The organism is Amazonocrinis nigriterrae CENA67, assembly GCF_016056305.1.
Taxonomy (GTDB): Bacteria; Cyanobacteriota; Cyanobacteriia; order Cyanobacteriales; family Nostocaceae; genus Amazonocrinis; species Amazonocrinis nigriterrae.
Window position 1 is genome coordinate 1 of sequence record NZ_JAECZC010000040.1, and the last position, 47465, is coordinate 47465.

The window sequence follows — 47465 nt, forward strand, 5'->3', positions numbered from 1 at the left end:
CCCTCATCCCCCTCATCTCCACCATCCCCCCCACTACCTTTGAATGCAACTCGCTATCACTATTGTCTAGACTACATATGTGAATTTCAGCCACGATTTTATTGTTTACAGGAGACACAGTAATGAATGTATTTGGTATCGGTTTGCCGGAAATGGGTCTAATTATGGTAGTGGCGCTGTTAATCTTTGGGCCGAAGAAACTGCCAGAGATTGGCCGTAGTCTGGGTAAAGCAATTCGCGGTTTTCAAGAAGCTTCTAATGAATTTCAAAATGAGTTTAAGCGCGAAGCTGAACAAATAGAACAAGCTGTGAAAACTACTGCTGAAATTGAACCCAAGCAAATCCCAGCAGCTAAATCTGAACAAGATGCTGCTGGTTCTTCCCAAGCTAGTTAAGATGCTGGGAATCGATTAATTGTAGGCAAAATGACAGAAGCTGTTACGCAAAGTGCTGTGGTGATTCCCCAACTAATTGTCGGGTTGGGGAATCCTGAACCCAAGTATGACCAAACACGCCACAATATTGGCTTTGCTGCTGTAGATGCTATTTCTCGTTCTTGGCAAATTCCCTTAGCGGAAAATCGCAAGTTTCAAGGAGAGTATGGCGAAGGTATGGCACCAGGTGGAGGTAAAATCCGCTTGCTAAAGCCTTTGACTTATATGAATCGTTCCGGACAGTCAATTCAAGCGGTGACAAGTTGGTATAAATTGCCGCCAGAGTCTGTGCTAGTGATTTATGACGATATGGACTTGCCTTTAGGAAAGACTCGCCTACGCTTGTCTGGTTCCGCTGGGGGACACAATGGTATGAAGAGTGCGATCGCTCATCTTAGCACCCAAAACTTTCCCCGGCTGCGAATCGGCATTGGTAAACCCAAAAATAGCACTAATGGTGATAACTCTGAGTCTGTCTCCCATGTGCTAGGAAAATTTTCTACCACCGAAACTCAACTCATGTCTCTTGTACTCCAGTTTGTAGTTGAATGTGTAGAACTTAGCCTCAAACAAGGAGTAGAAAAGGCAATGAATCGTTGTAATAGTCGTACTGTTGAGCTTTTGTAGATACTGCTGTCTCAGCTTGACAAAAGAAGCTAAGGGAGTTTTAAAATAGTCACAGTAATCGAAGCATAGTTTAGGACAATGCTGATTGCTCAAAGCCAATAAGCAATTTGGTTTCTACTCAGCACTTTGCTATATGTTGGTTGATAGGCAGCAATTACAGCTAGCTCCAACCAACTAAAGCAAAATCTTTAATAATCTGCATTATTTAAATGGAAAGCAATACACCCACACCCCAGTAAGGGGTGCGGCGCATGTTGCTTAATTTTTTGTAAGAATAACGGCAATGTGGTATTGCTTCTTGAAGGTCATTCCTCAAGCAATACCAATACCAAGCCGAATAGGTTTATTTAAAACGGCGTTTGCGTCTAGCTGCCACTGCCTTACGTTTGCGCTTTTCCAACGGTGTTTCAAAGTGCCGATGATACTTCACATCAGCCAATATACCAGCTTTCGAGACCTGGCGTTTAAATCGACGCAGAGCTGAATCTATTCCTTCGTTTTCTCCTAGAACCACTTGGGTCATTCTGGCTTTGTCCTCATAATTAATAGTTTCCATTGTAATACTAGCCTCAAACTTAGCCAAATTTCCCTATGCAAACGCCAGGATAAAAGGCAATTTATCCAGTTGAGGCAGCTTATTTGTGCTTCTTGTTAGTCAAGTTGGCACTTAGCTACAAACCATTGCCAGTGCCATAATGCACTTGCAGCAACAGTAGGAAATATAGAAGAATTATATATCAAATTTTCCTGACTGCACTACAGCAGCAAAGATAGGTAAACTTAGCTACTACCAACAATGTACAACTAATACCATTGACACCAGCTTTAAAACCTAATTCTACCTTGGTTTAAGAATTTATATCCAACTGCTAATGCAGTAAAAGCAATAAAAAAATTCCATAAACTAGTTGGTCTCAAAATCACTCCGCCACTTAAAATAACTAGCACGATACCAATACTTAATAAAATCCATCCCAAGTTACCAGTTTCTCGGCGAAAAAAGACTAACGCCAAAACGCCAGCCATGATTGCCATAACTGAGCCAGTAGCCGATAAACTGCCGTAAAAATATGAATAATAACCACTAGCAAATATGATATCCTGTCCCCAAAAGTAGATGCCTGTAATCAGTAAAAATAAACCTACAAGTTTGATTAACAAATTACCCATAATATTTTTTTATTTTTAGCAACTGAGAATTTTCACAAAATCATAGTTCTGTTTTTAAATTCTAGTGTATGCATGGGTAAATTTATTAAGTATTAACACTTAAGCAAAAGTATAATTAAAGGCTATTCAGTCACTAGAGAAAGAGCTAATTGATAGATTTGGCGACGGGGAAGAGAAGTAAATTTTGCTAATTGTCGGCTAGCTTGCGATCGCGATATGCCCTGACTAATTAAATGTTGCAGTTCAGCTTTTAATTCTTCTTCTGTCAGTTGGGTCTGGCTGGGTGGAGTTCCCGCCACTAACAGCGTGTATTCGCCTTGGGGGTCGCGTTGATTGTAGTGGGCGATCGCTTCGGCAATTGTTCCCCGCCAAAATTCCTCATAAAATTTAGTTAATTCCCGTGCCAGCACAATTTGGCGATCGCTTCCCCAAACTTGTGCTAAATCTTGTAAAGTTTCTCGCAAACGGTGCGGTGATTCATAGAAAATTAAAGTGCGAGATTCTGTCTGCAAAGACTCTAAATGTTCTCGCCGTTGTTGACCTTTAGCTGGCAAAAAGCCTTCAAACACAAACCGATCCGTTGGTAGTCCCGCTGCACTCAAAGCCGTAATTGCTGCACTAGCACCAGGGATAGGAACTACGGTGATTCCAGCTGCAATACAAGCTTTCACCAGCTCATATCCAGGATCAGAAATACCTGGCATCCCCGCATCACTGACAAGAGCGATCGCTTTACCATTCCCCAAATGTTCTAATAATTCTGGGATACGGCTGCTACGATTGTGTTCGTGGTAACTCACCTGGGGCGTTTTAACTTGAAAATGCTGTAGCAATTTCCCAGTGTGGCGAGTATCTTCCGCTGCAATCAGATCCACAGTTTGCAAAATCCGCACCGCCCGAAAGGTCATATCTTCCAGGTTGCCAATTGGTGTACCGACAACGTAAAGTGTTCCTGGTTTTGTATCCATAGATGAATATTATCGCAGTGCTGAATGTTGAGTGCTGAGTTAGGAGTTAGGAGTTAGGAGTTAATAGTTTTATCCTGCCCCATGCCCAATTCCCAATTCCCAATTCCCAATTCCCAATTCCCCATGCCCAATTCCCAATTCCCCATACCCAATGCCCAATTCCAAAGGTCTTTTTGTCGGTTTACTAACCTTAGATTTAATTTATCTTGCTGATTCCGCCCCTAGGAATAATCAGAAAATTGTTGCTATTGACTATACTGTCGCAGCCGGTGGCCCAGCGACAAATGCAGCTGTGACATTCAGCCATTTAGGTAATCAAGCCAATATCTTGGGCGTGTTGGGTTCTCACCCGATGACACAACTAATTCAAAGCGATTTGGCTAATTATCAAGTTGCGATCGCTGACTTGGAACCAAGTACTAGTGCAGCGCCCCCTGTCTCCTCTATAATTGTTACCCAAGCTACGGGTGAACGAGCTGTGGTTTCTATTAATGCTGTCAAAACTCAAGCCAGTCATACATCTATCCCGCCAGATATTTTGCAAAATGTTGATATTGTATTGATTGATGGACACCAGATGGCGGTTAGTTATGACATAGCCCTCATGGCTAAAGCTAAGAATATACCAGTAATTATTGATGGTGGTAGTTGGAAAACTGGTTTTGAGCAAGTTTTGCCTTTTGTAGATTATGCCGTTTGTTCTGCGAATTTTTATCCGCCTTTTTGCCGCATAGAGGAAGAAGTTTTTGCATATCTCAATGCATTTAAAATTCCTCACATTGCTATTACACATGGCGAGAAACCAATTGCATATTTGAGTAATGGTCAAACTGGTATTTTAACTGTACCCTCTGTTCAAGCAGTTGATACACTGGGGGCTGGAGATATTTTTCACGGTGCTTTCTGCAACTATATTTTACAGTCAAGTTTTACTGATGCATTGGCACAGGCTGCTAGGGTTGCTGCTGATTCCTGTCAATTTTTTGGTACGCGCCGTTGGATGGAATCAAAATTGTAGAAGTTAAGTTAGAAAAAGGCTGAATTAATGAAAGACTTGCAAGAAATATTAGCGATCGCGCGACAAGTGAGTTGGGATGCAGCAGATATACTAAGGTCGTACTACCACGGCAGTGCAAAAGACTCTAGCCTCAATGTGCAATATCAACAAAATGAACCTGTCACCGTTGCAGATGTAGCTGTGAGTCAATACATTTTGGATCAGCTACAAGCAGCTTTGGGTCATGAAGATTTTGGCTACATCAGCGAAGAAACCTATAAATCCCGTAATGACGCACAAGCTGATAACCCTAGTTGGGTGTGGATTATCGATCCTTTAGATGGCACACGAGACTTTATCGACAAAACCGGCGAATATGCAATTCACATCGCTTTAGTCAAGGAAACACGTCCAGTCTTAGCAGTAGTGGCAGTGCCGGAAGCAGAAAAGCTCTATTATGCTACCAAAGGTACAGGTACATTTGTCGAAACCCGTGACGGTTCTATTCCCTTACGTCTGTCTTCAAGTAAACCAATTGAGGATTTAACCCTAGTTGTGAGTCGCTCTCACCGCAATGAAAGGTTAAATTACTTACTAGAAAACTTGCCCTGTCAAAAACAAAAAGCAGTTGGTAGCATAGGTTGCAAAATTGCCACCATTCTCGAACAACAGGCGGATGTTTATATCTCCCTTTCCGGCAAATCTGCCCCCAAAGACTGGGATATAGCCGCCCCAGAACTGATTTTGACAGAAGCTGGTGGCAAGTTTACGCACTTTGACGGCAGTTTGTTGCAATACAATACAGGTGATATCAATCAATGGGGTGGTTTGCTTGCTAGTAACGGACAACATCACGAATTGCTGTGTCAAGAAGCAGAAAAAGTATTAGCACAGCTGCCTCATGGCTAAAGCCAAGAAAATTTATGTTGAAATGCCCTTTCATCACAGTTGTTCATGGTATAATTGAGTCTCGTGAGAATCCTTATATTTTACGATCCTTCAGTCATCAGCCTGATTTTCAAGGCCAAAGCTCTGAAGCGCTAGCTACTACCAATTTGCATTTATACAGTGCAATCCCTAAGTTAGGTAATATAAGCCATTTATTTGCAGATTTTAAAACCTGCTTTGAAAGACTTATATTTGCTAGCTAGTTAGTGTGAGACGATAGCCAAGGGCTGTGCTATAGTTTAGGATATAAGGATTATTTTCGGTTGAGTTATTCGTTTTGATTTTTAAAAGCGTCTCTCCGAATTTAACTCTCTACACTTTCTAAATTCGGAGACATTTTATGTCAATTTATGTCGGTAATCTATCCTATCAGGTAACAGCAGAAGACCTGAAGCTAGCTTTTGCAGAGTATGGAACAGTTACACGCGTTCAGCTACCTACAGACAGGGATACAGGTCGTCCTCGCGGCTTTGCCTTTGTAGAAATGGAAACAGACGCTCAAGAAGTATCTGCCATTGAAGCACTTGATGGCGCTGAATGGATGGGGCGTGATTTAAAAGTTAACAAAGCTAAGCCACGTGAAGAAAGAAGTCCTTCTCGTGGTGGCTGGGGCAATAATACACGCAATAATCGCCGCTACTAAAGTTTAATTTAATAATTTAACATCTAGAGTCTCCAGCAGGTAAAGCCAAAGGCTCGACACTGCTGGAATATTTTATTTTGTCTCTAGTCTTCAACTATTCATCCATATGGGGAGGAATGAGAATGACACAAGTAGTTTTGGGGGAGAATGAAGGTATTGAGTCAGCTTTGCGAAGATTTAAACGGGAAGTATCTAAAGCTGGGATTTTCCAGGATATGAGGAAAAAGCGTCACTTCGAGACGCCATTAGAAAAAGAGAAACGTAAAGCAGTTGCTAGACATAAACAAAGTCGTAGGAACCGTTCTCGCTACAGATAAGACATCAAAGGTAATTTCCTCTGCGACTTTGTATGACAGTCTGTAAATAATTAGGCAAATATAAATCAACTCAATATTCGTGGTAGCGCTCTTGTGAAAAGACAGCGTTGCTACGAATATGTTTGTAAACGCAAGTAATTTCTGAAGTTTCCTTTTGGGAATTCAAAGCAATGTAGATGTATCTTCCGCTATACTCACAAAGTATTGTGGATATCCTCTATCTAAAAGCTCTGGCTCTGAATTTTCAAAGAAAATGTTGCGTGTTTATCATCTTTTACTTGGTGCTATTCTACTGGTTTTAATGCCACTGGGAGTAAAATTTTTTCTCCCTTACTTTTCTGCTACCAAAGTGGAAAAACCTAATCCTGTAGTTACGCCGACTCAAAGTAATTCCCCTCAAGCCTCTCCTTCAACAACTCCCGAATCGGTAGAAGAAAATATTTGGAAGAGAATCTTAGGTAGTGAGATTCCCACCCCCAACGGCTGGCAAGTTGCTGCTTGCCAGGGAAATGCACCTTTATTGTGTATTGCCTCAAAAGGAGAAATTTTAGGTACAGTCGAAATAGGGGTTTACCCAGTCAATAATAATCCAGATTTCCAAAAAAATCTCACAGTGGCGGGTATTCCGCTCAATTCTCAGGTGGACTACCAAAGTCCCAAGTACCAAACCCAGTTATTAAAAGCACTCAGAGCTTGGGTTGCCAACTTCTATGCTACTTTAGCGAAAGATCGTCAAAGTAGCTATGCAAACAAAATAGTGTTCTCACCCTATCCCCCGCAACAAGCATCAGTTGGTAAACTTCAGGGAATACGTTACGGGTTTATAGGACTTAAAGTTGAGGGCGGAGTGCAAGAGCAACATATAGGTTATGTTGCCTTTGATGGTACAAGGCTTTACGTAATTAGTACAGCTTTTGACCCAAGCTCTGTAACTGGAAAGTTCGAGAAACTGGAAAATTTAGCAGTTTTTCAGCCTTATTTGGATACTCTAGCTGCAAATTTGAATTTGCCCAGATAGCCGATATTCTTGAGTAGTGGCAGTATTCAGGTTTTTGTTTGTTAATTAGCATACTATTCGATCCAAGCGTCGTCAAGCTACTTCTGGCGATCGCTTTGGAGTGGTTTGCGGATTCAAAGCGTTATAGACTCGTTTTGCGTGCCTTTCCATCCGGTAGCAACTGGTGTGATTTAAAATTATCAGTCTTTAGTAAAAGGCTGTTTCACGCAGATAATACCAATTTGCAATGACGCTCGTTCCGATGCTCGTTCCTCGCTAACGCTACCGCTTCGCTAACGCAATTCGCAATTAAAAAATGAAGCAGCAACCCACTGGTTCCTGTTGACTGTCAACCGTCAAGAGTTAGGAACGAATAATTACAATGAGATATTTTTTTAATTGTCATTACCAAAAGGCTGTCTCAGGCAGCTTTTTTACTTTTTAAGCTTGATTTTTGGCGTTTTCTCAAATATTACAAAATTTATGTACACCAGGTTTTTCTAATTGGTCATCTGTATTTATACTCAACATCTACCATAATATGTTAAATATAGTCTTAGTGTATAAAATACGACTTAATTTATAGTTTATAATTTCATCTGGAATTAGATAGAAAAAGGTCTATTCCAAAAGATAGAAACCAAAATTGTCACTATGTTTTTTTAGCAATTTACGTCAAAAAAGATGTTGTATCATCATAATTAGGTTATGGTTTGATAACATTTTTAGCTAAACACTTAATTACTTAGTTACAAATAAAACTTCAATCACTATTAAACTAAAATATATAAAAAGTTGCTCTAAGCATTTCATAGTATGCTTCCAAGCGTTTTATCTAATTAGAAGGCAAACAAAAAAACAGTAACAATACTTAAATATTTCGTGATCTATCTTAAAAAAATGTTAAATTAATCACATATAAGTATATAAAAGTTAAATTATTTTTTAAATTACATAAAACCACGGATGTCTTTTTTCATGAAAATATTAAAAAATGATTAACCAGGTTAAGTTTTGCTATGCAAGCTTAACTCAACGTAATCTCATACAACACTGCACACATAAGCTAATGCGCTTACATATTGCAGTATTTTCTGTGAAGATCGTTCGTCATCATGAGCCTGTACGTTACTTTGGTTTCCAAACTTATGACGCCTTCTAGGCGGCTTAAGCTAGAGTAGCAAGTGGCGCTCATTAATCATTAGTCTTTTGTAAACACAAATGATTAATAACGAATGACAAAGATAGAAGTCTGAGCATGGGCTTGCAACTATCATAACTTCATAGATAAACTTCATAAGTCAGTATGTAATTTAAATGCATAACAGCTTAATAACCTTGTTGAAGTTGTGAAAATACTTTGTTGAAATCAAAATTTTACAATTCATTTAGGGCTACCCTAGTGGCAGTAAATGTGAGTTTTACACCCTATTAAGTGTAGTGCAACAGCTAATTTGGTTAAAGCTAAACCACTGAAATACAAGGCGCGAAACGTTGAAGCAAGTAAAAGTTCCCCAAGCGCCATTCATGAAATGTCGGCAATACAAAAGTATAGTTACTCAACCAAGTTCAGCCTTTTGATCTACATTACTCTTTGGCAATGAATTTTGTAGATTTAAACAAATATCTCCAAATAGAGTTCAGTTTTAGTTAGAGTTCAGTTCTTATCAAGTTCTGTGTAGGCTAAAGCTTAGATGTGGTATCACTAGGATTTTAAGACATAATTTAAATCCTCAAGAATTCCATAGCTAAAGTTTTGCAGATAAGAGAGTGACACAAATATCTGCTAACAACTATTAGCAAGAAAATTGATTCTGTTTCTCTGTTAAAAATGGAGTTGTCATGAACGAGTTCGTGTGGCCGGAATTATACTGTCCATTTTCACCTCAGATTAATAAGTATGCTGATGTTCTAGAAGATTATGCCTTTGAATGGGTGCTACGCTTCAACCTTTTACGAGATGAATCAGTTTATCGGCGTTTCAGCAAGGCAAAATTTTCTTGGCTGGCTGCAAGTACCTATCCCAACTGCGAACTTGAACAACTAAAAATTGCAAATGACTGGTTGAGTTGGTTGTTCATTTGGGATGACCAGTGGGACATGTCAGATTTAGGCAAAAAACCTGAATTGCTCAAGAGTTATTACAAAAGGTTTCTGGAAATCTTCAACGGAGCAGAACTGACGAGCGAAGATCTACCTCTTACTTATGCCTTGAATGACATCCGCCAAAGGATGCTCAAAACAGGGAGTGCAAAATTATTGCATCGCGTCGTTTGCAGCTTTGAAGACTTCTTTGATGGATGTGTTTTAGAAGCAACTAACCGCGCTCAGGGAATTATACCCAATGTTGAAACCTATACGAACCTACGTAGATTAAGTGTGGCGGGGGATCTAATCCTTTTATGGATTGAATTGTTTAATCCATTTATGATTCCCGATATTTTGCGAAAGCACGACATCGTTAAGAAACTACAAGAGATGACAATTAACATTCTTGCGTGGTGTAACGATATCTTTTCTGCACCCAGAGAAATGGCAAGTGGAGATGTTCATAACTTAGTATTGGTACTGCATTATCAACAGCAACTTCCTTTAGAACAAGCAATCAAGTTTGCTGCCGAAATGCACGACCAAGAAGTACAAAAGATGATGAATTTAGAAGTATCTATTCCATCTTTTGGAGAAGAGGTAGATACTCAACTTGCAAAATACATATCAGGGTGTCATACCTGGATACGCGGCAACCTCGATTGGTATTCTCACTCTGGTCGCTATCAGTCTGCGGAAAAGCTGGATTTAGCTGTTGGTATGGCTCCAGAAATCATAGTGTAACACTCGCCTCATTTCGCAAGGAAAAATTTTTATGCAACTACCCAATCGTATTAAATCCCCCTCTTTGCTCCAGAAGATCCAATGGATTTTTGATCCTATGGGATATATGGAAAGCTCAGCCCAGCAATATCCTGACCTTTTCACTGGTGAAGTAGTTGGTTTTGGCAACACCCTGGTATTTGTCAGCCATCCTCAGGCAATGCAGCAAATTTTAACCAGCCAAAGAAGCAAGTTTGCAGCCGATGGTAAACTCAACCAAATTTTACAACCCATACTAGGGGAGTATTCACTGATTATGTTAGGGGGCGCTCCCCACAAACGGCGGCGACAACTGTTGATGCCCTCGTTTCATGGAGACCGGATGAGAGCCTACGGTCATCTATTTGATGATATCGCTGCCAAAGTCTTTAGTCAGTTGTCAATAGGCCAAACCTTCCAGGCTCGTACTGCCACGCAGGAGATTTCTCTGCAAGTGATCTCACAGGTTCTCCTTGGCTTGCATGAGGGAGAACGTTGCGAACAACTCATGCAGTTAATAGTATCGATGTTAGATGTCTTTGACTCCCCACTGACTTCTAGCTTCTTGTTGTTACCCTTTCTCCAACAAGATTTAGGAGCTAAAAGTCCTTGGGGGGGGTTTGTGCGTCGGCGGCAGCAAGTAAATGAATTGCTCCACGCTGAAATTGTTGAACGTCGTCAAAAACTCGATCCAGACCGCATCGATATTCTTTCGTTGCTGATGGATGCAACAGATGAAGCCGGACAACCGATGACTGATGAAGAGTTGCGCGATGAAATCAAAACCCTGATGTTTGGTGGATATGAAACCGCAGCAACAGCAATGGCTTGGGCATTGTATTGGATTCACCGCAAGCCTGAAGTCAAAGAAAAACTGCTCCAAGAATTGGATACCCTGGGCGATTCGCCTGACCCGATGACCATTTTCCGACTACCTTATCTCACAGCTATCTGTAATGAAACTTTACGGATTTACCCGATTGTAATGTTGACGTTGCCCACGTTAGTGCAAGAACCCGTTGACATACTAGGATACTCATTAGAGCCAGGTACCGTAGCAGTTGGCTCCATCTACCTTATGCATCAGCGTGAGGATTTATATCCCCAACCTAAAGAGTTTCGCCCAGAACGCTTTCTAGAGCGCCAATTTACTCCCTATGAATTTATGCCTTTTGGTGGCGTTCGTCGCTGTATTGGTGAGGCTATGGCTATTTTTGAAATGAAGGTAGTTTTGGCAAAAATCCTGTCTACTTATGAACTCGCACTAGTTGAGCAGCGGCCAGTACGGCCTCAACGTCGAGGTGTTACCCTTGCACCGACCAGTGGCATCAAATTAGTGATTACAGGGCGGCGTCAGCGTCAAAAATCTCCGATGACTACGGCAACTACACCCACCCCATTAGTAGGTCGCTAACCTAAAATGACGCTGGTGTGGATTGGGGAAAATTCTTACCTTGACCCCACCAGCTTTATCAGGCACGAAGCAAGGCTTTTCCCTCTTGCCTTGTGCCTCCTATTTATAAATAATCCGACGGACATGATCTTACTGTCGCAGGGGAATCTCAATGACAAACTCAGTTCCTTTTCCCAGAGTAGAATTACAGGTTAACTGACCTTTGTGTTTATCCACAACCACTTGATAGCTAATTGACAACCCCAATCCTGTACCACTACCAATGGGCTTAGTAGTAAAAAATGGGTCAAAAATTTTCTGACACACCTTGGCAGTCATGCCACCACCGTTATCAGCGATGCAAATCCTTAAAGTATTAGAGTCTCCTAGCTCAGTGCTAATATGAATTTGCGGTTTGTTAGTTGTTTTTGTTTTACCCACTGACCACTGACTCTTGACTAATGACTCTTCAAGTGCATCAATGGCATTACTGAGGATATTCATAAACACTTGATTGAGTTGACCAGGGTAACAACTGACTAGTGGTAGTTGCCCATATTTTTTAATCACCTCAATTTCCTGGCGATCGCTCTTTTCTTTGAGTCGATGCTGCAAGATCATTAAGGTGTTATCAATACCTTCATGAATATCCACAGGCTTCATTTCTGCTTCATCAAGGCGGGAGAAATTGCGTAAACCCAAAACAATATTGCGAATACGTGAACTCCCAACTTTCATGGAATCGAGAATTTTCGGCAAGTCTTGTGCCAAAAAATCTGCGTCAATCTCTAAGGCTTTCTCTTGAACTAGCTCTGAAGGATTGGGGTATTCCTGTTGATAGATAGAAATCAAATCCAGTAAATCTTGTACATATTCACTGGCATGAGCGATGTTGCCATGAATAAAATTGATCGGGTTATTAATTTCATGGGCAATTCCCGCCACCATTTCCCCCAAGGAAGACATTTTTTCACTTTGAATCAATTGGCTTTGGGTATTTTGCAATTCCAAGAGTGCTTGTTGTAAGCGTTGATTGTTGTCGTTCAGTTCGGTTGTTCTTTCGGCTACTTTCTCCTCTAAAGTATGGTTATATTCCTCTAAGTCTTGATTGGCCTGAGCCAAATTCTTATAAAGGATGGCATTTTCTAGGGAAATTGCTGCTTGGGTGGTGAGGAGTTTGAGGACTTCGAGACGATCGCGTGTAAATGCTACCGTGGTCAGATTATTTTCCAGGTAAAGAATACCCAGCAATTTACCTTGATTGATAATTGGGATACATAATAGGCTCTTGGGTTGCTCGCTCATAATGTAGCGATCGCTGGCTAGGAAAGCAACAGCTTTCACATCATCAATCACGAAGATTTCCCTAGTACGTTTAACGTAGTTAATTAAAGTAATGGGGATATCACTACTAGACTCTAGATGAGTTGATGGAAACTCAGTGGAAATGCACGCCAATGTTGAATTGGAACTAACCGCAGTCACGGTTAAGCCCAAGCCATCACCTTCACTCAACATCAGCGCGGCTTTAGAAGCACCGGCATTCTCCATTACTACTGCCATTAAGGTAGAAAGTAGTTGCTCTAGCTCGATTTCTCCAGATAATGCTTGGGAGGCTTTGATCACAGATGCTAAATCTAGCATCTGGGAAATGCTGGTGTTAGAACTGATGACTGTTTCGTGAGTGATGGGACTAGATAGAGATATGCTCGGTTCAGTGGTGGTGTGAGTTCTGGGTTGGACTAGTAGTTTTTCTTGCTGGATGATGGGGGTCAGTAATTGAGGATAGTTTTGCTGTAAGTCGTCTACTTTGGCTTTTGATCCCCAGCGAACGTAGCAATAGTAGGCATCCGTGAGGTAGGTTTGGGCAATTTTCTGTTTACCCCATCCCAGATAAAACTTGGCAGCTAGTTCGTGGGCTAGCGCTTCTTCGTTGATGTATTCGTTTTCTTTGGCTAGGGTGATGGCGCGATCGTAATAATCCATCGCTTCTATATATTGACCTAGAATACGATACCGTTCAGCCTCTACAAGATAATATTTATGCAAATAATTCATCGGCGCATGATGCGCCCAGTATTGCATTTTTTCTTGATTGGCTTGTACTCGCTCAAGAATGCCATGTTGCTCAGAATCAGCAGCGTCAGCATAAGTTGCCAACTGTGCTAGAGAATCATAAAAATGGAAAAAAGGAACAACCAGTTGTCCTGTCACAGCAATTAAATACTGTTCTGCCAAAATGCCGTTTTCAACTGCTTGAGGGAACTGGTGAAATAAGTAACACAGATGTAGTTTGCCAACATATAAACATGCAAGTGCCATGACATCGTTGGTTTGCAAGTGAATAGGCAGCATTTTTTCCTCATCGTAGGCTTCACCGATTAAACGACCAGGATTTTCCACAGTCCCTAACAAGTTCAAGACTATCTGTCGATAAATTTCATTCCAGCTAAATACTGTTTCTTGCTTGAGTTGGCTGATGACGTTACTATAATTTGCTATTTCCCGTTCCAACCCTGTGAGTTCTCTACCTATGAAATATCCAGTATAGGAATAATTGTTCAGAGAATAGGCTGCAAATTCTAAATCTCCCGCTTCCAGTCCAGTAGAGTAAACCTCCAACAAAGGCTTTAATATTTCTTTAGAATGTTCCTTCCAATGTCGGATAGCTGAATTAAATACCAGTCGGGTTTTAGTAGTAACTTTTCCAGCATTACACTTAGTCGATAGACTTAAAGCCAGCTTGCCAAATTGATAACCAGACTCGATGTCTCCCAATGTACCGCAGAGTATTATCCCGTAAGCAACATAGGCAAAGGCAGACAAGAATACATTGCCATGTTGGAGTGATAAGTTGATTTGTTTAAAATTAATCAGGAGGAACAGGTGAGCATTGGTTCGAGAGCTAAGAGAAGTTGCACTCGATAGGATACGCATAATTGCTATTGTGTGAGCATCCGTCATCTCTGGCAAGTCGATTAAGTCCTGAATGCGTCTGCCAATGAGATTTGATGTTGTTTGTGCCATTGCTAGCTCAACATCAGACTCGCTGGGATTTTCAGGAAACTCTACACCCAACAACTTTAAAAATGATAATGCAGTGTTGACTGCTTCTAGTGCTTGATTCTGTGCCCCACAGGCTTGAATTTTGACTTCATAAACTTTTACTTTCTCCAGCAGTGTTTGAGCTTGTTGCAGTACTACTTCTGCTAATTGTTCCATCTGCTCAAAGTCGCCAGCTAGGTATGCCGCCTCTGCTGCTGTTTCATACAAAGCTAGGGTGAATTCATATTTTGTCTGCCAACTATCATCTGCAAGTAGTTGAATTCCAGTTGTTAAATACTTGAGTGCCGCTGGATAAGCAGTTGATGCCAAAGCTTTACGTCCAGCAATCAGATTCATCCGTGACAACTGTTCTTTCTCGCTTTGTATCTCAATTAACGGTACTGCTATGTTGAACTGATTTACCAGTTCAAAAATTCTTTCTTCTCTTTGAACAACTGGAATATTATTCAATAGCAGTTGCCCAATCTTCAAGTGAATTGACTGTTTTTGGTGTTCTGGAATTAAAAAATAAGCTGCTTGTTGTACCCGATCGTGGATGAATCTATATTGAATTGATTGGCAGTTGCTATGGTTAAATTCTCCTTCTTCCAAACCGATAATTTGCTCATGACCATCTTGTTCAACAAACTTGTACACTTCAGCTTGCGGTATCACTAGTCCTTCCAGTAACGCTGACCATAAGTCTGAGGCTGTATCTAACGCAGATTTCTCATGTACAATGGCAAGAGTATTTAAGTCAAATTGGTTGCCAATGCAGGCTGCTAATTTCAGGACTTTTTGAGTTTGTTTTGGCAACTTCATCAGTTGAATTGTCATAAATTCAACTACATCATCTGTCAAAGCTAAAGACTGAATTTTTGCCAAGTCGTACTGCCAATAACCCAGATGGAAGTTAAATTCAATTAGTCCATCTTTATGTAAAGCCTTGAGGAATTCATGAGAAAAGAAGGGATTGCCTTTGGTTTTGGCATACACCATTTGTGTGAGAGCGATCGCTACTTTTTCTTCACACTTCAAGGTATCAGCAATTAAACGATTTAAATCACCTTGTATTAAAGGTGTTAGGGTGATAGTATTAACTGTGGCTCCAGTTTTCTGAATCTCCTGGAGTGCCAAATCCAAAGGATGTGCTTTTGTGACTTCGTTATCTCGATACGCCCCAATCAGTAAAAGTCCTCCCTGAGTACCGCTTGCATTCTCTGTTTCACCTACAAGACCAGAAGCTTGGGTTTGAGTTATTAATAATTGAATTAATTTTAAAGAAGCTGCATCTGCCCATTGCAAGTCATCTAAGAATATCACTAAGGGATGTTCTTTATTAGTGAAGATGTTAATAAATCTCTGCAACAATAAATTAAAGCGATTTTCGGCAGCACTGCCAGAAAGTTCTGCCACTTCTGGTTGCTTGCCAACAATCAGTTCAAGTTCAGGAATCACATCAATAATTACTTGACTTTGCTCTCCCAAGGCACAGACAATCTTGGTTTTCCAATTTTGAATTTGAGCATCTGTTTCTAACAGTATTTGCCCAATCAAATCTCGAAAGGCTTGCACCAATGCTGATAAAGGAATATCGCGTTGAAATTGGTCAAATTTCCCTTTGATAAAGTAACCACGCTGCCGAACAATGGGTTTGTGGACTTCGTTGACTACTGCTGTTTTACCAATGCCAGAAAAACCCGCTACTAGGATGAGTTCACTATGTGAGGGGCGTAGGGAGTAGTGAGCCAGCGCCGTCTTGGGGAGCCAGTGCGGTCTTGGGGTTTCCCCAAGTGGAGCATCTGGCGTGGTTTCCTCCATGAGCGACTGGCGAACCCCAAAGGGGTGAGTGGTGAGTACTGAAGAATCTTTCCCTACTCCCCACTCGCTACTCCCTACTTTCTCTCCACTAACTCGCTCAAAAGCTGCAAGCAATTTTTCTACTTCTGCTTGGCGACCATAGAGTTTTTCGGGTATGAGGAAACGGTCTGAGATGTCTTTAACCCCCAACTCGAAGGGTGCGATTTTTCCTGTCTGTTGCCATTGCTTGCGGCACTCTTCTAGGTCATGTCTGAGTCCGTGGGCACTTTGATAGCGGTCTTCGGCATTTTTTGCCATCAGCTTGTGGATGATTAGAGACAGCATTGGCGGAATGCTGGGGTTAATCTGACTGACTGTTGGCGATTGTTTGGCAATGTGACAGTACACTAACTCCATTGGGTCGATGGTGGTGAAGGGTAACTGCCAAGTGAGGAGTTCAAAAAAGGTGACGCCCAACGAATAAAAGTCACTGCGGTAGTCGATACCTCGATTCATCCGTCCGGTTTGTTCGGGGGAAATATAAGCCAGTGTCCCTTCTAAAACATTGGGATTGGTCAGAAATTGAATTTCTCTGGGCAACAGCGTGGCAATGCTGAAGTCGATGAGTTTGACTTCCAGCGTACTGGGGTTTATCAGGATGTTGGCGGGTTTGATGTCTTTGTGGATGATGTGATCGCGATGCAATCTCTCTAAGCTGGATGCTATTTTGATGCCTATATGGAAAAAATCTAACAGAGATATACCATTTCCTTGTTTGCCTCTGTTCTCAATTCCCCAATCTTTGAGTGATATGCCGCCAAAGTCCTCCATCACTAAGGCGTAACCATTTCGGTAGTTTTCTAAGCTTAAAGGTCTGACTATCCCTGGATGGTCTAAATTTTTCGTAATTGTGTACTGATTACGGAACTGGGCGATTTCATTGAAGGTGGGATATTCATTCCTTAACAGCTTGATGATCACACTTTTTTGGTCTTGTTTTCTGATGCCTCGATAAACTAGGGTTTTGCTGCCAGAGTAGATTTGCTCGGTAATGCTATATCCGGGGATGGTAAATATTGTATCGGATAATACTAACATAGCAGGGAACTCACAGTGCTGTTATTCAACTTTAGTATTCCCTGATACCTGCCTTAGGTATCAGATGATGTTACATAAAATTCTGTTTTTGAGCAAAAAGATACAAAATAGGGCATAGGGCATAGGGCATAGGGGAGGCAGTGCGTTGGGGAGACGACGCCGTGGTGTTAGCGAAGCGCGAGTCTTCTCGCAAGGGGAGACGCTACGCTTTCGGAGCGTCAGCGGTAGCGAGCTTGCGAGCGTCATCCGTAAGGGTCTTGGGGGTTCCTCCCCCAACCCCAAAGGGAACCCCAAGCCCCCAATCTCCACGACCGAAGGGAGTGGGGGGCCCGAGTCCCCCATGAGCGATTGCCGCGCATGGTTTCCCAACTTGAGGCGACTGTCGTCGGCTATGCCGACTTGAACACCTGCCGTCATAGGGCATTATGAATCTACATCAGCATTTGTCGAAGTAGTATTTGCAAGCTACCTGTGAGCAACTGCGTACAGCATTCATGAATGAAAAGGTACTGGTGCGACTAGTAGTTCACCAACCCAAAATTGCCCAGTGAAGGCAAGCTGTTCTTGAGCAGGGAGAGCAGGGGGAGCGAAGAAGTAACAATTAATAACTCTCTTCCTCCCAGCCTCCCTAGCTCACCACCACGCAAAGTTTCTGTGGCGCATCACTAGGAATTGGAGGACTAGGGAAGACATGCCCCATGCTCTATGCCCTAAATCTCAGCCACTGCTCGTTCAATCAAGCGACGTGCCAAAGTTTGTGTACCTGTGTGTTCATAGTAATTTGTAGACACATCTAAGAACGCCGCCAAGTAGTCTAATTTGTCATCTGCAATTTCCACAAAATTCTGTAAGTGGTGGACAACTTTTTGTGGCGTTAAACCGTTGGAGGCGACTATTCCACTCATCCAACCTTTAACTGAGTCAAAGCTTTCACCGATGAAGTTGAGTTTACTACCTGCATTACTGCCAGGAATCACATCTTTGATGCCTTGAAAAGTTGAGTTTTGTTCTAACTCTTGTGGGCTGGTTTGGCTCAACCCAGAGATGGCTTTGCTGATAAAATCCGGGCCTAGGGGTATCAAACCATCAACACAAATTAATGCCACCATACGGATGAGTGATTCGCCACTATACTCACCCAAAGATGCAACAAAATCTCCGATGCTGTCTCCAGGAATACCATTAATTTGGCAGAAGGCTACTAATTCAGCGACTAATTTCAATGACAAATCAATGGTTTGGGCTTTGTCAGGTTTGGGAGTGACGGAGTTTAAAAAACCCAACAAAGGTATTTTCTCACCAACTTTGTTAGCCAAAGCTGCTGCACCAAGGATTTTATCTGTGTTATCAACGGTTTGATAGAGCCACAAAGCTGTTTGGTATCCTTGGGAGCGATCATTGTAAAGATAAATCGCTCGTTCGCCAATTTGCTGAATTAAACCGTCGTCGGTTTCGCCAGTGACAGTTTTAATTGTGTTGACAAAGCCAACAGTATTTTGCCATTGTCCAGGAGCAATAAAATCGAGTGCGTTTAATACAGAAATGGTCAAGCCGCTGGTGGGGAGTTGATCAACCAACTCAAAAATCGCTTTACTCACAAAAATCTCCTTATTTAAGTTTTGTTATGTAAATTTCAGCAGTGCAGCCTATTTGAGTTTAGCCAGACCGGCAAGATTAAATTTTTCTATCCAAGCTGCGCGATCGCTTGCTGTAAATGACGGATTGCGGGAAAGCACTTTTACTTGGTATTTACCCACTAAAATTGCTGTTTGGGTATTGCCTACTTCCACTGCTGGATAACCACCAATTTTTTTAGTGCTGTTCGAGAACTTTGCTGCTGCTGTCGGTGTACTGGTGGTGTCAGAAATAGACAGTAAAGCTACATCTTTACCAGCTTTTTTCAACTTTGCTTCTGCAAAACCTTTTTTCTCTTGGGTATAGACGCGTTCATAACCACCGCCAGCAGATGGGAAAAATTTATTAAATTCCCCGCCTTGGGTAGCATTTTTGGCAACCGCTTGACCGCTTTTTTGTTGGGTACTTTCCTTTTGCGCCTGGTCAAAACGTCCGGGTTCTTTTGGAGTACAAGCTGTGGTCAGTAGTAATACTGACAGCAACAAAGCAGCTAAAATTCTACGTCTACGGTAGAAAATCATGTTGAGTCTCTCCATAAGCTTGAGCTTTGAGGCAATTATCGATGCTTGTTTGCGATTTAACCAATAAAATTTACTATTTGATCATTATTAAGGGGAAGGGGAAGGTAGGGGGATGAGGGAGATGAGGGAGATGGGGGAGATGGGGTGATAGTAAGAATTACGACTGACAACTGACAACTAACTCCTAACTTCAAATTCCTAACTCCAAATTCCTAACTTAAGTAGGTCGGTGTTGAAAATTATCGTTATGACAAGGCAGGAGGCAGAGGGCAGAAGGCAGAAGGGAAGAGCTTTTTGGGCAACTTTACCTTCCGTTACATACTTCGGTTTTTTTACGCCGTTCTACTTATACCTCAGCTTTTTTGTAAGCGATGACAGCATAGAATGGATCTCCTCCAGGCGCACCCAACCATTGTAAGAAATTCGGTATTGTGGATTTGTGGGCAATGATTTCTGGGGTGGTAAATCCTGGTACTGAGGCGAAGTAGTTTTTCACTAATTCGACTCTCGTTGGTTCGGAAGCATCCCGCCAAGCTTGAATCGCTTTTTGAAAAAACATGCGGTTAGAAAAGCTGATAATGGCAACGCCACCAGGTTTGAGGATGCGGTAAATTTCCGAAAAAACTGCCTCTGGATATTGTACGTACTGCACTGAAACGCAATTGAGAACAGCATCGAAATCTTCATCGGCAAATGGTAGCTGCGGATTGTCGTTGAGATTTTGCACCACGTAATGATTTAACTGGGGATTCCGTGCTAGTTCTTCAGCGTTGAGTCCGTGTCCCTCAACATGGGCAAACTGCATCTCTTCTGGCAAATGGGAAACCCAACTGCTCATCATATCTAGTATGCGGGTGTTGGGTTGAAGCCGCTCTCTATATAAATCAGTTAGCTGTTGAATAAATCCTTCATCGACATGGGTGACGAAACGAGGATAGGCATAAAATAGCTTGTCGTCTGTATCATCTAATTTTTGACGTTGATTCGGTCTGAGTAGCATAGATTTCTATTTTGGTGAACTTTTTCGCAAAGGTGAGGTAATTTCAGGTATTATTTTGCACAAGAACTTTGTAATATATTTTAATAAAAAAATATATAAACCATCTGACACAGCAGTATTTAATTACTATCAATTCAATGTTGTATAAAATACATTTATTACAGCCTATGTGGCGGCGAATCAGCCAAACGGCAGTGTTTCCTTATATGAGTTTGTTAGTTTTGTTACTTCCATTATTGCTATTCAATTCTGGACAGAATAGCTTGATGGCACATGATGAAGGGCTTTATGCTTGGCGATCGCGTCAGATGTTTGACTCTGGCGACTGGATTGCACCTTGGGGAAATGTTCATCATAAAACGCCTGGCCCTTATTGGTTAATTGCTATTGCCTATGAATTGTTTGGTGTTAGTGAACTGAGTGTGCGGCTTCCTAGCATGATTGCTGGTATTTTGGCTATATTACTAATATATGAAATCGCCAAAATCATCTTAAATCAAAAATTAGCTTGGCTAGCTGCTGCCATTTTAATTGTAGAATTTCTCTGGCTGCAATATTGTCGCTTAGGTACACCTGATGTACCAATGATTTGCTTGGTAATTTTAGCTATTTGGTCTTTACTGAAAGCTGAATTACATCCTAAGTATTGCTATTTTTGGAGTTTGATTGCTGGTTTAAGTTTGGGTTTGGGCTTCTTAGTCAGAAGCTTTATGATTTTTGTCCCAATCATTGCTTTACTACCTTATTTAATTGGTGAACATCGCCGTCATCGTCATCTTGCTAATCCAATTTTGTATTTAGGCTTTGTAGTCGGCTTAATTCCTACTTTGAGTTGGCTATGGTTCAATTGGCTGCGTTACGGAAACGGTAGCTTTGAGGAATTATTTAAGTTTGTTATACAGCAAAATTCCCATCCTCGTTATCCAAGTAGCGTATTTTTCTATGTCTGGAATGTTCCTCTGAAATCGTTTCCTTGGGGATTTTTCAGTTTACTCGGTTTATTTTTAGTATTGCGTCGCCCTATTCCTCGCTATCATTTATTATTAGTGGGTTTTCCAGTTGTATTATTTGTGGAAATTAGTCTTTTCTCGACTCGTTTATCTCACTACAGTCTTTCTTTATTTCCCTTTATTGCCATGCTGGCGGCAATCGGTTTAGACTGGCTAGCAAGAATTTATCAGATAGGATTAACAAAGAAAAATATTCCCCGTAATCTCAGTTACGCTTGTGGTGTATTAGGTATTTTGTTTCTGCTAGCGGGTGTAGTGGCTTTTGCTTGGAATAATGCAGACATCCGCAAGTATGCAATCTTTGGTTGGATTGTCGGGTTGGGTTGGTTAATTTTACCTTTGATCTGGATTGCTCGTTATCGCTTTAATCAAAAGTTTCTCACAGCGCGTTACTGGATGGCTGGCTGGTTAATTCCCTGCTGGCTGGCTTTGGCTGTGGCTGGAAGCTTGGGTTTGTTAAGCGATTATAACCCCCGATATAGAGCTTTTTTTCAACAAAGCGCGATCGCCCCTATTCTCCAAACTCATCCTATCTACTTTGTGCAAGTCGGGGGCAAAAACTCTGTATTGCTCAATTTCTACACTCCTATTCACGGTCAACAGGTAGATACGGTTTCCCAATTGCCAGCTTTTAGCTATGCTTGGATCAATACAAATCAGACCCCTCAAGTCTCTACACCTCATCGCGTTGTTGGTGCTATCCAAAACTACCAACTGATTCAAGTTCTTTCCCAAGATAGATAGACAATAGCTATTGCTAGATAGGTAAATTTAGCTTATAATAAATATTACGTGTACTAAGTAATTAGCCAAATGGTTGTGAAATCCGATTATTCCCCAACTTTAGAGTCGTGGCAGCAAAATTTAGCACCACACAATTTGGGCTACCGAATTAAATTGCTATCACAACTGCTTAGTCGCAAGTTTACTGAAAGGCTAGAACCCTTTGGATTGACCCCCTTTCACTGGTTAGTGTTATGCTGTCTGTGGCAAGAAGACGGTTTACCTACTTCCAGTATTGGCGAAAAACTCCAGCAAGTGGGAGGAACTTTAACAGGCGTACTAGACCGGATGGAAGAACGTGGTTTAGTGCGTCGAGAACGCGATGTACATGATCGCCGCATTTGGCGCATATGGTTAACGGATGCGGGAAAAGAATTAGAATCAGTATTACCCCCCATCGCGGCGGAAGTACGTGAAGAAGCAATGCATGGGATTTCTACTGCTGATCGTGAACTATTTTCCCAAATTTTAAATCGGGCGATCGCTAATTTGTCGTAAAGGGGAATTGGTAATTGGTGAGCCAGCGCGGTCTTGGGGGTTCTCCCCCAATCCCCACTCCCTTTGGTCGTGGGGGCCCCGAGTCCCCCATGAGCGACTGGCGAACCCGAAGGGGAATTGGGAATTGGGAATAGGGAATTGGTGACAGTTATCAGTCATCAGTTATCCTAAAGTTTCCTTAGTGTATTTCTGTAGCCAGTTTTAAGAATCACCCAATAGGGTGAAGTGTTGTTAAGTTTTTTCTGCGAAGATAATACGTATACGAAATATATGATGAATAAACGGAAGTAATCGGATATTACGTACTCTAAATAAACTAATATTAATCAAATTATGGGGCGAGGAGTTAATAAGTATGAGCGCTGATAATAATGGACGCAAACATCAAACGGCAATTTTAGAAAAAGAATTGATTACTGACACAGATACTTTAGAAGCTGCAACTACAGAGACATCTGCAAAGATAGAAGTACCTGAAGCTGATGTAGTTCCCCAGCTAGAAAAAGACAAAGAGATTGCACCGCAGACACCGAAGAAGAAAAAACCCATTGCTTTGATTATGTCAGTATTGGGAGTGGGTGCGATCGCAGCTGGTGGATTTGGCTATCACTATTGGCAGTATGCTTCTACTCATCAGGAAACAGACAACGCCACAGTTACAGGAAACATTCACCAAGTTAGTAGCCGCATTCCGGGAACTGTGGCACGGGTGCTAGTTAATGATAACCAACTAGTACAACCAGGACAGGTTTTAGTAGAATTAGATCCACGGGATTATCAAAGTAAAGTACAACAGGCAAGCGCTGCACTAGAAAATGCCCGTGGCCAGGCGCAAGCAGCACAAGCAAATATTGCCTTATCTTCCGAAACTACAACTGCCAAAACAAATCAGGCCCAAGGAGATGTTAGCGGTGCATTAGCTGCCATTTCCACAGCACAAGCAGCAGTCAAAGAAGCGCAAGCAGGTATCCCAGCAGCACAAGCTGAAGTCAAGTTAGCCCAGGCGGGTATTCCCGCAGCCCAAGCGCAGGTAGCACAAACAAATGCCAACTTAGAGAAAGCCCAGGCAGATTATAATCGTTACACCCAGCTTTATCAACAAGGTGCAATTGCTCGTCAGCAGTTAGAGACAGCCAAGGCAGCTTATGATGTGGCTGTAGCCCAAAAGAATGCCGCTACTCAAGGAGTACAGCAAGCACAAGCCAGGTTAGCCTCCGCCAACGTTGGCGTAGCCAAAGCGCAGTCTGTACTAGCACAGGCGCAAGAAGGAGTAGCCAGCGCCCAAGCTAAGTTAGCAGCATCTAAAGGAGGATTGCAACAAGCTACCGCTGGGGGACAGGATACCACAGTCAAACGCAGCCAGTACGAAGCGGCAAAAGCTGCGATCGCACAGGCAGAAGCATCTCTTAAAGACGCACAATTACAACTATCCTACACTCAGATCACCGCCCCTAGTACCGGACGTGTGGGTAATAAAAACGTGGAAGTTGGCAACCGCATACAAGCAGGAACACCATTGATGGCAATTGTCAATGACCAGAAATGGATAGTTGCTAACTTTAAAGAAACCCAGTTAGAAAACATGAAACCAGGCGAACCAGTAGAAATCAAACTGGATGCGTTTCCTCATCACACCTTTAACGGTCGTGTTGATAGTATTTCGCCAGCTTCCGGTGCTGAATTTGCACTGTTGCCACCAGATAATGCCACAGGTAACTTCACCAAAATTGTACAGCGTATTCCTGTGAAAATAGTTTTCGACCAAAACAGCATTCAAGGATATGAATCTCGCATTACTCCTGGGATGTCTGCGGAAGTAGCAGTAGAAGTCAAGTAATAAGACCTAGCTTGAAAATACTTTGTGTCTTCGTGTCTTTGTGGTTTTTTGATTTTTTACCACAAAGGCACAAAGACACGAAGAATAAAAGCGTTTTAGTTGACAAAATTGGCTTTGCAATCATGAAAAATCTCTGTCTGGCTTGGGACATCTCTCTCCACCTACGGAGAGGGGTTGGAGGTTAAGTTACATGATACTTATGAAAGAATATTGGTATAAACTAAACTTCATATGAAAATACCAGCTATTCCGAAAAAACTAGTACTACCGGCATTAAAGTCAAAAAACTACCGCCTATTTTTTGCTGGACAAGGTATTTCCCTAATTGGGACGTGGATGACACAACTAGCAACAATTTGGCTAGTTTATAGTTTGACAAACTCTGCATTAATGCTTGGTGTTGTGGGATTTACCAGTCAAATTCCTAGCTTTTTTTTAGCACCTTTTGGCGGAGTGTTTGTAGATCGCTTTTCTCGCTATCGTACCTTAATTGTTACACAAATATTAGCAATGATTCAGTCGTTAGCATTGGCGGTACTGGCGCTGACTGGCGTGATTCAAGTGTGGCACATCATAGTTTTAAGTTTATTGCAAGGTTTTATTAATGCTTTAGATGCACCAGCACGGCAAGCATTTGTGCCGGAATTAGTGGAACGTAGAGAAGATTTAGCCAATGCGATCGCTATCAATTCAACGATGATTAACGGTGCGCGATTAATAGGCCCAGCAATTGGGGGTTTACTAATTGCCAGAGTGGGAGTTGCTTATTGTTTTTTAATAGATGGTTTAAGCTATATTGCTGTGATTGCTGGTTTATTGGCAATGACAATTAAACCTTGGAAAACTCCAGTAATTACAGGTAATCCTCTACAACAAGTGCGAGAAGGATTTGTTTATGCTTTTAGCTTTCCACCAATTAGAGCCATTTTATTACTATCAGCTTTAGTCAGTTTAATGGGGTTACAAAATACTATTCTTGTACCCATATTTGCAGAAGATATTCTCAAAGGTGGTGCAGAAACTTTAGGCTTTTTGATGGCAGCGTCAGGGGTGGGAGCTTTATCAGGCGGAATTTATTTAGCTACGCGGCAAACAATATTAGGGATTGGTAAATTGATTGCTTTAGCACCAGCAATATTAGGAATTGGTTTAATTGGCTTTTCTTTATCTCGTTTTATTCCACTTTCTTTATTCACAATGTTATTTGTAGGCTTAGGAACGATTCTCCAAATTGCTTCCAGCAATACATTTTTACAAACGATTGTTGAAGAAGATAAACGGGGACGATTGATGAGTTTATACACAATGTCCTTTTTGGGAATGATACCGTTAGGTAATTTATTAGGTGGTGCATTAGCAAATCATATTGGTGCTGCTAATACATTAATTATTGATGGTATAGCTTGTATTATCGGTTCTATAATTTTTTGCAAGCAGTTACCTGCTTTAAGAAAAATGGTTATTCCTATTTATGAACAAAAGGGAATAATCAAACATTGAGAATAAATTATTATCAATAATACTAATTAAAAAAAATAATTCTACAGATATATAGCAAGATAGTACATATGTATGCACGTACAGCCAATCCATGTGTCGCAAAGATGATTGAAATTGGTATTACTGTATAATATTGTTGCTTGAGATTTTACAAATATTGATAATTGTTGACAAGGGTTAATTAATCCTATAGACCGTTCAGCGATCGCAACCTTTAATGATACATTCCTATCAAAGTAGGAATCCTCGTAGTTTTGCACAAAGAAAGCTTCGTCAGAGGCTTCTTTGTGTATGGTAATAGCTCCAAAATCCCAAATCTTAAATAGTGTATCGTAATCTTGAAGCTGGAGTAATATAATGGCTGATACAGATGCAATTCATCAGCAAGGAAAAAATCCTGCTGTACCACCAGATCGTGTACCGCTAAGAACCTGGATTGGTGTATTAGCTAGTATGCTTGGCGCATTTATGGCGGTACTAGATATTCAAATCACTAATTCTTCACTACAAGATATTCAAGCAAGTTTAGGAGCCACTTTAGAAGAAGGTTCTTGGATTTCTACCGCCTATCTTGTGGCAGAAATCGTCGTTATTCCTTTAACTGGCTGGTTGTCGCGGGTATTTTCTCTGCGACTTTATTTAATAGTTAATACTGGATTATTTATTTTCTTTTCTATATGCTGTGCCTGGGCATGGAATCTCAATTCTATGATTGTCTTTCGTGCTTTGCAAGGCTTTAGTGGAGGGGTTTTAATTCCCGCTGCTATGACAATAGTATTAACAACTTTGCCGCCTGCTAAACAATCAATTGGATTAGCTGCATTTGCTATTAGTGCAGTGTTTGCACCTTCAATTGGCCCGACATTAGGAGGTTGGTTAACAGAAAATTTTAGTTGGCACTACAGCTTTTATATAAATGTATTACCAGGAGCATTGATGCTTTCTGGTGTTTGGTATGGAATTAAACAAGAACGACTCCAAATTAATTTGCTAAAACAAGGCGACTGGTGGGGAATTATTTCAATGGCTATTGGCTTAGGTTCCCTACAAGTGGTTTTAGAAGAAGGTAGCCGTAAAGATTGGTTTGGTTCAGCATTTATTGTGCGATTAAGTGTGGTAGCAGCGATTTTTATCACGCTATTTTTCGTTATAGAATTAACTCGCAAACAACCATTTATTAATTTACGCCTTTTAATTAACCGTAATTTTGGTTTAGCCAGTATTGTGAATATTTCACTAGGAGTAGGATTGTATGGTTCAATTTATATTTTACCGCTTTATCTTGCTCAAATTCAAAAATATAATGCACTGCAAATTGGTGAAGTACTGATTTGGGCTGGCTTGCCACAACTATTTATTATTCCTTTGATTCCCAGAATAATGCAACGCATTGATGTGCGTTTTATGGTGGCAATTGGTGTGACTTTGTTTGCTGTCAGTGCCTTTATGAACTCCAGAATGACTTATGAAACTGGTTTAGATCAATTACGTTGGTCACAACTTGTAAGAGCAATGGGACAACCACTCATTATGGTACCATTGACATCAATTGCTACTGCCGGTTTGAATCCGAAAGAAGCTGGTTCGGCAAGTGGTTTATTTAATATGATGCGGAATATGGGTGGTTCTATCGGAATTGCATCATTAGCGACTTTGTTAACTAATAGAGAGCAATTCCACTCAAATGTTTTAGGTGAAAGAATATCTCTATTTAACCCAGACACTCAACAGCGAATTGACCAAATGACACAATATTTTGTTAGTCGTGGTGCAGATTTGAGTACAGCTCAAAACCAAGCCATCAAAGCTATCGATAATGTTGTACGCCGAGAAGCTTTTGTCATGGCTTTTAACGATTGTTTCTACTTTATTGGTCTTGCTTTATTACTCAGTGGTATCGCTATATTATTTTTCAAAAAAATAAAACCCACTGGTGGCGCTGTTGCTCATTAGAGAATATTTATCGATATCAATCCCATACCCAACGCCCTTTTTACCTTTGATTGAGGTACGCAATTATTGACCGTTGCTGATGAAAAGCAGAGAATGGTTTATGATCTTGTTGTGGTGAACACAGGCGTACTAAATATGGTAGGTAATTACAGCATAACTTTGTGAATATATTTTATGTGTTGGACAGAACTAGAAGCATTTTCAGAAAATGTGATAATGTACTACAAGAAAAGTGTAGCGATCGCGCGTTTTCGAGAGGATGTTTGCTAGTGGGTGACAATATCAAGGCTGGGAAAGCACAAGCGAAATCATGAATATTTTTAATCAAACGATCATGGCGCTTGCTTTGTTATTTGTAGGTATAAGTGCCATATCTTTTGGCTCTATCTTCATGAGATTAAGCGAAGCTGAACTCAGTCCCCATGCTACTGTATTTAATCGCCTTTGGCTTGGGAGTGTGGTATTCTGGCTATGGCATGGATACAAAACGATACGTCAGCAATTTTCCTCTGACGAGCCTGTAGAAAAGCAGGTCTACACCCGTCAGGATATATTCTTATTACTAAGTGCTGGTATTTTTTGGGCTTCGACTTTAGTGAGTTTAGCTTGGTCACTGACTCAAACGAGTGTAGCTATTACCAGTGTCTTGCATAATCTTGCCCCCATATTTACTAGCTTAGGAGCTTGGCTGTTATTTCGTCAGGGTTTTGACCGCCAATTTCTCGTAGGGATGGTCATTGCCATTGGAGGAGCGATCGCAATTGAAATTCAGGAATTGCAGGTCGCTCATGGTAAAGTCCAAGGAGGCATAGCTGCGATCATTTCAGCGGTTTTCTTAGCTGCATATTTGTTGATAGTAGAAAAATTGCGGACTAAATTCAGTCCTACCACAATTCAGTTATGGATTTGTGCGATCGCTGCTTTAGTTATCTTACCCATACTTGTGTATACACAAGATCAGATTTTCCCTTCTTCAATAAATAGTTGGCTTTTCGTCATTTCCCTGGCCTTGGTCTGTCAAGTTTTAGGTCATGGAATTTTGACATATAGTCTTGCCAGATTTTCATCTGTGGTTGTCTCTTTGGTGCATTTACTAGAACCAGTATTTAGTGGTATTTTCGCACTGATCATATTTTCAGAAAGATTAAGTTTATCGAATTGCTTGGGTATCACTGGAGTTTTAATCGGTTTATATTTAGCCGGATCTAACCAAGCTGAGATTAATTATCCGCTCAAAGAATCATTCAAAAATATTGTGAACAATTTTGTTGTCAAATTCACATTTATCAGTAAATAGTTTGATTATTCGGCGTTGCTGAATCAGAATATGAAATTACAAAATTACACTTCTTTTTCTTTGTAACTTTGCGCCTTTGCGACTTTGCGTGAGGTAAATTCATATTTTAAATCAGCAACGCCGCTTAAAATTATCCTAATCCAACATTTCTAAGTCAATTCCCAAAGCATTAAGTTGTTCATCAGAAAGCGAGAGTCTTCGACACGGCTTCGCCGAACGCAATTTCTCTACAATTCTCTCTCGCTTCTGTCGTTCAACATCAGCCCTTTGTTGTTCAATCACAGCACGTTCCTCACCTGTGAGTAATAGATTTCCTGTTGCATCCCACCACCGCAACCAAGGTTGAAATTCAAGAATGTAATTCTTATGAAAGACTAGGATCATCTAAAGTTTTTATCTGCCGTAAAATCTGTTCGACTTGGTAAGCTTTTTCATTTCTACTTTCTGCTTTGAAGATATTTAAAGCTTTTTCTAAAGTAGCTTTCGCTTCATCTCGTTTATTTGTTTGCCACAATGCTTGTCCCAAATTAGTGAGTGCATCGCCATAATTGGGATTAATTTCTAAGGCTTTGCGGTATTCAGTAATAGCTTCTTGCCAACGGTCTTGACTGGCGTAAACAACACCGATCGCATTATAAGCTAGAGCATATTTTGGTCTGAGGCGAATGGCTTCTTGGTAAGCATTAATTGCTGCTTCTGGTTGGTTTTGCCGAAACAGCACATTTCCTAACTGAAAGTGGCCAAAAGCGTCTTCTGGGAACTTTTTAATGAATTTGCGGAGATTTTCTTCTGCACCTTTGAAGTCTCTTTGATTGTATAGTGCATTCACTTGTTGCAAAAGCTGCGATCGCTCTGGTGAATCTGTACCGGAAAACTGTGCTAGTTTGTATTCTTGGCTTTTGAAAGTTTCCTGATAGCTGAATTTGTGAACATAATTTTCTGGTGAAAGTACGCTAACTTTTACAGGATACGTTAATACCAGTGCCAGTAGATAGGATGTTGTAATACTCATAAAATCTAGTTTTTGTCTCTTTTGAAATGTTTAATTATTTCTACTGTGCTTTACTTGCTCTAAAAGCTGATCTATGCTTTTAATTTTGTCATTATCATCTTGTTCTTTAAAGACATTTCTAGCTTTTTCTAGAGCAGCGATCGCTTCTGAGGATTTCCCTTGATGCCATAGTGCCTCTCCTAAATTTTTCAGAGCATCACCATATTTAGGATTAATATTCAGTGCTTTCTGGTACTCATTAATTGCCTCATCCCAGTTATCTTGGCTAGCGCGAATCATTCCTATAGCATTATGAGCAACCGCGTAATCAGAATTCAGGCGAATAGCTTCTTGGTATTCATCAATTGCAGCTTCTGGTTTGGCTTCACGGTATAAGGTGTTGCCTAGCTGATAATGTATATATGCATCTTTAGGATACATTTTAACCAGCTTGCGGAATTTATCCTCTGCTAGTGGATAGTTTCCTGAATTGTAAAAGGAATTTGCTTCTTGAATTAGTTGTGTTCGCTCATCTGGCTGTGTTTGCTGTTTTTGTGGTGGTTGCGGCTGCGGAATTGGTCTTGTGCAATTCAGTTTTTTATGCCTACGTGCCTGACGTTCTAAACAATTAAAATAACTTTGTTGTTCAGAATATCTCAAAGGTGAGCTAGATAGAGGATATTCCGGTGCTGGTCTTTTGCAATGAATTTCTTGGTTATTTCTTGACTGACGTTCTAAACATCTTATATATCTACGTTCATCCTTTTGGTCAAAACTTTGAGCATTTACCAAAGGTGAGATGCTACTTCCAATTAAAATGCTCAGCGAAACCCAGGTAAGAGGTTGAACAAATACTGATTTTTGTTGCTTCTTCAGCTTCATTGTCCTCATCGCCTCAATGACGTTTTGATTTTGATCATAAATTAAGGGTGCGTTAATCAATGCATAACACACGACTATAACTGTTTGGGCACAAACACTATGTCAAACTAATAGGACTTAGGCAACTGGCACAATAAATAAACGTGAGTTCGACGGATATAAAAAACCCCGCTTCCATTCCTCTCCCCCATAGGGAGAGAGGCTTTGAAACCCTAATTTTTTCGTTGAAAACGCGGAATATTTCTGCCCCTCTCCGCGTCGGAGAGGGGTTGGGGAGAGGTTCATCGAACTCACGTTAAATAAAGGTTAGGGTTGTCAACAGTCCACAGTCAATGGTCAACAGCTAAAACTTCTAAACTATTGACTATTGACAGCCTCAACTAAAAATTTATGACACTTGCCCAAGTCCTGACTAAGTTATGTTGAATTGTTTATGCACCCTCACGTAACTTATCTAACACACTCCGATCTTCTAAAGTCGAAGTATCACCAGATACCTCTTGTCCTGCTGCTAGATTTCGCAACAATCGCCGCATGATTTTACCCGATCGCGTTTTCGGTAAAGCATCGGTAAAACGAATTTCTCCCGGTCTGGCGATCGCACCAATTTCTTTGACAACGTGCTGCTTGAGTTCTTTACTCAATTCCTCACTTCCCTGATAACTGCCTTCCAAGGTCACAAAAGCTACAACTTCTTCGCCTTTGAGTTCATCAGGTTTACCCACCACCGCCGCTTCTGCCACCGCTGGATGCGAAACTAAGGCTGATTCTACTTCCATTGTACCGAGTCTATGACCTGACACATTCAACACATCATCTACTCGACCCATTACCCAGAAGTAACCATCTTCATCTCGTCTTGCACCATCACCAGCAAAGTAAGTATATTTACCATCTTGGGGAGGAATGTGTTCCCAGTAGGTGCGGCGAAATCTTTCTGGATCGCCGTAGACTGTCCGCATCATTCCCGGCCAAGGATGACGCACTGCTAAATAACCGCCTGCGTTGTTGGGTACGCTGTTGCCTTCTAAATCTACGATATCTGCAATAATTCCTGGGAACGGCAGAGTTGCCGAACCGGGTTTAGTGGAAATTGCCCCTGGTAGCGGCGTAATCATGATACCGCCGGTTTCTGTTTGCCACCAAGTATCCACAATTGGGCAACGTTCGCCGCCGATGACTTTGTGATACCACATCCAAGCTTCTGGGTTAATCGGTTCGCCGACGGTTCCCAATAAACGCAAGGATGATAAATTACGGGCATTGGGATGCTGTTCACCCATGCGAATAAATGCGCGAATTGCTGTAGGTGCAGTATAAAAAATATTCACGCCGTATTTTTCAATCACATCCCAGAAACACCCAGGATTAGAACCACGGGGCGCACCTTCATACATCAAGGTTGTGGCACCGTTGGACAGAGGGCCGTAGACAATATAGCTATGCCCAGTAATCCAACCAACATCTGCGGTACACCAATATACATCAGTGTCTTGCAAGTCGAAGATCCATTTGGTGGTCATGTGGGTATACAAGTTATAACCAGCCGTTGTATGGACAACACCCTTCGGTTTCCCGGTACTGCCAGAGGTGTAGAGAATAAACAGCATGTCTTCGCTGTCCATGGGTTCGGCGGGACAATCGGCTGAGGCAGCTTTTTGCAAATCATGCCACCAATGATCGCGCCCTCCCAACTGCATATAAGTTTCTTGTCCGGTGCGCTTGACAACTAAGACATTTTGTACACTGGGAACCGCACCATCAGCTAAGGCTTTGTCTACCTGTTCTTTGAGGGGCACGATCGCATCTTTGCGCCAACCACCATCAGCAGTAATTACTAGTTTAGCTTGGGCATCGATCAAGCGATCGCGCAAAGCTTCGGCACTGAAACCACCAAATACCACACTGTGAGGTGCGCCAATTCTGGCACAGGCTAACATGGCAATGGCAGCTTCGGGTATCATAGGCATATAAATACCGACGCGATCGCCTTTTTGGATTCCCAGTTGCTTCAGCACATTGGCGAATTGACAAACCTCGCGGTGTAGTTGAGCATAGGTGAGAGTCCGCGAGTCTCCTGGTTCTCCTTCCCAAATTAGTGCCGCTTTATTTTTGCGCCAGGTGGTGAGGTGTCTGTCAAGACAGTTGTAGGAAATATTAATCTTACCGCCCACAAACCACTTAGCAAAAGGCGGTTGCCAGTCTAGGATGGTGTCCCATTTTTGGAACCAGTGCAACTCCTTTTCGGCTAATTCCGCCCAAAATTGCTCAGGATTGGCTTTGGCTTGGTCATAAAGATGCTGATAGTCTTGTAAACTCTTGATATGAGCGTTTTGGGAAAAGTCAGCAGCGGGATGAAATAGGCGTTTCTCTTGCAGGATTGATTCTATAGTTGGTTGAGACATGGTTATGATAGCGATCGCTATTGTTACTGAAAAGTATTATGAGCAAAGTTGTGACAGATGGTATTTAGCTTTTCATTAAGCAAGGCGGAAATTGCTAAGTTAATCAGTTTACACCAACCAAAAGCAACACACCCTGACGGTCATTGTCATAAATTTCTAGTTGAGGCTGTCAAGAGTCAATAGTCCATTGTCCATAGTCAATAGTTTAGAATTTTTAGCTGTTGACCGTTGACAGTTGACTATGGACTGTTGACAATCCTAACCTTTATTTAGTGTGCTAGTTGCGTAAGTCCTAATTTAGAGTAGCGCTTACAATATAATTAAAAATTATGCAATATAATCTGAATTAAGCTAGTCAAGAGTGCAATTACCAAATCAGAGGGTGCCTGTTAACCGAGGAATCATAGAAAACCTAACACTAACATTTTTCTTAACACAGATATTAGCTAGTTAAATTAGGTATAAATTGAAAACAGCGTTAGTTTGTGAAAGTAGGGCATAGTTTGCAAGCAAAAGAGATTAAGGATCAGCTAAAGTCCCTTATCGAGCAAGCCTCCTCGATAGATCCTAATTTAGCGCGGAGATTAGACGAAATTAATCGTTGGGTCAAGAATATCAAGCCTGGTTCCTTGACTGCTAAACCATTTGTGCTTGCCTTCCTCCTAGAGGTGATTACTGACTCTACAATTTGGCTGGCTATTAAATCCCTACCTTGCCAAGAAGAACAAAAAGCCAAGTTCGAGCAAATGACGCCTAATGAGAGGTATTGGTATGGTTATCTTTTTCCTAAGTGGATCAATGCAACTGACTCCAAGTTTTATATTTGGAAACAAAAATTAATGGCAGGAGAGTTTAATCAGGTTGATGATGATATTATTAAATCTATAGCTCAAGATATTGTCAGTCGTGAAGGTAGTTTTTGGCAGCGTTATATCGCCGACCTTTCCATGGCAACAGATTTAATTGTTAGTAATCGCCAAGCAAAACCACTATGCATTCAAGTTACCAGTGTATCTGAAGAATTTAATCACCAAAAGTATCATTATTGGAAAACGACACTGCACTTGTGGGAAATAGAGAGAGGATTGTTTGTCAGCTATAGTCCTCACGACGCTAATTTTATTAATCAATTAGTCAATGTTGCTTTGTATAACAGTGATTATCTAGCTGGAGGCAAGTATTTGAAATTTTCGTGATACTTTCAGGGATTTGTTATTCAAGATTTGTGTTCTAGCTTACATACTTACTTGCTTGTCACAGCTTTTATGGCTAATCAAAGAGAAACTCACAGTTACGAAAATCAAGTGGATAGATTTACTGAAGCTTTAGCAACAGCCCGAAAAATGCAGCAAGACTGGCTGACTTATGGGCTAAATTTTATCCATCTTTACGTTGAAGATGTGGATGGAGATTGGCTTGAAACCTGGGGAAATGATGAGATAATAGGTAATTCCGTATTAGATAGTATCAAAGAATTTCTAGTAAGTGATGATCATGTAGCTGTGAGGATACGGCAGCTTTTAGGAGAACGTTCCCTTTTTGATTTAGCGGTGAACATAGAAGCATCCTGGAGAATTTCCCAAGCAGATAATAGGTTATCTGCTATGAGAAATTTGTTAGCGAGTGATTTTAGTAGTGAAATAGATGATAATGGTTTATTAGATTTAGCAGAAAGTTTATTAGCCAAGCTTTCTGAGATTTTATGAACCTTTTATTTTAGCAGTTGGCTGGAAGAACAACAGACGCGCCCCATCAGCTTCTAGCTGCTGTTGCTGGGTGTAGGCACGATAAACTAAAGATTCATTTCCTAAATGCCAGTAATTAGGTGTCCCACCTAACAGTCGCCCTATGGCTATCTCAAATTTTTGAAAACCGCTAGCCATATCACTTAAATCCTGCAATGCATAAGACCAAGCTCGAAATAATTTTTTCCCTCCTTTTTCGTCAAATAGCTGATTGCTATTCTCCCTAAACCTTACCTTCCACTGTTCTAACTCATCAGATGTCATTGAAGAGAAATAACGTTTGGCATAACTATCTAAAAACTCCTCTTGCCAACTATTAAATCTTCTGTTTTGTTCTTCTTGTAGTTTTTGTTCTGCTGTTTGCATCTGCTGTGGAACCTTTAATAGGAAAAACCGCTGAGGTTTTGTTGAGTACATCCGCTTAAGATGCTCTAATGACAGGATACGATCTACTAAGTTAATCTCCTCTTCAAAAAATTTATTTTCTTCTGAGTTATCCCTATCAACTGAACCAGAAATGAAGACGCTACCTTTAGCATCTGTTTCCATAAGAATACTAACTTCTTCGCTGCAACCTATATAGAAAGCATCAGTACCAAGCTGCATTGCTAGTTGGGATAATCGAGGGCGGTTAGCATCTCTAGTCCTACGGCATAGTAATTCCTGCGGCAATATTTTGACAATCGTCCACCCAAGTGAACCAACAAAAAGTCCAATTACCCACAATTCATTACACAATAGCCAGGGCCTGCGGCGCAATTCTTCAATCTCTACAGAAAGTGTTGGTAAAGAAACACGACGACTGCCTTCTTGCTCAAAAATATGGATGCAAGCCTGTTCTATTAGGTCTAAGTTATCACAATAGATATAGTAAGTAAAATTGGAATACCTATCCAATATCAGTTGCCTATAGTGAAATGAATAAATTTATTAATTTAAGAGTGATGTTTTTATAGACAATGTTTTTAGCTATAAGTTTTTAATTTACCAGTAGCGTAATTCTCTATCTGACTTGCGTAGGAGTTATCCTGACATGTCGTCTATAAACAAACCAGGTTAACCCGCCTTCATTCTGCTGAGTGCTGCACCCATCGGGTACATCCCGGAATGTCACTTCCCAATAATCATTTGGGTCTTCAATATTACCAAAGTAGCGGCTATTGCGATCGTCTTCTCTCACTTGTGACTCATTGACTGGTCGTCTATAAGACGAGATCACAAAGCGATCGCCCCGTCTAGCATAACACCTTTGATTAGCGTCTCTGATCTCAGGCGATTGTTGAAACCAATTTATTTGGCGCTTGAAATAAGTACCTCTAGGAGCCAAAACTTCTAAATCATCCCTCAAATTAGTTTGGGAAGAGGCGGTGTCAGAATTCACCACACCCAACACGCCATACACCAAACCCAGACACACAAGTAATCTTGTTGCATATAACTGAGTGCTACCAATACTCATATCTGATTTCCTTAGTGTTTAGTATGACATTTTGCCGTAATTTCACTATTATTGCATGAATATTGGTACTAATTCAATACGTTAATATCTCCGTAATTTAAAGTTTTATAAACTGCAAACTATTGTTAAACTGCAAGCATTTCATGCTAAGCGAAAGTATCAAATAGCTAATGACAATTTTTGTCCAATGACCAATACCTAAGATTCGCTCAAACCTCAGTTATAAATACTATTTATTTTTGAAAATGCACCATATTCTACAGGCAATTCATGAATTACCTATACATGAATCAGCTAATGTGCTTCAAAATTGCTTTCTTATCTGGTTAAAACCGTCATTAGTCCTTTGTCTTTGTTATGTCATAAATATAAAAAATTAAAAGCAACTAACTAGCTTTTGATTCTTTGTTACTTACTTCTCTAGTTGCCATATCTATAAGTAAACAATCTAATAGTATCCACCACTAGGAAACAATAGAAGATCTATGATTTCACCCACTATTAAACCCGATGCTGCTAGGCTAGTTAAAATCCAAAATGTCTCTAGCCTCTTGAAACCAGTAAAACGCATCTCTAAATCAGCTAAACATGTAGTCGCTACTGGTATGAGAAAGAGACTCAACAATAGTGACCAACTTGCTATCAAAGCAATTGATGCACTTACAACTAAGATGACAACTAAAGTTTTAGAACTGAAAACAAGCAATTGCTGCAACCAAGACACACTCTTACGAACTACAGCTATAGCTACAACAGCTACAAAAGCTCCTACTAACCAAATAATCTCATGAGCTGCAAGATACCATCCCAGAAGACCATAAGTCAACCAGAGCAATAGTAGAGACGTTACAGGAATCCTGTTAAATAATTCCAGATTCATGTTTTTAAGAATTGTAAAAATAGTGAAATTATGTAGAAGGCAGAAGGCAGAAGGGAAAAGCCTGTCACTCAGCAAGTTTTAGTGGTTAGCATTTTACATTTAATTATATCCACCTACTTAATACCATAATTCTAGATAAAAAAGGTTAACTTAAGATTAGGTAAGCCAGTAATTTCAGTAAGGAATAGGTAATAGGACAATGCTGTAGCAGATTTTGCTCTTGTTATTTGCTAAACAGGCTGCTTTGAGAAAAGATTTTACCTGTTGATTTCAGCCCGTAGAGTTGGATTTACTTTGGGAGATTGTGACTCAGCTATTGGTACTGATTGCTAAAAAATTAACACAATCTCCACCATATTGCTGTCATACAAAGAAGAATTATCTTTTGTAAAAAATTAGTCATTAATTATTGTTAAGAAATAAATATTTTTAGTAAAAATTTCTTTTTTATAAAGGATATAACTTAGCTAACTTCATTATATCCAACCTGCCAAAACGATGAAAATAATAGAATTAATCAGCACCAACCAATAAATATAAACAAAGCACTCTCCTACCTAACTTAATCAGCGTCTAATATAAAAAAAATGAAATTTAACACCAATATCAACAAATTTCAAGATAGGTAAACTGTGACATTATGACTGTATAATATAACAAAAATTACTCTATTTCTAACTAAGCTTTTTAATCTATTCCTTTAGATATACAAGACCTAATAGCAAGCAAAACTATTGACAGAGATAGGAAAAACTTTATTTTGTTAAACATATAATTGGAGCATTGATAATACTCTATTTTCAACAAGCTACTGAGATATTGTATTACTTCAGTTTACTAATGATGTAAACTTTAAAACTTTGCCAAAAATATAATGACAAAGATAAAACAGTAATCAACTATCCTCAGTATGAAAGATTTTATATCTCTAGTAGCATTATCTTTTCTCATCCTAGACAACGGCAAGTAAGTAGGTGGACATAATTAAATGTAAGATAACAACCAAAAAAACCTTTCATCACAAGGCTTTTACCTCAATCACAAATTATCTTGGTATTAAAAATCAGCTTGATAAAGATACATAGCCAAGGATAAATCATATGTCTATGAAGATAATACTGCAAAAAAAATTAGCAGCCGATGGCAATTTTCATCAGATAACTCGGAGCGAAGTTAAACAAGAGCAAGGACAAATTAATAGTTTAAATCTTCCCGATATATTCGTATCTTTGACTCCTATTGGCTTGCTTGTGAGTTGGATAATTTTTTTTCTAATTTTGGGAAAGGTGAGGACAGCTTTAGATAATAAGATAGTTTTGAAAATTAATACTTTACACAAAGTACCTTGTAAAAACTGTAAATTTTATTCAAACAACAATTATCTCAAGTGTGCCGTACAACCTTCTATAGTTATGACTGAAGAAGCTCAAGATTGCTCGGAATACTCACCTATAAAGGGTAAATTTCCTCCTAAAAATCTTTGAAAAGACTGATAACGAGGGCTGATAGCGTTTTATTTGAATATTGATACAAATAGGCAGAACCAGGGGAGCAACGTTTTGACTGTTTTGTTCCTCAACTAGGCTGTTTTCGTGGTAAAGCCTCTGGTCTGACTACGATCGCCTGTCTGTTGCCGTTACGATTGATAGTAACTTGCAGGCGATCGCCAATTTTGACGGCTTCTACTTGTTGTTGTACTTGCTGTGTATCTTTAATAGCAACACCGTTGATACTTTCAATAATGTCACCCGGACGCAAACCTGCACGAGCCGCAGGTGAGTTGCGGGCAATTCCCACAACGATCACGCCTGTATCCTGGTTAACTTTTAAACCAATATTGCTCTGATTGATTGTGGCTCGCAACTCTGGATTCAACTGAGCCATTTGCACCCCGATGTAAGGATGATCTACTCGTCCTTTGGCTACCAATTGGGCCGCAATCCGTTGAGCAGTATTGATCGGAATGGCGAAACCCAATCCTTGCGCTCCCCGAATCACGGCCGTATTCATACCAATCACTTCGCTTTCTGAGTTCAGCAAAGGGCCACCAGAGTTCCCCGGATTAATCGCTGCATCGGTTTGGATAAAGTCAACTCGCTCTGTAGGCACACCAAGATCTGCAATGGAACGCTGAGTAGCGCTGACAACTCCTTGAGTAACAGTATTATCGAGTCCTAGGGGATTGCCAATGGCGATCGCCCACTGTCCTGGTAATAGATTATCTGAGTTGCCTATCTTGACTGTTGGTAGTCCTGTAGCTTTAATTCTAACCACAGCAACATCAGTAACAGGGTCACTACCTACCACAGTGCCCTGAAAACGGCGGCCATCTTTCAATATCACTGTGACATTATCCGCTTCTGCCACCACATGAGCATTAGTTAAAATTAATCCATTAGCATTAGTAATAAAACCGGAACCAATACCGCGTTCTACTCGTTCTGTAGTGGGCAACTGCCCACCGAAAAAACGTCCTAAAACAGAGTCTTCAGGAGATACTGCAACAGTGCGAGACGAGTCGATTCGCACTACTGCCGGGCCTGTCTGCTGTACAACTTTAGTTACATAATTGACATCAGGATTTACACCTGTTGGTGGTACTAAATTGGGTACAGCCAGTTTTTGAGCATTCGTGCTATCTCTAGTGGAGATGCATCCAGTCACTAACAAGGCTAGATAAAGGGTAGGTTGTTGAAAAAGTCTTTTCATCTGACAAACAGCGATCGCCTTTGTGAGAAACTCTTACAAGATGTTCTTGTAATCATAGAGCTATTTTGCAGTTTAGGTCGGGACTGCGATCGCTGCACCTATCCTGAGTCTGTCTTCTCTATGATTTCTATAAGCAATCTCCAAATATGAAAGATGAAGGATTTCTTTTTGCGGTAGTGTCATCCTCTGCGTGAAATAAATTATCCCGCATTCTATGCAACGCTGAAAAGACGAAGAATTTACTACTCAATGGCAGACAGGATGTGAAGCAATTAGAACCATGACCCAAAATTACGGTCATGTATCTGTCTGGGATAGTGAGCTATTAGCAAGGTTTCTGAAGGATGCAGGATTTATAAATATTAAAGAAGTCTCCTTTATGGAAGGAACAGATGAGTTACTACTTAAAGATAAAAAGGATAGAAAGTGGGAAAGTTTGTATATGGAAGCTCAAAAACCTAGATATTAGCTGTTTTTTTATTTCGAGAAAATTAACTATGCAATTCAAAAATCTAACGATTTACCATACTCAAGATTCAAAACTCAACACAGATTTATAAGCTTTAACTTGCAAATCAATACCAGTAATAGCGGTACCAACTACAACAGCGTAAGCTTGTAAATCTAAAGCTTTTCGAGCCATTTGGGGTGAAGAAATCCCGCCTTCACAAATGGCTGGAATATCCAACTTTTCTACAATCTGGCTGAGGAGTTCCCAGCCTGGCAAAGAAAGATGCTTTGTTGCATTCGTGTAGCCGTAAAGAGTTGTCCCGACAATATCAGCACCAGCGTCTGCGGCAGCTTCTGCCGCTGCAATTGTATCCACATCTGCCATCACTGGTTTACCCAATTCCTGATGAATTCGAGCAATGATATCTACCACAGTTTCATCATCAGGGCGGTTTCTAGTCGTCGCATCTATGGCAATAATATCTGCTCCCGCTTCAGCGACAGCAGCAGCATGGTGAAACTTGGGCGTAATGTATACATCATATCCAGCTATTACTTGTTTCCACAGACCAATAATTGGCACTTTTACTTTTTCACGTACAGCAATAATATGATTTGGAGTGTCAATTCTCACACCAACTGCACCATTATTAACAGCAGCTTCTGCCATTGCTGCAATCACCACTGGTTCATGTAGTGGGGAATCAACAGGCGCTTGACAAGACACAATCAGCCCACGATGCAGTTGTTTAATGGAATTTGTCATTGGTCATTTGTTGTTTATTTTCTCCTAACTCCTAACTCCTAACTATTAACTACTAACTCTTCACTTTCCACTCAGCACTCTCATTGGCTGGGCTGGTATCCATACAGTAAAAAGTGAGCCAATACCCACGGTTGATTCTACTTCAATCCGACCTCGATGGAGTTCTACAAGTTGTTTAGTTAAAGCTAAACCAAGTCCGGTGCCTTCATAGCGACGGCGATAGGGTGTATCTAATTGCTGAAATTTCTCAAACAGTAGTGGTAGTTGTTCTTCAGGAATGCCAATTCCAGTATCCTCTACTTGAAAGATAGCTGTGTCATCTTCTACCCAAAGACGTAAGGTGACACTGCCACCTTCAGGGGTGAATTTAATCGCATTAGTTAACAGATTCCAGAGAATTTGTTCGACTCGCCCTGCATCGGCAGTAAAGCGATCGCGTCGAGGATCGATTTGCAAATCAAGTTTTAGATTTACTTGTTCGCTTGTTGCTTTTTCTGATAAAGATTCTAAAGTATTTTCTGCTATATTTATTAAGGAAAATTCTGTAATATTTAAAACTGCTTTGCCAGCCTCTATTTGCGATAAATCGAGAATATCATTAATCATTTCTAATAAATGTTCTCCACTGTCGTGGATTGTTTGCAAATAATCCCTTTGTCGTTGACTTAAATCTCCCAAAGGCCAGCGTAATAAAGTTGAAGACATGCCAATGACGTAAGTCAAAGGCGTAAGTAATTCGTGGCTAATGGTAGCTAAAAATTCACTTCTCAGACGGCTAGCGGCTTCAGCGGCGAGTAAAGCATCGCGTAGTGCCATTGTCCGCTCAATAACTCGTTGTTCGAGAGTTTGTTTTTCTTGAGTGAGCGATCGCATTAACTCAGCTTGATGAATCGCGATCGCTAATTGTTCGGCGATGGAAGTCAGTAAGTTTTTGTCGCTCTCACTCCACTGGCGAGGTATACCACATTGATGAGCAATCAGCAACCCCCAAAGTTTTTCTTCAAACATAATCGGTGCTGCCAACTTTGCTCTCACTTGGTTTTCCCTTAAAAAATTCAACAAACACACTTCCAGCGCATAAGCTTTTTCAATGTCATCTACCGCTAGGGTAAAACCTTGGCGATACTTCTCCCAACATTGAGAAGTTCGCATAAAGCAATTTTTTTCCTGATAATGCAATACCGACGGAATAGTATCTTTAGCACGAGCTTCATAGACGATACAACCCCCAGAATCTTGCGTTGGAGGTTGGAATGAAGTTTGAGCTTGCAGCGTTAAGTTGTTGACTCTTGAAGCCTCAAATTTATATATTACTATTCTGTCTAATTCCAAAAATTCACGTACTTGTGCAATTGCTGTTGCCATAATTACTGGCAAATCTAAGCTTTTGCGTATCTGGCTCGTTACCTGATTCAACAGTCGCTCTTGGGAAATCTGTTTTTTCAGTGCGTCTTCCACTGCTTGACAGGCATAAACCTCAGGCTCATTTGTGTTTGGCGGTTCTGTGACTTCCTCCTTTTGCTGAGGCAAAAGACATTCTAGTAACAATACCGTAAATTTCGCTTGGAGTGTGGCATCATTAGGACGAAGAATTTGCCGATATTGTTCCAGATTTTGATGAGTATAGGAATCACCTTCAAACAAGTCTCTTAATTTGGCAACAAAGGAGGCGATCGCCTCCGAATTAAATGTCAAACTAGCAGTCAGGACTGATTGCCCAGAAGCTTCTGTGGTACACTGCACTAGCTTAGCAGGCGATTGTGTTAGCCCGGCGTTGCTAAGTCTTTGAGCATCAACACTCGAAGGGGCGTTTCTCCCGTTGTAGTCACTGACGTTGCTGATAGCTGAGTAAATTCCTTGCTCCCCTGCTCCTCTGTTACCCCTAATTCCCACTCCCTCCGGTCGTGGGGGCCCCGAGTTACCCTGCTCTTCCTGCTCCCCCTGCTCCCAACTTCCTACTAAAAGGGCACTAAACCCACTAGAAACCACTAACGTAAACCTTTGTATCTGCCATTCCCCAGGGATACGAATCCGAGCTAGTACAGCTTCTGTAAGGATGAGAACATTAGTTTCCGCTGCTTGAGCCATCTGCCGTAACAATTCCTCTAGCTGATTAAATACAACTAAAGGCAAATTTCGAGAAAAGCTCAAATCAGGGGAACTAAGCATTTTCAATGGTCTGGTGAGAGGAGCAAAGGAGCCAGTGCGTTGCTTTGGTTTTCAAAGCTGTAGACGCCCAAATGGCCGTTGATTGCAAGGTACCAACTGCCGTCGGTTGTACCGACTCGTAGCAACTGGCATTGCTAGGGTGAAATATTTTGTGATTGTATTCTAATCAACAGTTTAAAACGGTAATACAGGATTATGCATCGTATAAACGCCACATCGGTGGGATGGAATCAGTCAGAAAATTTAGTTTTTTTAGAACAAACTCCAGCTCCCTTTGTATTTATTACGGCTGCTGATACCGACATTCAAACCTTAGCAGCTGCCGTCCCCAAATTACCCGCAACATTTCCTGCATTAAGAGTCGCTAATCTGTTGCAATTGCAGCAACAAATAAGTATAGATGCTTATGCAGAACAAGTTTTGGAACTGGCTCAGGTAATTATACTGCGCCTGTTAGGAGGACGTTCTTATTGGGCTTACGGTTTAGAAGTAGTCCAGGAAATTGTGCAACGTAATGGTACAACCTTAATTGTAATGCCAGGAGACGATGCTCTTGATCCTCTATTAATTTCCCAGTCTACCGTGCCTTTGGGTATTGTGAACCAAGTATTGCAGTATTTCAACGAAGGCGGAGTGGAAAATATTGTTAACGCTCTCAAATTTATCGCCGATACTTGCCTGTTAACTTCGTTTAATCCCTCACCCCCCCAGTTGGTTCCTCGTGTTGGTTTGTATCGAGGGGACTGGGGACTGGAGACTGGGGAACTCGGGGCCCCCTCTGGGTATAAGGGGCAATGGGGAATGGGGAATGGGGAATTGGGAGAAGAAAAATCCCAACTCCCAACTCCCAACTCCCCAATCCCTAAAGTTGGCGTTCTCTTCTACCGCGCTCATTACTTGGGGGGAAACACCAAAGTAATTGATGCTTTGTGTGCTGCTTTAGTGCAGAAAAATTTACAACCTGTGCCAGTGTTTGTTTCTTCGTTGCGTGATCCGAATGTCCAAGCAGAGTTGAGCGAGTTTTTTGGCCCCAAAGACTCAGAGCAAATTGCAGTGCTACTGAATACCACTAGTTTTTCTCTGGCCAGATTAGAAACAGAAACACCCCAAATTGACTTGTGGGAAAAATTAGACGTGCCGGTGTTGCAGGTGATTCTCAGCGGTGGAGGTGTTGAACAGTGGGAGTTACAGTCACAAGGGCTTTCTCCCCGTGATATTGCCATGAATGTGGCGCTTCCAGAGGTGGATGGACGAATTATTAGTCGTGCTGTGTCTTTTAAAGCAGTGCAAACGCGGAATTCTGACTTAGAAACAGATGTGGTAGTTTATGAACCAGTCAGCGATCGCATTGAGTTTGTAGCCCAATTAGCAGCTAATTGGGTGCGTCTGCGCTCTAAGCCACCCCAAGAACGACGAATCGCCCTAATTTTAGCCAATTACCCCAACCGCGATGGTCGCCTGGCTAATGGTGTGGGATTGGATACGCCAGCCAGTTGTATAGAAATTATCAAAGCATTGCAAGTTGCTGGTTATCTAGTGGAACATCCACCCACTCAAGTACAAGAATTAATTCAACGTCTCACTGCTGGTGTTACTAACGATCCAGAAGGTAGAGAATTACGCCCAGTATTGCAAAGTTTGTCTAGTACAGAATATCAAGAATATTTTACTTGTTTACCAACAGCCGTCCAGCAAGGCATTTGTGAACAATGGGGAATCGGGAATTGGGAATTGGGAATCGGGAATCGGGAATCGGGAATCGGGAATCGGGAAAAGTCTTCTTCCCCCCCATCGCCCCATCTCCCTATCCCCCCATCTCTTCCCATTCCTGGCATTCAACTTGGTAACATCTTCGTGGGAATTCAGCCAGCACGGGGTTATGATCTTGACCCTAGTTTGAATTATCACGCCCCAGATTTAGCACCAACCCATGCTTATTTAGCTTTTTACTATTGGATACGCGAGTGTTTTGGTGCTGATGCTGTTGTACATGTGGGGAAACATGGAAATTTAGAATGGCTACCTGGTAAAAGTTTGGCTTTATCTAGTAGTTGTTATCCAGAAGTAGCGCTGGGGCCACTTCCCCACCTGTACCCGTTTATTGTGAATGACCCTGGTGAAGGTTCACAAGCTAAGCGCCGCGCTCAAGCGGTGGTGATAGACCATTTAACACCCCCCATGACTCGTGCCGAACTTTATGGTGGTTTGCAGCAGTTAGAAAATTTAATTGATGAGTATTATGAGGCTGAAAGTTTAGATCCTTCACGTTTACCAGCAATTCGCGATCGCATCCGAGAATTAGTCATCCAAGAAAATCTTCACAAAGATTTAGGAATTGCAAATAAAAATGACATTTTGCAGTTTGAATCACTGATTTTAAATTTTCTCGATGGCTATCTTTGTGAATTGAAAGAAGCCCAAATCCGTGATGGCTTGCATATTTTTGGGCAATGCCCCCAAGGACGCCAACTACGGGATTTAATAGTAGCGATCGCCCGTATCCCTAATCGCCACTCTCCAGGAATCACCCGCGCCATAGCTCAAGATTGGGGTTTAGACTTTGATCCCCTGACAGCAGATTTATCAGCAGTCAGTGGTCAGTGGTCAGTAGTCAATGGCAAACAATGCCACACTATCGGTGATATCGTCGAAGTTCTAGAACAACACGCCGCCTCACTAGTAGAACAACTCCTAACTCAGAACTCAGCACTCAGCAACGCCACATGCTCCACTTGGGGAGACCCCAAGACCGCAGTGGCTCCACCCTGCGGGAAGCCGCAGAAGCGTCTACAGCACTCAGCACTAACCACCGTCCTAGACTGGATACGCGATCGCCTCCTCCCTGCTATCCAACAAACCCAAGATGAAATTACCAATTTGTTACGGGGACTTGCTGGTAGGTATGTCCAAAGCGCATCGGCTGGCGCACCCACGCGTGGGCGTCCTGAAGTGCTGCCAACTGGCAGAAACTTTTACTCAGTAGATATCCGTGCTATTCCCACAGAGACGGCTTGGGATGTAGGCAGGAGAGCCGCTGAGAACGTGATAGAATGCTATACTCAAGAAAATGGAGAGTATCCAAAAACACTAGGATTATCGTTATGGGGTACTGCCACCATGCGAACTGGTGGTGATGACATCGCCGAAGCTTTGGCTTTTTTGGGTGTGCGACCTGTATGGGATGGTGCAGCACGGCGGGTAGTCGATTTTGAAATTTTGCCATTAGCTATCTTGGGGCGTCCGCGTGTAGATGTTACCTTACGAATTTCCGGCTTTTTCCGAGATGCGTTTCCTAACCTGATTGACTTGTTCGACTCGGCAGTACAAGCAGTAGCAGCCTTAGATGAGCCACCAGAACAGAACCCCCTAGCAGCGCAAGTTCGCCAAGATACAGATTTTTGGACGCAACAAGGTTTAACAAAACAAGCAGCTAGTATGCGATCGCGCTATCGCATCTTTGGTTCAAAACCAGGTGCTTACGGTGCAGGTCTCCAAGGTTTAATTGAATCGCAAAATTGGACAGATGACCAAGATTTAGCTCGTGCCTACATTAACTGGAGTTGCTATGCCTACTCTTCGGGAGCGGGGGAAGCAGGGGAGCAAGGGAGCAGGGGTGCAGGGGAGCAAGGGAGCAGGGGAGCAGGGGAGGCAACATCTCCCTCGTCTCCCTCATCCCCCTCATCCCCCT

General features: G+C 41.3%; 36 protein-coding genes and 1 pseudogene. 20 read left to right on the forward strand and 17 right to left on the reverse strand.

Features of this window, described 5'->3' with window-relative positions; genetic code table 11:
- Window positions 1-122: 122 nt before the first annotated feature.
- Window positions 123-395: a TatA/E family twin arginine-targeting protein translocase gene (locus I8748_RS19185; protein WP_198126165.1), complete on the forward strand. Its 273-nt coding sequence runs from the start codon at window positions 123-125 to the stop codon at window positions 393-395.
- A 30-nt stretch (window positions 396-425) separates the two neighbouring features.
- Window positions 426-1061 carry an aminoacyl-tRNA hydrolase gene (gene pth / locus I8748_RS19190; RefSeq protein WP_198126166.1) on the forward strand — a complete coding sequence of 212 codons (636 nt, stop codon included), beginning with the start codon at window positions 426-428 and terminating at the stop codon, window positions 1059-1061.
- A 343-nt stretch (window positions 1062-1404) separates the two neighbouring features.
- Here pth and rpsU (I8748_RS19195) read toward each other — a convergent pair whose 3' ends face one another.
- The 3 genes from rpsU (I8748_RS19195) to rsmI all read right to left on the reverse strand — a co-directional run bounded on the left by rpsU (I8748_RS19195) (window position 1405) and on the right by rsmI (window position 3199).
- The gene (rpsU, locus tag I8748_RS19195) at window positions 1405-1584 is read right to left on the reverse strand and encodes a 30S ribosomal protein S21 (RefSeq protein ID WP_008226419.1); all 180 of its coding nucleotides are present in this window, start codon (window positions 1582-1584) and stop codon (window positions 1405-1407) included.
- A 302-nt stretch (window positions 1585-1886) separates the two neighbouring features.
- On the reverse strand, window positions 1887-2231 hold the full coding sequence (locus I8748_RS19200; protein WP_198126167.1) for a hypothetical protein: 345 nt from the start codon (window positions 2229-2231) through the stop codon (window positions 1887-1889).
- 122 nt (window positions 2232-2353) lie between these two features.
- Window positions 2354-3199 carry a 16S rRNA (cytidine(1402)-2'-O)-methyltransferase gene (rsmI, locus tag I8748_RS19205; RefSeq protein WP_198126168.1) on the reverse strand — a complete coding sequence of 282 codons (846 nt, stop codon included), beginning with the start codon at window positions 3197-3199 and terminating at the stop codon, window positions 2354-2356.
- Between the two features lie 151 nt (window positions 3200-3350).
- Between rsmI and I8748_RS19210 the strand changes: the two genes are divergently transcribed.
- The 7 genes from I8748_RS19210 to I8748_RS19240 all read left to right on the forward strand — a co-directional run bounded on the left by I8748_RS19210 (window position 3351) and on the right by I8748_RS19240 (window position 11365).
- Window positions 3351-4217 (forward strand): sugar kinase, encoded by an 867-nt coding sequence (locus tag I8748_RS19210; RefSeq protein ID WP_198126169.1) that lies wholly within the window; start codon window positions 3351-3353, stop codon window positions 4215-4217.
- Window positions 4218-4244: 27 nt separating this feature from the next.
- Window positions 4245-5105 (forward strand): 3'(2'),5'-bisphosphate nucleotidase CysQ family protein, encoded by an 861-nt coding sequence (locus I8748_RS19215; protein ID WP_198126170.1) that lies wholly within the window; start codon window positions 4245-4247, stop codon window positions 5103-5105.
- Window positions 5106-5484: 379 nt separating this feature from the next.
- On the forward strand, window positions 5485-5787 hold the full coding sequence (locus I8748_RS19220; protein ID WP_096551445.1) for an RNA recognition motif domain-containing protein: 303 nt from the start codon (window positions 5485-5487) through the stop codon (window positions 5785-5787).
- Between the two features lie 122 nt (window positions 5788-5909).
- The gene (gene rpsU, locus I8748_RS19225) at window positions 5910-6104 is read left to right on the forward strand and encodes a 30S ribosomal protein S21 (RefSeq protein WP_096551447.1); all 195 of its coding nucleotides are present in this window, start codon (window positions 5910-5912) and stop codon (window positions 6102-6104) included.
- Between the two features lie 253 nt (window positions 6105-6357).
- Window positions 6358-7122: a hypothetical protein gene (locus tag I8748_RS19230; protein ID WP_198126171.1), complete on the forward strand. Its 765-nt coding sequence runs from the start codon at window positions 6358-6360 to the stop codon at window positions 7120-7122.
- 1821 nt (window positions 7123-8943) lie between these two features.
- Window positions 8944-9933 carry a terpene synthase family protein gene (locus I8748_RS19235; protein WP_198126172.1) on the forward strand — a complete coding sequence of 330 codons (990 nt, stop codon included), beginning with the start codon at window positions 8944-8946 and terminating at the stop codon, window positions 9931-9933.
- A gap of 31 nt (window positions 9934-9964) precedes the next feature.
- Window positions 9965-11365, forward strand: a complete 1401-nt coding sequence (locus I8748_RS19240) for a cytochrome P450 (RefSeq protein ID WP_198126173.1) — start codon at window positions 9965-9967, stop codon at window positions 11363-11365.
- 129 nt (window positions 11366-11494) lie between these two features.
- Here the strand turns inward: I8748_RS19240 and I8748_RS19245 are convergent, their stop codons facing one another.
- From I8748_RS19245 to I8748_RS19260, 4 genes are all read right to left on the reverse strand, one after another.
- Entirely contained in the window at window positions 11495-17287 is a 5793-nt protein-coding gene (locus I8748_RS19245) for a trifunctional serine/threonine-protein kinase/ATP-binding protein/sensor histidine kinase (RefSeq protein ID WP_198126174.1), read from the reverse strand.
- Window positions 17288-17997: 710 nt separating this feature from the next.
- Window positions 17998-18885, reverse strand: a complete 888-nt coding sequence (locus I8748_RS19250; protein ID WP_198126175.1) for a hypothetical protein — start codon at window positions 18883-18885, stop codon at window positions 17998-18000.
- 48 nt (window positions 18886-18933) lie between these two features.
- Window positions 18934-19443: a hypothetical protein gene (locus I8748_RS19255; RefSeq protein ID WP_198126176.1), complete on the reverse strand. Its 510-nt coding sequence runs from the start codon at window positions 19441-19443 to the stop codon at window positions 18934-18936.
- Between the two features lie 346 nt (window positions 19444-19789).
- Window positions 19790-20443, reverse strand: coding sequence for a class I SAM-dependent methyltransferase (locus I8748_RS19260; RefSeq protein ID WP_198126177.1), 654 nt, complete (start codon window positions 20441-20443; stop codon window positions 19790-19792).
- Window positions 20444-20580: 137 nt separating this feature from the next.
- Between I8748_RS19260 and I8748_RS19265 the strand changes: the two genes are divergently transcribed.
- The 6 genes from I8748_RS19265 (at window position 20581) to I8748_RS19290 (ending at window position 29321) form a co-directional block, all read left to right on the forward strand.
- A complete protein-coding gene (locus I8748_RS19265; RefSeq protein ID WP_198126178.1) occupies window positions 20581-22197 on the forward strand; it encodes an ArnT family glycosyltransferase in 1617 nt (538 codons plus the stop codon).
- A gap of 69 nt (window positions 22198-22266) precedes the next feature.
- Window positions 22267-22734: a MarR family winged helix-turn-helix transcriptional regulator gene (locus I8748_RS19270; protein WP_198126179.1), complete on the forward strand. Its 468-nt coding sequence runs from the start codon at window positions 22267-22269 to the stop codon at window positions 22732-22734.
- 355 nt (window positions 22735-23089) lie between these two features.
- A complete protein-coding gene (locus I8748_RS19275; protein WP_198126180.1) occupies window positions 23090-24571 on the forward strand; it encodes an HlyD family secretion protein in 1482 nt (493 codons plus the stop codon).
- A gap of 231 nt (window positions 24572-24802) precedes the next feature.
- Window positions 24803-26071, forward strand: coding sequence for an MFS transporter (locus I8748_RS19280; RefSeq protein ID WP_198126181.1), 1269 nt, complete (start codon window positions 24803-24805; stop codon window positions 26069-26071).
- A 357-nt stretch (window positions 26072-26428) separates the two neighbouring features.
- On the forward strand, window positions 26429-28024 hold the full coding sequence (locus I8748_RS19285; protein WP_198126182.1) for a DHA2 family efflux MFS transporter permease subunit: 1596 nt from the start codon (window positions 26429-26431) through the stop codon (window positions 28022-28024).
- Between the two features lie 310 nt (window positions 28025-28334).
- Window positions 28335-29321: a DMT family transporter gene (locus I8748_RS19290; RefSeq protein ID WP_198126183.1), complete on the forward strand. Its 987-nt coding sequence runs from the start codon at window positions 28335-28337 to the stop codon at window positions 29319-29321.
- Window positions 29322-29456: 135 nt separating this feature from the next.
- Here I8748_RS19290 and I8748_RS19295 read toward each other — a convergent pair.
- From I8748_RS19295 to acs, 4 genes and pseudogenes are all read right to left on the reverse strand, one after another.
- Window positions 29457-29663: pseudogene (locus I8748_RS19295) on the reverse strand (Uma2 family endonuclease); the annotation flags it as partial.
- Window positions 29664-29685: 22 nt separating this feature from the next.
- A complete protein-coding gene (locus I8748_RS19300) occupies window positions 29686-30333 on the reverse strand; it encodes a tetratricopeptide repeat protein (protein ID WP_198126184.1) in 648 nt (215 codons plus the stop codon).
- 30 nt (window positions 30334-30363) lie between these two features.
- Complete coding sequence (locus I8748_RS19305; RefSeq protein WP_198126185.1) at window positions 30364-31194, reverse strand: tetratricopeptide repeat protein; 831 nt, start codon at window positions 31192-31194, stop codon at window positions 30364-30366.
- A 431-nt stretch (window positions 31195-31625) separates the two neighbouring features.
- On the reverse strand, window positions 31626-33599 hold the full coding sequence (gene acs, locus I8748_RS19310; protein WP_198126186.1) for an acetate--CoA ligase: 1974 nt from the start codon (window positions 33597-33599) through the stop codon (window positions 31626-31628).
- A gap of 503 nt (window positions 33600-34102) precedes the next feature.
- Between acs and I8748_RS19315 the strand changes: the two genes are divergently transcribed.
- Together I8748_RS19315 and I8748_RS19320 are read left to right on the forward strand one after the other, a co-directional pair.
- Window positions 34103-34795 carry a hypothetical protein gene (locus I8748_RS19315; RefSeq protein ID WP_198126196.1) on the forward strand — a complete coding sequence of 231 codons (693 nt, stop codon included), beginning with the start codon at window positions 34103-34105 and terminating at the stop codon, window positions 34793-34795.
- Window positions 34796-34864: 69 nt separating this feature from the next.
- Window positions 34865-35305: a hypothetical protein gene (locus tag I8748_RS19320; protein WP_198126187.1), complete on the forward strand. Its 441-nt coding sequence runs from the start codon at window positions 34865-34867 to the stop codon at window positions 35303-35305.
- Here I8748_RS19320 and I8748_RS19325 read toward each other — a convergent pair.
- From I8748_RS19325 to I8748_RS19335, 3 genes are all read right to left on the reverse strand, one after another.
- The gene (locus I8748_RS19325) at window positions 35300-36241 is read right to left on the reverse strand and encodes a hypothetical protein (RefSeq protein ID WP_198126188.1); all 942 of its coding nucleotides are present in this window, start codon (window positions 36239-36241) and stop codon (window positions 35300-35302) included. The two genes, I8748_RS19320 and I8748_RS19325, sit on opposite strands and share 6 nt — an antisense overlap.
- Before the next feature lie 106 nt (window positions 36242-36347).
- Window positions 36348-36803, reverse strand: a complete 456-nt coding sequence (locus I8748_RS19330) for a hypothetical protein (protein WP_225896474.1) — start codon at window positions 36801-36803, stop codon at window positions 36348-36350.
- A gap of 448 nt (window positions 36804-37251) precedes the next feature.
- Window positions 37252-37683, reverse strand: a complete 432-nt coding sequence (locus I8748_RS19335; protein WP_198126189.1) for a hypothetical protein — start codon at window positions 37681-37683, stop codon at window positions 37252-37254.
- Between the two features lie 1100 nt (window positions 37684-38783).
- Between I8748_RS19335 and I8748_RS19340 the strand changes: the two genes are divergently transcribed.
- Window positions 38784-39167 (forward strand): hypothetical protein, encoded by a 384-nt coding sequence (locus tag I8748_RS19340; protein ID WP_198126190.1) that lies wholly within the window; start codon window positions 38784-38786, stop codon window positions 39165-39167.
- 91 nt (window positions 39168-39258) lie between these two features.
- Here I8748_RS19340 and I8748_RS19345 read toward each other — a convergent pair whose 3' ends face one another.
- Complete coding sequence (locus I8748_RS19345) at window positions 39259-40392, reverse strand: HhoA/HhoB/HtrA family serine endopeptidase (protein WP_198126191.1); 1134 nt, start codon at window positions 40390-40392, stop codon at window positions 39259-39261.
- A 280-nt stretch (window positions 40393-40672) separates the two neighbouring features.
- Here I8748_RS19345 and I8748_RS19350 point away from each other — a divergent pair, with 280 nt between their 5' ends.
- A complete protein-coding gene (locus tag I8748_RS19350) occupies window positions 40673-40861 on the forward strand; it encodes a hypothetical protein (RefSeq protein WP_198126192.1) in 189 nt (62 codons plus the stop codon).
- A gap of 60 nt (window positions 40862-40921) precedes the next feature.
- Here the strand turns inward: I8748_RS19350 and I8748_RS19355 are convergent, their stop codons facing one another.
- A complete protein-coding gene (locus tag I8748_RS19355; RefSeq protein WP_198126193.1) occupies window positions 40922-41608 on the reverse strand; it encodes an N-acetylmannosamine-6-phosphate 2-epimerase in 687 nt (228 codons plus the stop codon).
- A 60-nt stretch (window positions 41609-41668) separates the two neighbouring features.
- Window positions 41669-43777, reverse strand: a complete 2109-nt coding sequence (locus tag I8748_RS19360; protein WP_198126194.1) for a GAF domain-containing sensor histidine kinase — start codon at window positions 43775-43777, stop codon at window positions 41669-41671.
- 195 nt (window positions 43778-43972) lie between these two features.
- Here I8748_RS19360 and cobN point away from each other — a divergent pair.
- Window positions 43973-47465 (forward strand): cobaltochelatase subunit CobN (gene cobN, locus I8748_RS19365; protein WP_198126195.1); only part of this gene is annotated, 3493 nt, incomplete at its 3' end.

What these genes read in the sequence shown, in the direction of transcription:
- I8748_RS19360 (WP_198126194.1), bottom strand. Translation starts at nt 43,777, where the DNA reads ATGCTTAGTTCCCCTGATTTGAGCTTTTCTCGAAATTTGCCTTTAGTT.
- I8748_RS19255 (WP_198126176.1), bottom strand. Translation starts at nt 19,443, where the DNA reads ATGATTTTCTACCGTAGACGTAGAATTTTAGCTGCTTTGTTGCTGTCA.
- I8748_RS19260 (WP_198126177.1), bottom strand. Translation starts at nt 20,443, where the DNA reads ATGCTACTCAGACCGAATCAACGTCAAAAATTAGATGATACAGACGAC.
- I8748_RS19275 (WP_198126180.1), top strand. Translation starts at nt 23,090, where the DNA reads ATGAGCGCTGATAATAATGGACGCAAACATCAAACGGCAATTTTAGAA.
- I8748_RS19345 (WP_198126191.1), bottom strand. Translation starts at nt 40,392, where the DNA reads ATGAAAAGACTTTTTCAACAACCTACCCTTTATCTAGCCTTGTTAGTG.
- I8748_RS19355 (WP_198126193.1), bottom strand. Translation starts at nt 41,608, where the DNA reads ATGACAAATTCCATTAAACAACTGCATCGTGGGCTGATTGTGTCTTGT.
- I8748_RS19200 (WP_198126167.1), bottom strand. Translation starts at nt 2,231, where the DNA reads ATGGGTAATTTGTTAATCAAACTTGTAGGTTTATTTTTACTGATTACA.
- I8748_RS19290 (WP_198126183.1), top strand. Translation starts at nt 28,335, where the DNA reads ATGAATATTTTTAATCAAACGATCATGGCGCTTGCTTTGTTATTTGTA.
- I8748_RS19285 (WP_198126182.1), top strand. Translation starts at nt 26,429, where the DNA reads ATGGCTGATACAGATGCAATTCATCAGCAAGGAAAAAATCCTGCTGTA.
- rsmI (WP_198126168.1), bottom strand. Translation starts at nt 3,199, where the DNA reads ATGGATACAAAACCAGGAACACTTTACGTTGTCGGTACACCAATTGGC.
- I8748_RS19210 (WP_198126169.1), top strand. Translation starts at nt 3,351, where the DNA reads ATGCCCAATTCCAAAGGTCTTTTTGTCGGTTTACTAACCTTAGATTTA.
- I8748_RS19270 (WP_198126179.1), top strand. Translation starts at nt 22,267, where the DNA reads ATGGTTGTGAAATCCGATTATTCCCCAACTTTAGAGTCGTGGCAGCAA.
- rpsU (WP_008226419.1), bottom strand. Translation starts at nt 1,584, where the DNA reads ATGACCCAAGTGGTTCTAGGAGAAAACGAAGGAATAGATTCAGCTCTG.
- I8748_RS19220 (WP_096551445.1), top strand. Translation starts at nt 5,485, where the DNA reads ATGTCAATTTATGTCGGTAATCTATCCTATCAGGTAACAGCAGAAGAC.
- pth (WP_198126166.1), top strand. Translation starts at nt 426, where the DNA reads ATGACAGAAGCTGTTACGCAAAGTGCTGTGGTGATTCCCCAACTAATT.
- I8748_RS19340 (WP_198126190.1), top strand. Translation starts at nt 38,784, where the DNA reads ATGTCTATGAAGATAATACTGCAAAAAAAATTAGCAGCCGATGGCAAT.
- I8748_RS19330 (WP_225896474.1), bottom strand. Translation starts at nt 36,803, where the DNA reads ATGAGTATTGGTAGCACTCAGTTATATGCAACAAGATTACTTGTGTGT.
- I8748_RS19265 (WP_198126178.1), top strand. Translation starts at nt 20,581, where the DNA reads ATGTTGTATAAAATACATTTATTACAGCCTATGTGGCGGCGAATCAGC.
- I8748_RS19320 (WP_198126187.1), top strand. Translation starts at nt 34,865, where the DNA reads ATGGCTAATCAAAGAGAAACTCACAGTTACGAAAATCAAGTGGATAGA.
- I8748_RS19215 (WP_198126170.1), top strand. Translation starts at nt 4,245, where the DNA reads ATGAAAGACTTGCAAGAAATATTAGCGATCGCGCGACAAGTGAGTTGG.
- I8748_RS19185 (WP_198126165.1), top strand. Translation starts at nt 123, where the DNA reads ATGAATGTATTTGGTATCGGTTTGCCGGAAATGGGTCTAATTATGGTA.
- I8748_RS19230 (WP_198126171.1), top strand. Translation starts at nt 6,358, where the DNA reads ATGTTGCGTGTTTATCATCTTTTACTTGGTGCTATTCTACTGGTTTTA.
- I8748_RS19300 (WP_198126184.1), bottom strand. Translation starts at nt 30,333, where the DNA reads ATGAGTATTACAACATCCTATCTACTGGCACTGGTATTAACGTATCCT.
- rpsU (WP_096551447.1), top strand. Translation starts at nt 5,910, where the DNA reads ATGACACAAGTAGTTTTGGGGGAGAATGAAGGTATTGAGTCAGCTTTG.
- I8748_RS19350 (WP_198126192.1), top strand. Translation starts at nt 40,673, where the DNA reads ATGACCCAAAATTACGGTCATGTATCTGTCTGGGATAGTGAGCTATTA.
- I8748_RS19245 (WP_198126174.1), bottom strand. Translation starts at nt 17,287, where the DNA reads ATGTTAGTATTATCCGATACAATATTTACCATCCCCGGATATAGCATT.
- I8748_RS19240 (WP_198126173.1), top strand. Translation starts at nt 9,965, where the DNA reads ATGCAACTACCCAATCGTATTAAATCCCCCTCTTTGCTCCAGAAGATC.
- I8748_RS19235 (WP_198126172.1), top strand. Translation starts at nt 8,944, where the DNA reads ATGAACGAGTTCGTGTGGCCGGAATTATACTGTCCATTTTCACCTCAG.
- I8748_RS19335 (WP_198126189.1), bottom strand. Translation starts at nt 37,683, where the DNA reads ATGAATCTGGAATTATTTAACAGGATTCCTGTAACGTCTCTACTATTG.
- I8748_RS19305 (WP_198126185.1), bottom strand. Translation starts at nt 31,194, where the DNA reads ATGAAGCTGAAGAAGCAACAAAAATCAGTATTTGTTCAACCTCTTACC.
- acs (WP_198126186.1), bottom strand. Translation starts at nt 33,599, where the DNA reads ATGTCTCAACCAACTATAGAATCAATCCTGCAAGAGAAACGCCTATTT.
- I8748_RS19280 (WP_198126181.1), top strand. Translation starts at nt 24,803, where the DNA reads ATGAAAATACCAGCTATTCCGAAAAAACTAGTACTACCGGCATTAAAG.